49 protein-coding genes and 3 pseudogenes (1 of these 52 running past the window's edge) are annotated in these 57,671 nt (G+C 42.1%); 11 read left to right on the top strand and 41 right to left on the bottom strand.

Annotated elements, in window-relative coordinates; all coding sequences use genetic code 11:
• The 4 genes from cysK to crr form a co-directional block, all read left to right on the top strand.
• Positions 1-891: the 3' portion of a cysteine synthase A gene (gene cysK, locus EAE89_RS09175; protein WP_214085710.1), read on the top strand. It extends 63 nt beyond the left edge of the window; only the last 891 of its 954 coding nucleotides appear in the window; its start codon lies off the left edge, out of view; it ends in the stop codon at positions 889-891.
• 454 nt (positions 892-1,345) lie between these two features.
• On the top strand, positions 1,346-1,603 hold the full coding sequence (ptsH, locus tag EAE89_RS09170; protein ID WP_054479093.1) for a phosphocarrier protein Hpr: 258 nt from the start codon (positions 1,346-1,348) through the stop codon (positions 1,601-1,603).
• A gap of 184 nt (positions 1,604-1,787) precedes the next feature.
• Positions 1,788-3,515: a phosphoenolpyruvate-protein phosphotransferase PtsI gene (ptsI, locus tag EAE89_RS09165; RefSeq protein ID WP_054479091.1), complete on the top strand. Its 1,728-nt coding sequence runs from the start codon at positions 1,788-1,790 to the stop codon at positions 3,513-3,515.
• 48 nt (positions 3,516-3,563) lie between these two features.
• Positions 3,564-4,073, top strand: coding sequence for a PTS glucose transporter subunit IIA (crr, locus tag EAE89_RS09160; protein ID WP_015833547.1), 510 nt, complete (start codon positions 3,564-3,566; stop codon positions 4,071-4,073).
• A gap of 420 nt (positions 4,074-4,493) precedes the next feature.
• Here crr and cysM read toward each other — a convergent pair whose 3' ends face one another.
• From cysM to EAE89_RS09130, 6 genes are all read right to left on the bottom strand, one after another.
• Positions 4,494-5,375, bottom strand: coding sequence for a cysteine synthase CysM (cysM, locus tag EAE89_RS09155; RefSeq protein WP_054479089.1), 882 nt, complete (start codon positions 5,373-5,375; stop codon positions 4,494-4,496).
• 139 nt (positions 5,376-5,514) lie between these two features.
• On the bottom strand, positions 5,515-6,603 hold the full coding sequence (gene cysA, locus EAE89_RS09150) for a sulfate/thiosulfate ABC transporter ATP-binding protein CysA (RefSeq protein WP_054479088.1): 1,089 nt from the start codon (positions 6,601-6,603) through the stop codon (positions 5,515-5,517).
• 13 nt (positions 6,604-6,616) lie between these two features.
• On the bottom strand, positions 6,617-7,462 hold the full coding sequence (cysW, locus tag EAE89_RS09145) for a sulfate/thiosulfate ABC transporter permease CysW (RefSeq protein WP_054479087.1): 846 nt from the start codon (positions 7,460-7,462) through the stop codon (positions 6,617-6,619).
• Positions 7,462-8,295 (bottom strand): sulfate/thiosulfate ABC transporter permease CysT, encoded by an 834-nt coding sequence (gene cysT, locus EAE89_RS09140; RefSeq protein ID WP_054479085.1) that lies wholly within the window; start codon positions 8,293-8,295, stop codon positions 7,462-7,464. Before cysT ends, cysW begins: the two co-directional genes overlap by 1 nt.
• Entirely contained in the window at positions 8,295-9,317 is a 1,023-nt protein-coding gene (locus EAE89_RS09135) for a sulfate ABC transporter substrate-binding protein (RefSeq protein WP_149616450.1), read from the bottom strand. Before EAE89_RS09135 ends, cysT begins: the two co-directional genes overlap by 1 nt.
• 287 nt (positions 9,318-9,604) lie before the next feature.
• Entirely contained in the window at positions 9,605-10,213 is a 609-nt protein-coding gene (locus tag EAE89_RS09130) for an RpoE-regulated lipoprotein (RefSeq protein ID WP_054479082.1), read from the bottom strand.
• 184 nt (positions 10,214-10,397) lie between these two features.
• Between EAE89_RS09130 and EAE89_RS09125 the strand changes: the two genes are divergently transcribed.
• Complete coding sequence (locus EAE89_RS09125; RefSeq protein ID WP_214085709.1) at positions 10,398-10,817, top strand: YgiW/YdeI family stress tolerance OB fold protein; 420 nt, start codon at positions 10,398-10,400, stop codon at positions 10,815-10,817.
• Between the two features lie 43 nt (positions 10,818-10,860).
• On the opposite strand, the gene EAE89_RS09120 is transcribed toward EAE89_RS09125, so the two are convergent.
• Entirely contained in the window at positions 10,861-11,292 is a 432-nt protein-coding gene (locus tag EAE89_RS09120; protein ID WP_149616448.1) for a GNAT family acetyltransferase, read from the bottom strand.
• Between the two features lie 137 nt (positions 11,293-11,429).
• On the opposite strand from EAE89_RS09120, the gene hemF reads away from it, so the two are divergent.
• The 3 genes from hemF (at position 11,430) to EAE89_RS09105 (ending at position 14,125) form a co-directional block, all read left to right on the top strand.
• Entirely contained in the window at positions 11,430-12,338 is a 909-nt protein-coding gene (gene hemF / locus EAE89_RS09115) for an oxygen-dependent coproporphyrinogen oxidase (RefSeq protein ID WP_054479077.1), read from the top strand.
• A gap of 232 nt (positions 12,339-12,570) precedes the next feature.
• Entirely contained in the window at positions 12,571-13,632 is a 1,062-nt protein-coding gene (gene prtS, locus EAE89_RS09110) for a metalloprotease PrtS (RefSeq protein ID WP_149616447.1), read from the top strand.
• 160 nt (positions 13,633-13,792) lie between these two features.
• Positions 13,793-14,125, top strand: a complete 333-nt coding sequence (locus EAE89_RS09105) for a protealysin inhibitor emfourin (protein ID WP_054479073.1) — start codon at positions 13,793-13,795, stop codon at positions 14,123-14,125.
• Between the two features lie 21 nt (positions 14,126-14,146).
• Here the strand turns inward: EAE89_RS09105 and der are convergent, their stop codons facing one another.
• From der to trmJ, 23 genes and pseudogenes are all read right to left on the bottom strand, one after another.
• Positions 14,147-15,631: a ribosome biogenesis GTPase Der gene (der, locus tag EAE89_RS09100; RefSeq protein ID WP_054479071.1), complete on the bottom strand. Its 1,485-nt coding sequence runs from the start codon at positions 15,629-15,631 to the stop codon at positions 14,147-14,149.
• Between the two features lie 163 nt (positions 15,632-15,794).
• On the bottom strand, positions 15,795-16,967 hold the full coding sequence (bamB, locus tag EAE89_RS09095) for an outer membrane protein assembly factor BamB (protein ID WP_054479070.1): 1,173 nt from the start codon (positions 16,965-16,967) through the stop codon (positions 15,795-15,797).
• 14 nt (positions 16,968-16,981) lie between these two features.
• Positions 16,982-17,602, bottom strand: coding sequence for a YfgM family protein (locus tag EAE89_RS09090; RefSeq protein WP_214085708.1), 621 nt, complete (start codon positions 17,600-17,602; stop codon positions 16,982-16,984).
• Positions 17,603-17,613: 11 nt separating this feature from the next.
• Positions 17,614-18,891 (bottom strand): histidine--tRNA ligase, encoded by a 1,278-nt coding sequence (gene hisS, locus EAE89_RS09085; RefSeq protein WP_054479066.1) that lies wholly within the window; start codon positions 18,889-18,891, stop codon positions 17,614-17,616.
• A 119-nt stretch (positions 18,892-19,010) separates the two neighbouring features.
• Positions 19,011-20,132 carry a flavodoxin-dependent (E)-4-hydroxy-3-methylbut-2-enyl-diphosphate synthase gene (gene ispG, locus EAE89_RS09080; RefSeq protein WP_054479064.1) on the bottom strand — a complete coding sequence of 374 codons (1,122 nt, stop codon included), beginning with the start codon at positions 20,130-20,132 and terminating at the stop codon, positions 19,011-19,013.
• Positions 20,133-20,202: 70 nt separating this feature from the next.
• Entirely contained in the window at positions 20,203-21,195 is a 993-nt protein-coding gene (gene rodZ / locus EAE89_RS09075) for a cytoskeleton protein RodZ (protein WP_054479062.1), read from the bottom strand.
• Between the two features lie 123 nt (positions 21,196-21,318).
• Positions 21,319-21,729, bottom strand: coding sequence for a tetratricopeptide repeat protein (locus tag EAE89_RS09070; protein WP_054479060.1), 411 nt, complete (start codon positions 21,727-21,729; stop codon positions 21,319-21,321).
• 83 nt (positions 21,730-21,812) lie between these two features.
• Positions 21,813-22,991, bottom strand: a complete 1,179-nt coding sequence (rlmN, locus tag EAE89_RS09065; RefSeq protein ID WP_054479058.1) for a dual-specificity RNA methyltransferase RlmN — start codon at positions 22,989-22,991, stop codon at positions 21,813-21,815.
• A gap of 183 nt (positions 22,992-23,174) precedes the next feature.
• Positions 23,175-23,600 carry a nucleoside-diphosphate kinase gene (gene ndk, locus EAE89_RS09060; RefSeq protein ID WP_054479108.1) on the bottom strand — a complete coding sequence of 142 codons (426 nt, stop codon included), beginning with the start codon at positions 23,598-23,600 and terminating at the stop codon, positions 23,175-23,177.
• 226 nt (positions 23,601-23,826) lie between these two features.
• Positions 23,827-26,145: a peptidoglycan glycosyltransferase PbpC gene (gene pbpC, locus EAE89_RS09055; RefSeq protein ID WP_214085707.1), complete on the bottom strand. Its 2,319-nt coding sequence runs from the start codon at positions 26,143-26,145 to the stop codon at positions 23,827-23,829.
• 56 nt (positions 26,146-26,201) lie between these two features.
• Entirely contained in the window at positions 26,202-31,232 is a 5,031-nt protein-coding gene (locus tag EAE89_RS09050) for an alpha-2-macroglobulin family protein (protein ID WP_214085706.1), read from the bottom strand.
• A gap of 926 nt (positions 31,233-32,158) precedes the next feature.
• Entirely contained in the window at positions 32,159-32,959 is an 801-nt protein-coding gene (locus tag EAE89_RS09045; protein ID WP_054479050.1) for an MBL fold metallo-hydrolase, read from the bottom strand.
• A gap of 762 nt (positions 32,960-33,721) precedes the next feature.
• Positions 33,722-34,114, bottom strand: a pseudogene (locus EAE89_RS09040) (enhanced serine sensitivity protein SseB C-terminal domain-containing protein); the annotation flags it as partial.
• A gap of 64 nt (positions 34,115-34,178) precedes the next feature.
• The gene (pepB, locus tag EAE89_RS09035; RefSeq protein ID WP_054479048.1) at positions 34,179-35,474 is read right to left on the bottom strand and encodes an aminopeptidase PepB; all 1,296 of its coding nucleotides are present in this window, start codon (positions 35,472-35,474) and stop codon (positions 34,179-34,181) included.
• A 180-nt stretch (positions 35,475-35,654) separates the two neighbouring features.
• Positions 35,655-35,855, bottom strand: a complete 201-nt coding sequence (gene iscX, locus EAE89_RS09030; RefSeq protein WP_054479046.1) for a Fe-S cluster assembly protein IscX — start codon at positions 35,853-35,855, stop codon at positions 35,655-35,657.
• Positions 35,856-35,875: 20 nt separating this feature from the next.
• Complete coding sequence (gene fdx, locus EAE89_RS09025; protein WP_015833512.1) at positions 35,876-36,211, bottom strand: ISC system 2Fe-2S type ferredoxin; 336 nt, start codon at positions 36,209-36,211, stop codon at positions 35,876-35,878.
• A gap of 2 nt (positions 36,212-36,213) precedes the next feature.
• Positions 36,214-38,064 carry a Fe-S protein assembly chaperone HscA gene (gene hscA, locus EAE89_RS09020; RefSeq protein WP_054479044.1) on the bottom strand — a complete coding sequence of 617 codons (1,851 nt, stop codon included), beginning with the start codon at positions 38,062-38,064 and terminating at the stop codon, positions 36,214-36,216.
• An 11-nt stretch (positions 38,065-38,075) separates the two neighbouring features.
• On the bottom strand, positions 38,076-38,597 hold the full coding sequence (gene hscB / locus EAE89_RS09015; protein WP_054479042.1) for a co-chaperone HscB: 522 nt from the start codon (positions 38,595-38,597) through the stop codon (positions 38,076-38,078).
• A 39-nt stretch (positions 38,598-38,636) separates the two neighbouring features.
• Positions 38,637-38,960 (bottom strand): iron-sulfur cluster assembly protein IscA, encoded by a 324-nt coding sequence (iscA, locus tag EAE89_RS09010; RefSeq protein ID WP_054479041.1) that lies wholly within the window; start codon positions 38,958-38,960, stop codon positions 38,637-38,639.
• A 307-nt stretch (positions 38,961-39,267) separates the two neighbouring features.
• A complete protein-coding gene (iscU, locus tag EAE89_RS09005) occupies positions 39,268-39,654 on the bottom strand; it encodes a Fe-S cluster assembly scaffold IscU (RefSeq protein ID WP_054479039.1) in 387 nt (128 codons plus the stop codon).
• 25 nt (positions 39,655-39,679) lie between these two features.
• Complete coding sequence (locus EAE89_RS09000) at positions 39,680-40,894, bottom strand: IscS subfamily cysteine desulfurase (RefSeq protein WP_054479037.1); 1,215 nt, start codon at positions 40,892-40,894, stop codon at positions 39,680-39,682.
• A 49-nt stretch (positions 40,895-40,943) separates the two neighbouring features.
• Complete coding sequence (gene iscR, locus EAE89_RS08995; protein ID WP_054479035.1) at positions 40,944-41,438, bottom strand: Fe-S cluster assembly transcriptional regulator IscR; 495 nt, start codon at positions 41,436-41,438, stop codon at positions 40,944-40,946.
• Positions 41,439-41,525: 87 nt separating this feature from the next.
• Positions 41,526-42,251, bottom strand: a complete 726-nt coding sequence (gene trmJ / locus EAE89_RS08990) for a tRNA (cytosine(32)/uridine(32)-2'-O)-methyltransferase TrmJ (RefSeq protein WP_054479033.1) — start codon at positions 42,249-42,251, stop codon at positions 41,526-41,528.
• 125 nt (positions 42,252-42,376) lie between these two features.
• Here trmJ and suhB point away from each other — a divergent pair, with 125 nt between their 5' ends.
• Positions 42,377-43,180 (top strand): inositol-1-monophosphatase, encoded by an 804-nt coding sequence (gene suhB / locus EAE89_RS08985; protein ID WP_054479031.1) that lies wholly within the window; start codon positions 42,377-42,379, stop codon positions 43,178-43,180.
• A gap of 1,421 nt (positions 43,181-44,601) precedes the next feature.
• Positions 44,602-44,865 carry a hypothetical protein gene (locus EAE89_RS08980; protein ID WP_054481068.1) on the top strand — a complete coding sequence of 88 codons (264 nt, stop codon included), beginning with the start codon at positions 44,602-44,604 and terminating at the stop codon, positions 44,863-44,865.
• 182 nt (positions 44,866-45,047) lie between these two features.
• Here EAE89_RS08980 and EAE89_RS08975 read toward each other — a convergent pair whose 3' ends face one another.
• The 8 genes and pseudogenes from EAE89_RS08975 to glyA all read right to left on the bottom strand — a co-directional run bounded on the left by EAE89_RS08975 (position 45,048) and on the right by glyA (position 54,473).
• A complete protein-coding gene (locus tag EAE89_RS08975; RefSeq protein ID WP_054481066.1) occupies positions 45,048-45,287 on the bottom strand; it encodes a Tn3 family transposase in 240 nt (79 codons plus the stop codon).
• Positions 45,288-45,883: 596 nt separating this feature from the next.
• Complete coding sequence (locus EAE89_RS08970; protein WP_054481064.1) at positions 45,884-47,041, bottom strand: MFS transporter; 1,158 nt, start codon at positions 47,039-47,041, stop codon at positions 45,884-45,886.
• A gap of 68 nt (positions 47,042-47,109) precedes the next feature.
• Positions 47,110-47,399 (bottom strand): annotated as a pseudogene (locus tag EAE89_RS23565) (ISAs1 family transposase); the annotation flags it as partial.
• A 229-nt stretch (positions 47,400-47,628) separates the two neighbouring features.
• Positions 47,629-49,290, bottom strand: a complete 1,662-nt coding sequence (gene treC / locus EAE89_RS08965; RefSeq protein WP_214085705.1) for an alpha,alpha-phosphotrehalase — start codon at positions 49,288-49,290, stop codon at positions 47,629-47,631.
• Between the two features lie 76 nt (positions 49,291-49,366).
• A complete protein-coding gene (gene treB / locus EAE89_RS08960) occupies positions 49,367-50,806 on the bottom strand; it encodes a PTS trehalose transporter subunit IIBC (RefSeq protein ID WP_149616434.1) in 1,440 nt (479 codons plus the stop codon).
• A gap of 144 nt (positions 50,807-50,950) precedes the next feature.
• Positions 50,951-51,898 carry a trehalose operon repressor TreR gene (treR, locus tag EAE89_RS08955; protein WP_054481061.1) on the bottom strand — a complete coding sequence of 316 codons (948 nt, stop codon included), beginning with the start codon at positions 51,896-51,898 and terminating at the stop codon, positions 50,951-50,953.
• Between the two features lie 73 nt (positions 51,899-51,971).
• On the bottom strand, positions 51,972-53,117 hold the full coding sequence (locus EAE89_RS08950; RefSeq protein ID WP_054481058.1) for a 3-phenylpropionate MFS transporter: 1,146 nt from the start codon (positions 53,115-53,117) through the stop codon (positions 51,972-51,974).
• 102 nt (positions 53,118-53,219) lie between these two features.
• Positions 53,220-54,473: a serine hydroxymethyltransferase gene (gene glyA / locus EAE89_RS08945; RefSeq protein WP_054481056.1), complete on the bottom strand. Its 1,254-nt coding sequence runs from the start codon at positions 54,471-54,473 to the stop codon at positions 53,220-53,222.
• A 365-nt stretch (positions 54,474-54,838) separates the two neighbouring features.
• On the opposite strand from glyA, the gene hmpA reads away from it, so the two are divergent.
• Positions 54,839-56,029, top strand: coding sequence for an NO-inducible flavohemoprotein (gene hmpA, locus EAE89_RS08940; protein ID WP_054481054.1), 1,191 nt, complete (start codon positions 54,839-54,841; stop codon positions 56,027-56,029).
• Positions 56,030-56,310: 281 nt separating this feature from the next.
• Here the strand turns inward: hmpA and EAE89_RS23560 are convergent.
• The 3 genes and pseudogenes from EAE89_RS23560 to EAE89_RS08930 form a co-directional block, all read right to left on the bottom strand.
• Positions 56,311-56,415: pseudogene (locus tag EAE89_RS23560) on the bottom strand (PAAR domain-containing protein); the annotation flags it as partial.
• A 45-nt stretch (positions 56,416-56,460) separates the two neighbouring features.
• Positions 56,461-57,183 carry an Imm52 family immunity protein gene (locus EAE89_RS08935; RefSeq protein ID WP_214085704.1) on the bottom strand — a complete coding sequence of 241 codons (723 nt, stop codon included), beginning with the start codon at positions 57,181-57,183 and terminating at the stop codon, positions 56,461-56,463.
• Between the two features lie 12 nt (positions 57,184-57,195).
• The coding region (locus EAE89_RS08930) for a Tox-REase-5 domain-containing protein (protein ID WP_244866316.1) at positions 57,196-57,671 on the bottom strand (476 nt) is incomplete at its 5' end.

The raw sequence follows: 57,671 nt of genomic DNA, 5'->3' as shown, positions 1-57,671 counted from the left end.
CACTTTGGTAATGGACGCATTCTGGCAAAAGTGGAATCCCGTAATCCCAGTTTTAGTGTGAAATGTCGCATCGGTTCTAACATGATTTGGGATGCTGAAAAGCGCGGTATTCTGCAACCAGGAAAAGAGCTGGTAGAACCAACGAGTGGCAATACAGGCATAGCACTTGCTTACGTTGCTGCAGCCCGCGGCTACAAATTAACTCTGACTATGCCTGAAACCATGAGTATCGAGCGGCGTAAGCTACTGAAAGCACTGGGAGCAAATCTGGTGCTGACTGAAGGCGTTAAAGGCATGAAAGGTGCCATTGAGAAAGCTAATGAAATTCAGGCCAGTGATACTGATCGCTATATCATTCTGCAACAGTTCAGCAATCCAGCAAACCCAGAAATCCACGAAAAAACCACAGGGCCAGAAATCTGGGAAGATACAGATGGTGAAGTTGATGTATTCGTTGCTGGTGTAGGTACTGGTGGTACACTAACAGGCGTCACCCGTTATCTCAAAAATACCAAAGGCAAAAATATCACTGCGGTTGCAGTAGAACCCGAAGACTCTCCAGTAATCAGTCAGACTTTAGCTGGTGAAGAAATAAAACCGGGTCCACATAAGATTCAAGGTATTGGCGCTGGTTTTATTCCTGATAACCTTGATCTCAAACTCGTTGATCGGGTTTTCAAAATCAGTAATGAAGAAGCTATCAAAACTGCCCGTGAAATCACGATGAAAGAAGGCATTCTCGCGGGTATTTCCTCTGGTGCAACTGTTGCAGCTGCGGTGAAACTTTCCCAAGAACCAGACTTTAAAGATAAAAATATCGTTGTCATTCTGGCTTCATCAGGTGAACGTTATCTGAGCAGCGTGCTGTTTGCTGACTTATCCGATGAATAAAAGTATCTGAGTAAATTACTTAGTTTTATTGATAAAAAAGCACCTAAATGGTGCTTTTTCTGTGTAGTAGATCAAATTTTTACACTTTGCCAGATGATTTATTACAATGGGTTTAGTATTTAACCAATAATAATTATTTCGATGCTCGAAATTAATTAACAGAAGTAGTAGTTTCGGTTAAGGAGTTCTACGATCTATACCCTATAGATTTCAAGATGCATCGCGACGGCAAGGGAGTGAATCCCCAGGAGCATAGATAACTATGTGACCGGGGTGAGCGAGTGCAGCCAACAAAGAGGCAACTTGAAAGATGATGAGTATATCTTTACTTCAAACTATCAATCAGAAGCATCGGAAGAAACAATTTTTTAATAATGAATACTCAGGTTAAGATTTATCCACTATACATAGTCTTAGCTTAACAGCAGAAATCTAAGTTAATTGAGGAAACGTTATGTTCCAGCAAGAAGTCACTATTACCGCGCCAAATGGCCTACACACCCGCCCGGCTGCACAGTTCGTTAAAGAAGCAAAAAGTTTCGCCTCCGACATTACGCTAACTTCCAGCGGCAAAACTGCCAGTGCGAAAAGCCTGTTTAAACTGCAAACTTTAGGACTGACTCAAGGCACCGTTGTGACCATCTCTGCTGAAGGTGAGGATGAGCAAAAAGCAATCGAACACTTGGTTAAATTAATGGCAGAACTGGAATAACACCCTGTTAGCCACAAAGCCAGCCAAGATTCAGACGTTATGAATAAACCGATATTCACTTAGCCGTTCTCCATCCCCGGATAAACATTTATCTGGGGATGTCAGTTTAAATGCATATCCTAAAACAGCAAACCATTTGCAGGCTGGCTCTTTAAAAAATAATTATTAGTAGTTAGGTAACATTATGATTTCAGGCATCTTAGTATCACCAGGCATCGCTTTCGGTAAGGCTCTATTACTGAAAGAAGACCCCATCATCATTAATCAGAAAAAAATCAACCAAGAACAAGTCGAGCAGGAAATCTCCCATTTCAAGCAGGGTCGTGAAAAAGCCTCATCTCAATTAGAAATAATCAAGAATATAGCAGCAAAAAACCTCGGAGAAGAAAAAGCAGAAATCTTCGAAGGACACATTATGCTGCTGGAAGATGAAGAACTTGAACAAGAAATTATTTCGTTAATCAAAAATGATCTCAAAGCTGCGGATGCTGCGGTTTATTCCGTTATTGAAACTCAGGCCCATGCTCTTGAGGAATTGGATGATGAATACCTGAAAGAACGCGCCACAGACGTGCGTGATATCGGTAAACGCTTACTGAAAAACATTCTAGGTATGCCTATTGTCGATCTTGGTTCAATTTCAGAAGAAGTGGTTCTGGTTGCCAGCGACCTGACCCCCTCTGAAACTGCACAACTCAATCTGGAAAAAGTGCTTGGTTTCATTACTGATTTCGGTGGCCGCACTTCCCACACATCAATCATGGCTCGTTCCCTTGAGCTTCCAGCAATTGTGGGTACGACTAACTCGACAATAGAAATCCAGAATGGTGATTACCTAATCTTGGATGCGGTAAATAACCATATTTATGTCAACCCATCCGATACAGAAATTGAGCAGCTAAAAAAAACCAAAAACGAATATCTGGCAGAAAAAACTGAACTTGCGAAACTGAAAGATCTGCCAGCAATTACACTTGATGGCCATCAAGTTGAAGTCTGCGCCAATATCGGAACTGTTCGGGATGTTGCTGGCGCTGAACGCAACGGTGCCGAAGGTGTCGGTTTATACCGCACAGAATTTTTGTTTATGGATCGTGATTCATTGCCAACAGAGGAAGAACAATTCCTGGCTTATAAAGCTGTTGCTGAGGCAATGGGCAGCCAGGCGGTTATTATACGCACGATGGATATCGGCGGTGATAAAGATCTGCCCTATATGAATCTACCGAAAGAGGAGAATCCATTCCTCGGTTGGCGTGCAATTCGCATTTGCCTTGATCGAAAAGAGATCTTACATTCTCAGTTACGTGCTATTTTACGTGCATCTGCTTTCGGTAAATTACGTATTATGTTTCCAATGATTATTTCTGTAGAAGAAGTACGGGAGCTGAAAGCAGAACTTGAATTACTGAAAGGTCAATTACGTGAAGAAGGCAAAAAATTCGATGAAGCAATTGAAGTGGGTGTGATGGTTGAAACACCAGCTTCCGCGGTTATTGCTCGTCACCTGGCAAAAGAAGTTGACTTTTTCAGTATTGGGACAAACGATTTAACTCAGTATACTCTCGCTGTAGACCGTGGTAACGAGTTGATTTCTCATCTTTATAACCCAATGCTACCAGCAGTATTGAGCCTGATTAAGCAAACCATCGACGCTTCACACGCTGAAGGTAAATGGACGGGGATGTGTGGCGAGCTTGCGGGTGATGAACGTGCTACACTGTTGTTATTAGGTATGGGGCTAGATGAGTTTAGTATGAGTGCGATTTCTATTCCCGGCATCAAAAAAATTATTCGTAATACTCGTTACGAAGATGCAAAGGCACTGGCTGATCAAGCCCTTTCTCAGCCAACTGCCAAGGAATTGATGGAGTTAGTTGATACTTTCATCAAAGAAAAAACACTTTGCTAACAATATCGGTTAAAACGCGGTCCAGTATAAACAATTAGGAGAAGATTCATGGGTCTGTTTGATAAACTGAAATCTCTGGTTTCAGATGATAAAAAAAACAGCGGCACTATTGAAATAATCGCGCCTTTGTCTGGTGAGATTGTCAATATTGAAGATGTTCCAGATGTTGTTTTCGCCGAGAAAATTGTCGGTGACGGTATCGCTATAAAACCTGCTGGCAATAAGATAGTTGCACCTGTTGATGGGACTATTGGCAAAATCTTTGAAACCAACCATGCGTTTTCTATCGAATCGGACAGCGGTATTGAGCTATTTGTCCACTTTGGTATTGATACGGTTGAGCTTAAAGGTGAAGGCTTTAAGCGCATTGCTGAAGAAGGTCAACGTGTGCAGAAGGGAGATTTAGTTTTGGAGTTTGACCTTAAACTCCTCGAAGAAAGAGCGAAATCAACTCTGACACCTGTTGTTATTTCCAACATGGATGAAATTAAAGAGTTATCCAAACTGAGTGGCTCTGTCACTGTTGGCGAAACGCCCATTATGCGGATTAAAAAGTAACAATACTTTCATTTAATATCGAAATACCATTTTCATCTTAAAAAAAACAGCCGACAATTGCGGCTGTTTTTTCATCCCATTATTTAACTTATACCCAATAGATTTCAAGATGGATCGCGACAGCAAGGGAGCGAATCCCCGGGAGCAGAGATAACTATGTCATAGAGAACTCTGTGACCGGGGTGAGTGAGTGCCGCCAACAAAGAGGTAACTTGAAAGATAACAGGTATATCTAGCCTTCCAATTCAATCATCCGGTAATGTGGGCATCGTTTACCTTTATTGAGACTGTGACTTTTGCCTTTACTTGTTCCGAGTTTTTGATATCTGCCAGCATAACAACATTCGGGCTGCCTGCTGTGTTCCTCTTTTCAGCCTATGAAATAAACTCAGAACGATACTGACAGATATTTTAATCAGATTAATTAAATACTCCGGTAGAAAGATATCTGTCACCACGATCACAGATAATTGCAACAATTACAGCGTCCGGGTTTTGAACTGCCACTTTTAATGCGCCAGCAACAGCACCACCAGAACTAACCCCACAAAAAATCCCTTCTTTCCGGGCTAATAAGCGCATGGTGTCTTCAGCTTCCTTCTGAGTAATATCCAGTACCTTATCCACCAGCTCCTTTTGAAAAATACCCGGCAGATAGGCTGGCGACCAACGACGAATACCTGGGATATGACTATTTTCAGCTGGCTGTAATCCAATAACTTGAACACTATCAGACTGGCTTTTCAAATAGCGACTAACACCGGTAATTGTCCCCGTTGTTCCCATACTGGAAACAAAATGTGTAATACGCCCTTTTGTTTGTTGCCAAATTTCGGGTCCTGTAGTGGTAAAATGTGCCAATGGATTATCCGGGTTATTGAATTGATCAAGAACCTTGCCTTCACCATTACGCTCCATTTGTTGCGCTAAATCACGTGCACCTTCCATACCCACTTCTTTACTCACCAAAATAAGTTCTGCACCATAAGCACGCATAGAAGCCTGACGTTCAAGACTCATATTGTCAGGCATCAATAATTTAAGCTGATAACCTTTTACCGCAGCGATCATTGCCAACGCGATACCTGTATTTCCACTAGTTGCTTCAATTAATACGTCACCAGGAGAAATTTCACCTCGTAATTCAGCCTGCTGAATCATTGACAGCGCTGCCCTATCTTTTATTGAACCAGCTGGGTTATTTCCTTCAAGTTTTATCCATATTTCCACACCCAACTGATCAGTCATTCGTTGTAATTTTACCAGTGGGGTATTACCTATAAAGTGTTCCAAGCTTGCCACAGCTATTACCTAATTTTTATTTAATAGAAAAGCGAAATAACCATATTCAGAAATATATCACAAGACTTTAAATAAAAAATGCTCATCTCTTGGCGGTAAAGAGACGAGCAAATGGTACCAACCAAAATTTAAATTATTATCAAGCGGTCTGGGCTAAACTAAGGGCTTGCAGTTGTTTATCACCAGCATATAACCGGGCTTCAGTACCACCAATAAAATAACGGCTCCCTCTTGTCGGTACTGAAGTTTCATCAAACCAAACAATAGCAACCGACTCCTGATGCCACCCTAAAGGCTGAACAGAGAGCTGCCAAAAATGTCCACGAGGACTGACCTCCGTTACCTGTACTGGCAGTGGGCTAGATGGTGTAGGCTGCGGATTCATCATGACTTCCCACGGGCGCAGGAAGACATCAACACTCCCCTGATGGATTGGTGTTACATTGAGGGGCAAGTGCTGCCCGCCAATCAAAAGCTGAGAACCTTTAATCTCACCACAAAAATGGTTAACCTCACCCAAAAATTCCATGACAAAACGACTTGCCGGATAACGCCATACCTCTTGTGGCGTGCCGACTTGTTCAATATTACCCTGGCTCATGACGACAATCCGATCAGCCACTTCCATAGCTTCTTCCTGATCATGAGTTACAAAAACGCTGGTAAATTTCAATTCTTCATGAAGCCGACGCAACCACCGACGTAACTCCATTCTTACCTGAGCATCCAGTGCACCAAATGGCTCATCCAGTAACAAAATTTGGGGTTCAACAGCCAGTGCCCTCGCCAGTGCTACCCGTTGTTTTTGCCCACCAGAAAGCTGTGACGGATAACGTTCAGCGAGATGAGTCAGTTGCACCATCTCCAACAGTTCCATCACCTTACGGCGAATAGAAGCCGTATCCGGGCGCTTACGTCGTGGAAGTACTGTCAACCCGAAGGCAACGTTATCAAATACGGTCATATGCCGAAACAACGCATAATGCTGAAATACAAATCCAACCTGCCGGTCTTTGGCATGCATGCGACTAACATCCTGCCCATGGAAACTCAGCTTTCCCGAAGTCTGTTGTTCCAGACCAGCAATAATCCTCAACAAGGTTGTTTTACCGGAGCCTGACGGACCAAGCAGAGCGACCATTTCTCCGGAAAAAATATTCAGAGTGATATCGCTCAGAACCTGAGTCCGACCAAAATATTTACTGATGTTGTTAATTTCAATACTCATATTCGCTCCTACCTTAACTATGCTGGCGATTTAACCGCCATTGCAAAGCACTCTTAACAACCAATGTGATAATTGCCATCAACGCCAGCAACGCCGCCGCAGTAAATGCCCCTACGGTATTGTAATCTTGATGCAATAATTCAACCTGCAACGGCAATGTGTAAGTTTCACCACGAATAGCACCAGATACCACTGAAACAGCACCAAATTCACCAATCGCCCGGGCATTGGTCAAAACCACACCATATAACAACGCCCAACGGATATTTGGTAACGTCACCCGCCAAAACATTTTCCAACCAGATGCCCCCAGTAATATCGCGGCTTCATCTTCCTGGCTCCCTTGACTAAGCATCATTGGCACCAGTTCTCGAACAACAAACGGGCAAGTAACAAATACTGTTACCAACACCATTCCCAGCCAGGAAAACATCAATTGGATATCATAGGATTCCAGTACATTCCCTGCCCAACCATTCGAACCATAAAATAATAGGTAGAGCAAACCCGCGACTACTGGAGAAACAGCAAATGGGATATCAATTAACGTCAGCAAACATTGCCGCCCAGGAAACTGAAAACGCGTTACCAACCAAGCGATCATCACGCCAAAAATCAGGTTTACCGGAACTGTGATCAATGCAATCAATACCGTTAACCAAATGGCATGCAACATATCAGGATCTAAAAGATTCTGAGTGACTACGCCAATTCCTTTAGAAAAGGCGGTCATAAAAATCCACACAATTGGTATCACCAACAGTAAGACTGAAAACAGTACTCCTGTTGCGATAAGTGCCCATTTCCCCCAATTTACAGGAGTCCGTTGCGTTATATAAAATTCAGATAAATCGGCCATTAATGCCCCCCAATCCGCTTACCAAAGCGGCTTTGTAAGGTATTAATGCTAAATAGTAATATCAAGGATACAGCCAATATAACTGATGCAATGGCACTGGCAGCTGGATAATCAAATTCCTGCAATCGGATGAAAATCATCAACGATACCACTTCTGTCTGCCATGCGATGTTACCTGCAATAAAGATCACTGCACCAAATTCCCCCAAACTGCGGGTAAAAGAGAGTGCCGCTCCCGCAATTAAAGCTGGAGATAATTCCGGTAATACTACACGCCAAAAAGTCTGCCAACGGCTCGCACCCAACGTCTGAGCTGCTTCTTCATACTCTGGCCCCAACTCTTCAAGTACTGGTTGAATTGTTCGCACCACAAATGGCAAGCTTGTAAACGCCATCGCTACTGCAATACCCAGCCAAGTATTCACCACCTTCACATCAAAATGCCCAAGCAATGAACCATACCAACCGGTAGCAGAGAACAGGGTTGCTAGTGTCAAACCGGCTACCGCAGTAGGTAACGCAAAAGGGAGATCCATCAAACCATCCAGTAAGCTACGACCGGGGAAACGATAGCGAGTGAGTATCCATGCCATCAGCATACCAAATACCGCATTAAACAAACTGGCAACCGCCGCTGCTAATAATGTGACTTTATAAGCCGCCACTACTTGGGGATTAGCAATAACCTGCCAATACTGTTCCCAAGTCATACTGGAAAGCTGCACAACCAATGCACTCAAGGGCAATAATAAGATCAGACAGGTATAGAACAAACTGCTACCTAAACTCAGCCCGAAACCAGGCAATACCCGTTTACTGGAAACCGTAAACATTACTTATGCCCTTCCGCTAGCAATTGATCCAGCGTAGCGCCAGTATTAAAGTGAATTTTCATTACCTGTGACCAACCACCAAACTGATCTTCCAGCCGGAATAATTTGGTTTCTGGAAAACGAGCTTTCTGCTGCTCCATCACTTCCTTATCATTGACACGATAATTAAAGCTAGCAATGATCTGCTGCGCTTGCGGACTATAAAGGTAATGCAGATAAGCTTTAGCCGCTTTCTCAGTGCCGTTTTTCACAATATTCTTATCAACCCAAGCCACAGGGAATTCCGCCAGAATATCTACCGGCGGGACAATCACTTCATATTTGTTATCACCATACTGCTTGCGGATGTTATTCACTTCAGATTCGAAACTTATCAACACATCACCCAAACCACGCTCAATAAATGAAGTCGTTGCACCACGGCCTCCTATATCAAATACCGAGACATTTTTCAGGAAACGTTTCATCCACTCACGAGTCTTCTCCTGATCGCCGCAATTTTTCTGTTGCATTGCCCCCCAGGCAGCTAGATAGGTGTAACGTCCATTGCCGGAAGTTTTAGGATTTGGGAAGACTAATTTGACATCCTTACGTACTAAATCATCCCAGTTATGAATATTTTTGGGATTACCTTTACGCACCAAAAACGCCATCGTGGAATAGTAAGGTGAACTGCTATTTGGCAAACGGCTTTGCCAGTCAGCCGGGATCAAATTGCCACGATCATGCAAAATTTGTACATCTGTCACTTGATTGTAAGTGACCACATCAGCCCGCAGCCCCTGAAGAATTGCCAGTGCTTGTTTGGAAGAACCTGCGTGGGATTGTTTAATTAGTAATTTGTCTTGTGGATGCAGTTCATTCCACTGTTTTTCAAATTCAGGATTAAGTGCAGAAAATAGCTCACGCGCAACGTCATAAGAGCTGTTTAACAGCGCTACAGCAAAGGCATTACTGCTGCCCAATAAAGTTACTGCTACCAGTCCGTTTAGTATTTTATTTTTTATTGAATGCTTCTTCATTGCTCACCTTAGTACCTACCTCAATAGGGGTTATTGGTGCAGGAAAACAAAATAGCCTAATGAATAGGTTCTCAACCTGTGATTTCTCTAAAAACACGCCAGTAACTAATGTATCCAGTTTATTTATAACAGGGTAGATAACTATTGCCGTTTAATATACCGAATTGCAATTAGAAAGTATGAAACGCAATAAGCTGACAAAGCAGTAAGTTTTTTAAATGAAAAATGCGGGCCTGCTATAGCACCGCATATGAGGAAAGAGCGATACTTCAATCAACAATGGCTTTTTATCGCTTCCAGACAATACGTTCCACTTTCCAATTTTTCAGCACATCATCAGAAGGAATCAAACCTTCAGGGCCATTCCAGTTGCCTGTAAACAAATAACTGACGTTTTTGCTCTGCGGAGATACGCAGATGATCGCTCTCTTTTCTGATTCACTAACCGTATTTCGACAAGCACCAAATGCTTTGTTATAAATCGCCGAGAACGGAGTACCAATCTTTGTTCCCCAGACGGTTTTAACATCTTTATCTAGCACTTCAATACGACTCACTTTTCCATCTGTCTGACCAAACAGCTCTATTTTCAGTTGATCTCCATCCAGTGCTTGAAATACTGTCACCAACTGACCATTCTTAGCCTCCATACCACCACGTAAATGGTACTTCTCATGCAACCCTTTATCTATCTCGTCCTTACTGATTGCTGTCAGACCATTTATTTCCCCAACTCCCTGATCTGAAATTTGTAGTGAGTGACCAAACCAACTAAAAGGCGATAAACCTGACCATGAAAAACTAGATGACCCCGCACAACCGGCTAGTAATAGCGAACTACCCATTATGACAAAACGTAATCCTGATAAAATGTTAGCTAAAGAAAACTCCTGCATAACTGACTCCTTTTGATTAGATACAGGGATGGCTACTGAGACATCACACCTGATTGTTAGTTTCAGAGAGCACAAAAAGTTTGCACACATTAATGACAATAAGTGAATATTATCTTGATTAAATATCACTTCGCGGTATTCTGCTTTCCCGCTAAAAAACCATTTTTATTACAAGGTCAATATGATGAGAAAAACATTTGTAACCACCGCCTTAATTGCTCTATTCAGTGCGCCATTAATGGCTCAAACCACATATATGCAATCTGGTGGCTTTTCCGGCCCAGATGCTACACAGCCTCAAACTCAGACAGCCCCACAAGAAGGTGGTTTTGTCGATAACAATGTAAAAATTTCGACCACTGAGCAAGTTAAAAATATGTGGGATGACAGTTGGGTCGTGCTGGAAGGAAATATCGAATCCCGCATCCGTGGTGATCACTTCATATTCCGTGATAGTGCAGGAGTCATTGAAGTCGAAATTGATCATAAATATTGGAATGGTCAAACAATAACACCTCAGGATAAAGTCCGCCTCGAAGGCGAGGTCGATAAAGAGTGGAGTTCCACGACAGTTGATGTGAAGAAACTAATCAAATTGCACTAATGATTTGTGGCTGAATGGCACTCATTCAGCCGCATGACTCAACTTAATATTCCTGATCAATAATCAGACACTTGCTGAAAACAACACTCTCCTGATGACGATCTTCATATTCCAACTTTTCACACATATAGAGAGTGGCATCATTATCCTCGGGAACAATGAAAATTATTTTTGGGCAACCACGGGCTATCAGTTTCTTTTCCAACCGGGAAATCAATGCATTTGCAATTCCCCGCCCACGAAACTCAGGATGAACCCCCAGATAATAAGCCGAACCCCGGTGGCCATCATACCCCCCCATAATAGTCCCAACCACTTCACCAGCCACTTCCGCGACTAAAAACAGGTCAGGATCATGAGTCAACTTACGCTCAATATCCATTTCAGGATCAACACCAGGATTAAGTAAATCGCAGCGTTCCCATAAGGTGATCACTGCTTCAAAATCATCTTGTCGAAATACCCGAATTTCCATCCCTAACCAACCTGTTCTTATTGAAATAACAATTTTCTCATTATCTCCGCTTTAATCCCGGAATCAATACGAAAATGCGTTCTCTATCACCAATAGGTATAATATGGTAATCATCCCATTACAATGAGAAAAGGGTAGTGAACATACCAAACGTTAATCAAATTAAATCTTTCTTCCTTTCATTACAGGATAAAATTTGCCAGCAACTGGAACAAGCAGATGGTACAGCGAAATTTACAGAACAAAGCTGGCAACGGGAAGAAGGTGGAGGAGGCCGTAGTCGAATCATGAGAGAAGGTACTGTATTCGAACAAGCAGGCGCTAATTTTTCCCACGTATCAGGAACCATGCTTCCTTTATCAGCAACAGCCCATCGCCCCGAATTAGCTGGTCGTAGTTATCAAGCAATGGGGGTCTCAGTGGTTATTCATCCTTTAAATCCATATATACCAACCAGCCATGCCAACATCCGGTTTTTTATTGCAGAAAAAGAAGGTGAATCTCCAGTATGGTGGTTCGGAGGCGGTTTTGATTTAACACCTTATTATGGTTTTGAGGAAGATGCTATTCACTGGCATACTACCGCCAGAAATATATGCCAGCTATATGGCGAAGATATTTACTCAAAATATAAAAAATGGTGTGATGATTATTTCTATATTAAACATCGTAATGAAGCTCGTGGGATTGGCGGCTTATTTTATGATGACTTAAATACCCCTAACTTTGAATATTGTTTTAACTTTACTCAAGATATAGGTAAGGGCTTTCTTGATGCTTATCTACCTATTGTGGAAAAAAGGAAAACTCTATTATGGGGTGAGCGTGAACGACAATTTCAACTATATCGCCGTGGTCGCTATGTAGAATTTAACTTAGTTTGGGATAGAGGAACTTTATTCGGACTACAAAGCGGTGGACGGACAGAGTCTATTTTAATGTCCATGCCACCCTTAGTACGCTGGGAATATGATTATCACCCTGAACCAGGATCTGCGGAAGCTTCTTTGTATATTGACTTTCTTCCAGTAAAAAGCTGGATATGATTTTTATTATGTTAGGAATATTACACTCAATTATTCCTAACTATTTATGTTTTTAATATAGCCAATACAAAAATCCCCTATACAACAAATACAACATCTTGTTAACAACCCCTTAACATAAAAGAAGCATGTTGGCCCTGATGACTATCTGCTGGAAACGTGTTTAATATGAAACCGTACTTAAAGAGTACCTCTTATTAAAAATCTAATAATTTATTCCAGGAGATATTTTATGCAAATACAAAACAATAACTACAAGGGTTTAATACCACCGTACATTCTTCAAAATATTTATAATAATGACAATGAAAAAAATAAAGTATTAATGACATTAAATCATACTAAGAGTTTAATGTTGGAAAGTGTTATTAAAACACCATCTTCTACCAATGAAGTTACCAGCTCGACTTTACATCGTTCTATTTACGATGCAGAAAATAAACGCAGGTTACCAGGAACTTTAGTACGAGATGAAGGAGATCCAGATAACGGTGATAAATCAGTTGATAACGCATATAAATATTTAGAAGCAACTTACAATTTCTATAAAGAAGTTCTTAATCGCAATTCATTAGATGACAAAGGAATGAAGTTGATTGCCACTGTGCATTATGGAGAAGAATATATGAATGCATTCTGGGGCAATGGACAAATGGTGTTTGGTGATGGTGACGGCAAGCTTTTCAATGATTTCACCACATCTATTGATGTAATCGGCCATGAATTATCTCATGGTGTTATCGAAAAAACAGCCGACTTGGTTTATTTCTTCCAGTCCGGCTCATTGAATGAATCAATAGCAGATGTCTTCGGCTCATTGGTGAAACAATATTATCTGAAACAAAAAGCTGATGAAGCAAATTGGGTTGTAGGGGAGGGTTTACTGGGCAAAGACGTTAAAGGTGTAGGGATTCGTTCATTGAAAGAACCCGGCAAAGCATATGATGATCCTATCCTTGGTAAAGATCCACAACCGGGCCATATGGATAATTATAAAGAAATGCCGATTTATAATGATAATGGTGGTGTTCATATTAACTCAGGTATTCCTAATAAAGCCTTCTATAATCTGGCAATAAAATTAGGTGGATATGCCTGGGAGAAAGCAGGAAAGATATGGTACAACACATTGTTGGATAAAAATCTTTCACGTGATGCTAACTTCTCATCCTTTGCTAAATTAACAATTAAACATGCTCGCGAGTTATTTGATGAGGATGTTGAAAAAGCAACTATTGATAGCTGGAAAGAAGTAGGTGTTAAAGTAGAAGATAAAGTAGAAGATAAAGTTTAATCTATCAACATATCGCTGGTTTAATACCAGCGATATTTTATTATTTGTAATACCTGACCTAATAAAAAAGATATCTAATGAAAGATGTTAAAATTGTTAACGCCGAATTTCACGCTATACTGTAGAGATGTGAAAAATAACCGTGCAAAACTGGTATATCATGAATAATAAAACCTTCGAATTCACAGCTGCCAAACTCACAACTGATAGTAAAATCACGATTTCCCTGCAAGGAGGATTTGCGGTTACACCCGGTCTTAGCCAAGATAAAACAGTGAATTTAAAATCATTGTCTCCGCACCAAAAGCAATTATTTCTTCAAGCCATAGAACAAGATTTTTCTAATGCTATGCCATCATCACCTAATCCTGACCAACATTATTATCTGCTCCATATCGTCACTGGAAATGAAGAGCACTACCTGACCCTTCCAGAGTCAGATGCACCAGAAATAATTACTCAGATATGGGATGCTCATAAAAAGGGTGGTTAATACCACCCCTCCATTTTAGAATTAACGCTTTTTTAAGTGAGTCATCAGACGTTTACGTTTACGCATCTGGTTTGGTGTTAAAGTATTGCGTTTGTCTGCATACGGGTTTGCTCCTTCTTTAAACTGAATCCGAATTGGTGTCCCCATCACTTTCAGCGACCGGCGGAAATAGTTCATCAGATAACGCTTATAAGAATCAGACAAACCAGTGACCTGATTACCGTGGATCACAACGATTGGTGGATTATAACCACCAGCATGTGCGTATTTCATTTTTACCCGGCGACCACGGATCATTGGCGGCTGATGATCTTCTTCAGCCATACGCATAATGCGGGTTAATAATGAGGTACTTACACGGCGAGTCGCGCAGTCATAAGCCTCAAGAATCGAGTCAAACAAATTCCCCACACCACTACCATGCAAAGCAGAAATAAAATGTACTCTGGCGAAATCAACAAAACCAAGACGATAATCAAGCATCTCTTTCACTTGCTCTTTATCTTCCTGTGACATGCCATCCCATTTATTGACCGCAATCACTAACGAGCGCCCGCTGTTAAGTATAAAACCCAGCAACGACAAATCCTGATCAGAAATGCCTTCACGGGCATCAATCACCAGTAACACAACGTTTGCATCCTCAATCGCCTTAAGCGTTTTGATTACTGAGAATTTCTCAACTATTTCAGTAACCTTACCCCGCTTACGCACACCGGCGGTATCAATCAAGACATATTCGCGACCATCACGTTCCATTGGAATATAAATGCTGTCACGGGTGGTACCCGGCATGTCATAAACCACAACCCTCTCTTCACCTAAGATACGGTTAGTCAACGTAGATTTCCCTACGTTTGGCCTGCCGACAATTGCTAATTTCAATGGCAGAGTTGATGGATCAAAATCATCTTCCTCTTCTTCTACCATCTCAGACTCATTCTGTTCCTGTTCAGCCCAATATGCTGCGTTCGCTTCTTCTTCGGTCAGCTCAACCTCTTCTTCCCCATCCTTACCGGAGAAAGGTAGCAATACCCGTTCGATAAGCTGGGTTACACCACGGCCATGAGAAGCAGCAATGGAATATATATCACCTAATCCGAGTGAATAAAATTCAGCAATGGATGTATCGATATCAATCCCATCGGTTTTATTTGCAACCAAGAAAGTCGCTTTTTCACGGCTACGCAGATGTTTTGCTATAGCGTGGTCTGCTGGCATTAATCCAGCACGGGCATCTACCATAAACAGAACAATATCGGCTTCTTCAATCGCCATCAAAGATTGTGCTGCCATATGTGTTTCAACACCATCTTCGGTGCCATCGATACCGCCAGTATCAATGATGATAAATTCCTGCCCTTCGACCTCCGCTCGACCATATTTACGGTCGCGGGTCAGACCTGGAAAATCCGCTACCAGCGCATCTCTTGTACGGGTTAAACGGTTAAATAATGTGGACTTACCCACATTTGGGCGCCCTACCAGAGCGACGACAGGTATCATTTGTTGATGCCTCATGACTTAAATTTGAAATCAGTATTTTGCTGCTTATGGTTTTAGTCGCAACAAAACACTAAAAAGACGAAACGGCTCCTGGTCTTTTCAGGAGCCGTGGAACGATAACAACTCTTTATGCTACTTCAGATAAATAGATAGTAAAAAATACTCAACGGGTAAACAGATAAACTGTACCGTCTTTCGCCTGTACCATCAGTTTATCGCTGGCAACAACCGGACGACTCATTAAGCCAGAACTATCAACTTTATGCTGAGCAACAAACTTGCCGTCATCCATATTCAACCAATGAAGATAACCTTCACTGTCACCAACAACCAAATAACCATTATACATTTCAGGCGCAGTCAGATTACGGTGCTGTAATTTTGTCTGAGTCCACAGAGTCACACCATCACTTTGACGCAGGCTCATAACACGATCGTTTTGATCAACAATGTAAATATTATCACCAGAAACAACCATCTCGTTCACTGAACCCAAATCGCGTTTCCAGAGAAGCTGACCTGAGCGCATATCAAGCGCCACCAGATTACCATTATATGCTATTGCATATATCACACCCTCAGAAATAACCGGTGTCATATCAACATCATTAAGACGACCGATTTCCGTAGAACTGGTTACCTGGGAGATACGTTGTTGCCAAATCAGTTGCCCCTGAGAAATCAGTACTGCATTGACACGGCCATTATCACCACCTACGATCGCCGCACCATAAGCCACAGCTGGGGCCGACTCACCACGCAATGACAACGATGGCGTGTCCATATTAACGGACCACCGAATTTTACCATCCGACTCACCCAATGCTTGCAACATACCATTGCTGGTATGAATCAATACCAAGCCATCACTCACAACCGGACGCGACAACGCTTCACCAGCAACTTCAGATTCCCAGACAACCTGACCATCCGCCGTATTTAGCGCAATCACTTTCGCACGTTCAGTACCTACATATAAATGATCCCCGGAAACCGTCAGACCACCAGAAAGCAACGCAGGTATACGGGAAGAGAGCAAACCCGCTTTTTCAGCCAGATTTACCGACCATATCTCTTTGCCGCTATCAATTTCCAGCGCCTTAACGATGCCATTACGATCAGCAACATAGACAACAGAGCCCTGCCAGGTTGGTGTCAAATGAGAGTAATAACGACCAACACCATCACCTACAGATTTATCCCAGATAACGCTTGGGTTAAATTGATTTTCAACCTGTGGTAACGGTGACATAGTTACCGTATCCTGCTCACTTGAACAACCAGCTAACAGAACGGAAGTAACCAGACCAACCAAGAGTGTTTTACGCAGTTGCATTGAAAAAAATCCCCTTAGCTGGATAAGTTATTCAATTTAAGATTTAACATCGATTTGATCGCCTGAGGTGAATCTGATCCCAAACCTTTGGTATAGGCTGCACGAGCACCAGCAAGATCACCTTTTTTCAATAGTGCATCACCACGGATATCTTCTGCTACTGCAACCCAACCAGAACCTTTCACCAGCTCCAGTGTTTTCAGTGCAACATCCGCTTTACCTTCTGCCAATTGAACTCTGGCTAAACGAATATTAACCAGAGCCTGCAAATCTTCATTTTTTGTCTGCTCTACCGCTGTAGACAAAAACTGCTCCGCTTTAGCTAACTCATTCTTTTCAACAGCAAGTTTAGCCAGTTGCATATGAGCCATCACGCCATAACTGTTATTCGCTTCACTGGCAAATTTCTCAGCAGCAGCATGACTCTCTTTTACACCGGAAATTAAGCCCCGATTTACTTGCTCAAAAGCTTCCGCACTTGCTTGTAACTGATTTGTTTGATGAGATTGCCAATAACGCCAGCCAATCAGCGCGCCAGCACCCAGGACCAGCCCGAAAAGCATCGCCTTACCATTATTGGCAAAAAAGCGGCGGATCACATCAACTTGTTCATTTTCATTGGTATAGACTTCCACAAAGTCTCTCCTTAGCCTAACAGTTCAGCCAAACGAGCAGCAATTTCGCCTTGCGGCAACGTTTGTTGTTCGCCGGTCCGTAGATCTTTAATGGCTACCTGACCAGAACGTACTTCATCCTCACCAAGGATCAACGCAATTTTAGCGCCGTGTTTATCTGCACGCCCTAGTTGCTTCTTAAAGTTACCTCCGCCATGATTCGTCATCAGGCGTAATTGCGGCAACATATCACGTACCTGTTCAGCCAAAATCAATGCTGCTTGCTGACTGCCTTCGCCGAAAGAAGCCAGATAAACATCTGCAACTGACAGCTCAGCCACAAATGTCGGGTTAGTTTCCTGCACCAACAGAATCAGACGCTCCATTCCCATAGCAAAACCTACTGCCGGAGTCGAACGGCCACCCAGTTGCTCAACCAACCCATCGTATCGGCCACCAGCACAGACAGTCCCCTGAGCACCAAGCGCGGTTGTGACCCATTCAAATACTGTACGGTTATAATAATCCAGACCGCGAACTAAACGCTGATTAATTCGGTATTTGATACCAACTGCATCAAGAAGTGCACACAGGCTGTTAAAATGTTCCTTTGATTCGGCATCAAGATAATTAAACAGTTCCGGCGCATCATTAAGAAGTTGCTGAATTTCAGAATTTTTTGAATCCAAAACACGCAATGGATTGCTGTACATACGACGCTTGCAATCTTCATCCAGCTTATCTTTATGCTGCTCAAGGAAAGCAACCAGCGCTTCGCGGTAGCTGGCGCGCGCTTCCAACGAACCAATAGAGTTCAGTTCAAGCGTTACATGCTCAGAAATACCAAGCTCACGCCACCAGCGGGCAGTCATTAAAATAAGTTCGGCATCAATATCAGGCCCCTGAAGACCAAATACTTCAGCACCTAATTGATAAAATTGACGATAACGGCCTTTTTGTGGGCGCTCATAACGAAACATTGGCCCGATATACCATACGCGCTGTTCCTGATTGTACAGCAGACCATGTTCAATACCCGCACGCACACAGCCTGCGGTATTTTCAGGACGCAGGGTCAAACTTTCACCATTGCGATCATCAAAGGTGTACATTTCCTTTTCAACCACATCAGTCACTTCCCCGATAGCACGTTTAAATAACGGGGTCTGCTCTACAATCGGTGTACGGATTTCACTATAACCATAGCCCGCAAGCACTCGTTTCAAAGTGCTTTCAATACGCTGCCAGATAGCAGTATCTGCTGGCAAGTAGTCATTCATACCACGGATAGCTTGGATATTTTTTGCCACGTTTTATCTCTGTTAATAATTCAAAAATGATGTTGATTATAAAAGCGAATACTGACGAGGTTCAATTGGCAAACCAAACAGCACTAGCTCACGATAACTATGCGCTAGTGTCAGGTTTATTATTTATCTAATTGACTTATGTCTATACGCTTATTTTCATCCAGCATTGATGCCTTAGCACGGATCTTAGCCTCAAGCTGATCGATCATATCAGCATTATTGAGGCGCTCTTTCTGCCGAACCCCATCTTCATAAAAACCGCTTTTCGTCTTAGCACCGGTAACGCCCAAAGTGGAAACTTCCGCCTCACCCGGCCCATTAACCACACAACCAATGATTGAAACATCCATCGGTGTCAATAGATCTTCCAGCCGTTGTTCCAAAGCATTAACTGTACCGATAACATCAAATTCCTGACGAGAACAGGTTGGACAGGCAATAAAATTAATACCACGGGAACGAATACGCAGTGCTTTCAGAATGTCAAAACCGACTTTGACTTCCTCTACCGGATCGGCGGCTAGCGAAATACGTAGGGTATCACCGATACCTTCTGACAGAAGGATTCCCAAACCAATGGCTGATTTTACAGAACCCGCACGAGCGCCACCCGCTTCTGTAATACCAAGATGTAATGGCTGATCGATCTTCTGAGCCAGCAAACGGTAAGCCCCAACCGCCAGAAATACATCAGACGCTTTTACGCTGATTTTGAACTGGTCAAAATTAAGTTTTTCAAGAATATCCACATGACGCATAGCCGATTCCACCAAGGCTTCTGGTGTTGGCTCACCATATTTTTCCTGAATATCCTTTTCCAATGATCCGCCATTCACACCAATACGGATTGGGATACTTTTATCACGGGCAGAAGCCACAACCTCACGGATACGTGCCTCATTACCAATATTACCCGGATTAATACGCAGACAATCAACACCATACTCAGCAACTTTAAGTGCAATACGGTAATCAAAATGAATATCCGCAACCAAAGGAACATTAACTTGCTGCTTAATCAGTTTAAATGCTTCTGCTGCGTCCATCGTTGGTACTGATACCCGGACAATATCAACCCCAACACGTTTCAGCGACTTTATCTGTTTAACCGTTGCTTCCACATCTGTAGTGCGTGTGTTTGTCATTGACTGCACCGCAATGGGTGCATCATCCCCGACTGGCACATTCCCTACATAAATACGCGTAGATTTGCGTCTTTTTATCGGCGATTCATTATGCATACTGGTGTTTCTCCCATACTTCCATGTGCTTACTCATGAAATAACAACTAATGCTGTACTATCAAGGCATTTACCGTGTTTCTGGTACTTTAAAACGCGCAATACGACCAGCTTTAATAAAGCTGCTTAAATCGACAGCCTGCCCCTGGAACTGCACATCCACTGCCGTCGGAGCACCAATAGTTAACTTATAAGGTAATGAACCAGAAAGACTCAGACTATCTCCCTTCCTTTTAGTTCCGCTAAACAGCGTCTTCCCATTAGCATCAACAACCTGTAACCAACAGGATGCCTTGAAATTCATCACCAATTTATCACTACCAGCTACTACCGTTGTTCTATTTTCCACAACATCAGATAGCTGAGCTGTACTCTGATTAGTCGGATTAGTTGGTAATGGGACAGTCTGTGGCTGAGTTTCTGGTGTTTCCACTGCCTGCTTTTGAGTTGATATTACAGGCTGGGTCGCTTTCCCACTATGATTATTCGCTTGCGCTACATTTTCCGTTGGGACAACTGGTGTAGGCGGCTCACCAGCCTGCAACTGTGTTGCCTGCTCGTGATTTCCCGTCGATAAATCCACAGAGTTAGTATCTTGCTGAACAATCTGAGCCGCAGATTGATCAACCATCGAAATCAATTCCTTCTGTTGAGCGGTGTAGTTCTGCCACCACCAGGCTCCAGTCAAACTGATCACCACCAAAATAATTAGCCACGTAATCCGCATTAACCAACTATCGCGCTTTTTACGTTTCTTACCCAATGAAAAACTCTGCATTGGTGAAACTTTTGCTGTTTTTGCTGGAGTATGCTTATCCAAAATTGCCAGAATTTCTGCCTCTGGAATGTGTACCAATTTAGCATAAGAACGAACATAACCACGCAAAAAAGTCGGCGCCATATTAGCGGGTATATTGTCCTCTTCAATATCGCGGATAGTAGAAAGTTTCAAACATAGGCGATCAGCCACAGTCTGCTGAGTTAACCCGTGTTGTTCACGAGCCTGACGCAGGAGGTAACCTGCTGTTAAATGAGCTTGTTCTGGAGTTGTTTCAGTATTCATTAGCAAGAAGATGCAGCACTGTTCAGGTTGTGGAAAACTTCGCGCCGGCTTCTCTTGCGATAATTTTTACATTATGCAACAGCCTGCGCGGCGAAATAGATTTGCTATTTTACTAGCGGCAAATCATTGATAACAAATACGCCTGTCAGCATTGCTCCCGGCAAACAACATTTTGGCTTCTTCATGCTGCCCCTGTTCACAGAGAAAAGCGCTGTAATGATGCAATACCGTATCATTTCCTGGCGCATACTGCATTGCTATTTTATAACGCTGACGAGCAGCTTCCGGCTGGCCGGAATATTGCTCATATAATGCCATACCCAATTGAGCCTGATAATGGTCAGGCTTTGCCCGTAATACTTTATCAAAGTGATATCTGGCAGCCGGCAAATTGCCTTCAGCCAGATAAGCCATTCCCAGTTGAATCCGAGTTTCTGTTGCCACTATTCGCTGTTTATTTCCGTTTGCTGGTTGACTGGAACAACCTGCCAATAATGCGGCAGCAACAATCATTCCCGATAACGTCCTTATCATAACTATCCTCATTGATTAAGGATTCGCAATTATAGCAATAATTTCAGTTACTGTAGTTACTGTATTACAGGACATGCCTGAATTCAGACCGTTCTTACCTGAATAGGTTCACCTGACTGACGTTTTTTCAATGTACGTTTTGTACGATCAATAACATCACCGGCAAGCTGGCCACATGCAGCATCAATATCATCTCCACGGGTCTTACGAACAATGGTTGTGAAACCATACCCCATAAGCACCTTGGCAAAACGGTCGATACGGCTGTTAGAACTGCGACCATATGGCGCACCTGGAAATGGGTTCCATGGGATCAAGTTGATTTTACTCGGTGTATCTTTTAAGCATGCAGCCAATTGGTGTGCCTGCTCCACGCTGTCATTAATCTGATCCAACATGACATATTCCACTGTCACACGCCCTTGGTTGGCATTAGATTTAGTCAAATAACGGCGTACACCGGCAAGGAACTGCTCAATATTATATTTACGGTTGATCGGGACGATATCATCACGAATATCATCTGTCGGCGCATGCAGGGAAATGGCCAAAGCAACATCAATCATATCGCCAAGTTTATCTAACGCAGGCACCACTCCTGATGTCGATAGCGTCACGCGGCGTTTGGACAGACCAAAACCAAAATCATCCATCATGATTTCCATGGCAGGCACTACGTTATTCAGGTTAAGCAGAGGTTCACCCATTCCCATCATAACGACGTTAGTAATCGGACGACGACCACTAGATTTCAGTGAGCCAATAATTTTTGCGGCACGCCAAACCTGCCCAATAATTTCAGAAACCCGCAAATTACGGTTAAACCCTTGCTGAGCAGTTGAGCAAAACTTACACTCCAGTGCACATCCTACCTGAGAAGAGACACACAACGTTGCCCGATCATCTTCTGGGATATAAACCGTTTCAACTTGTTGATCACCAACACTGATAGCCCATTTAATCGTACCATCGGCTGAACGTTGCTCTTCTGCAACTTCAGGCGCACGAATCTCAGCAACCTGCTGCAATTTTGCTCGCAGAGTTTTGTTAATATCCGTCATCTGCTCAAAATCGTCATAGCAGTAGTGATATATCCACTTCATCACTTGATCGGCACGGAAGGGTTTTTCCCCCATATCAACGAAAAACTGACGCATTTGCTTGCGGTCCAGATCAAGTAAGTTAATTTTACCGCTTTTATTTTCTGGAGTTTCAGACACGACAGAAGCAGCAACTTGTGCCACAGTATTTGGTTGGGACATTTCTTACATTGCCTCGTTGTTACACTTTCGGCTCTGCGCTGATGAATTCAACGCGAAGTTTCAATTCGGGTACCACTATCAATTTAGTATAGTGACAAATAATAAACGCCCCGTTGAATTAACAACGGGGCGCGGCATTGTACAAACTTTAATGCAATGATGCTACGGCTAACTGTAAATCAGTTAGCGTGGGCAAATTTCATTTTCAGTGAAGAAATACGCGATTTCACGGTTGGCAGATTCAACAGCATCAGAACCGTGCACCGCATTTTCAGTAAAGCTGTCTGCATAATCAGCGCGCAGAGTACCGGCCAATGCATTATCAGGATTGGTTGCACCCATCAAGTCACGGTGACGCTGTACTGCATTCTCGCCTTCCAATACCTGAACCACAATTGGACCCGAAGTCATGAATTCCACCAGACCATCAAAGAAAGGGCGGCCTTTGTGCTCTGCATAGAAACCTTCAGCCTGTTCACGGGTCAGGTGAAGCATTTTGGCGGCAATGATTTTAAACCCAGCGCTTTCAAAACGGGCATAAATGGACCCGATAGCATTTTTCTTCACAGCATTAGGTTTAATAATAGAAAAAGTACGTTCAACCGTCATGGATAACCTCTTGGCTCTTCTTTCAGCAACAGATAATTTTAATTTTTTATTCCCGATAAAAGTTGATCGGGTAATATTCATTCCCGCAACCCTAGCAGGGATAAAAAGAGGCGTTGATTATAGGGGCACGAAAGACGGTTGCCTACAGAAAACATAACAATTTATTAAATTTTCCTTAGCGAAAATTACCATTTTTTCGTACAAATCACACTTTTAACTGAATCGTTTACTTCAAGATAAAATTCACAGAATCTATCTGCCCTCCCAAATCCAAAACACTAAGCTGATATTTTCCCGGTTGGGTCAATGTCTGCACCAGCGCCTGATTATTTTCTGTGGTCATAATTTGTTCTCCATTTAGGAACCACCATTGCTGACCACTTCCCCCCTGAGTCGTAATACGTAAATCAAGGCTGTCAATACCGGGAAGCCGTTTCAACACATCACCGTTATGAATACCAACAATTAACAAGGGCGCCTGATCTAATTTCAGCGGTGGGCATTGCGGATTAATGGGTGGCAAACGTTGCGCTCGACGCTCCTCCTCAGGCAACCATGACTCGAGAGTAATCGGCCATAAAGCGATATTTTTAGGCTCAGCGTTAAAACAATCAGGAGCGACACGCAACCCTTTTTTATCCACCCATACCTGTTCATTAATGCCCGAAATACCTTCCTGCCCCACAGCAGGCAATGTAGGAGGAACCGTATGATCAAGTATCCAACTCAAACGGCGTTGACGGCAATTACTGTCTCCCTGAGGCAGACTCTGCCCACCTGGCCAACAAATTATTGCCTGACTAACACTTGCCGGGCGTGGATCAGAAGGAATCCATTTAGCGCCATTATGCATATTCGCCAACAACAAGTTATTGATCTGAGTCATTATCGGAATCGCAGTGGCATAACCGAATTGCCCCACAACCGGCGTTCCGTCCGGCCTACCAACCCAAACACCTATAGTATAACGGGCATTTAAACCAATAGCCCAAGCGTCGCGGTAGCCATAGCTGGTACCGGTTTTCCAGGCCAGTGGCACTTGCGCCGGTAATACATCATCAGGTTGTGGACGCCCTTCTCCGGCCATCATCCGCCTGACTATCCATGCTGCCCCCGGAGAAAAAAGTTGTCTGTCACGCAATTTCTGCTGCGGTGTGAATCTCAGAGGAGAAACTTTTCCCTGACGGGCAAACGCGGTGTAAGCCGCCACCAATTGATCCATCCGGGTTGCCGTTCCACCAAGAATCAATGACAAATTGGGTTCGCTACCGGGAGGAAAACGTAAAACGGTTCCCACATTACGCATATTAGCGGTAAACCGTTTAGCACCATATGCTTCAAGTAGTTGTACTGCGGGTAAATTCAACGAGCGGACCAATGCCTCACTGGCACTGACCGGGCCATTAAAACTACTGTCAAAATTTCCCGGACGGTAATAATCAAAGCGGCGAGGCACATCCTGTAAAAGTGACTCCCCATGAATCAGCCCATCATCCAACGCCATGGCATACAAAAATGGTTTCAGCGTTGATCCTGGCGAACGCCATGAACTTATCATATCAACATGACCAAAACGGCTGTCATCCCGGAAATCAAGAGAACCAATATAAGCTTTCACCGCCATATCAGTGTGATCGACCACTAATACCCCGACTGAAGTTTTATCCGATAACTGATACTTCCAATTTACCGCCATATCCTCAAGCTGGCGTTGTAATCCCACATCAATCGTTGTTTTGATGATTTCCTGACGACGACCTTTAGCCATTCGTCTGGCAAGAAGCGGCGCAAGCTGTGGCACCTGCCGAGGCGCTAACCACAATGTTTCTTGCCGAATATCCGCCACTTTCTCTTCCGGCCAGATTTTATACTCTGCCAATCGTTGCAAAACCTTATTACGGGCAGACTGTGCTCGTTCAGGATAACGATCTGGCCTTAAACGGCTGGGTGCCTGTGGCAAAACAGCCAATAAAGCGGCTTCTCCTGAAGAAAGCTCAGATGGCGGTTTTCCCAGATAAGCCCAACTCGCCGCTCCAATTCCTTGCAACGTACCACCAAACGGGGCACGATTCAGATACATTTCAAGAATGTCATCTTTAGAGTAGTGCCACTCAAGCTGTAATGTACGCCCGATTTGTTTCAACTTCCCGCTCAAGGTACGTGAATGCGGATCAATCAACCGGGCAACCTGCATTGACAACGTACTCCCGCCCGACAAAATTTTACCTGCTCGTATATCTTGCCAAGCCGCCCTGACAAGAGAAATCGGGTTAATTCCTGGATGTTGATAGAACCAGCGATCTTCATAAGTCAGTAGTGCCTGAATATATTCCGGTGACACTTGATTCAGTGTTACCGGGTAGCGCCAAACCCCTTCATCATCGGCAAAACGCCAAAGCGGAGTACCATCCTCACTCACGACAATCCGTGCCATTTTGGCTTCACGCAATGGCAAAGGCCAAACTTTATCGGCCAGCCATAGACTCGCCGGGATCAGAAACAACGACAGCACAATCAACCAAATGAGGCGATATGTTTTTTTCATCGATTTGGAATACCTGATAAGAAATCAGCCCTTACGCTTAGGCGTAAGGGCTGGGTTTAGCGGACAACTTCCAATTTTTCAGGGGTAGATCCCACCGCTCGCCAGTAAGGGACATACATAGATTCAACCTGAGGTGCCGGAATCGTGTAGACACCCGGTGTCACCGCACGAGCCAAATACAGCAACGTCACCGGCTGATAGGGATCAACTGCGACCGCTGCCACATACCGATCATCACGATATTCAGTATGACGAATAGTCACCTGCTGCATATCACCAATCAATTCCTGGAGATTAGTAGCACTATCGCTCAAACTGGCACTGCTATTAGCCAGGTTCTGGTTTTCCACTTCTAAACCGGCAGGCAGCAAATCAACAACCAAAGCATCCGGTACTGATTTATCTGAGTTGACCACCAGCTTCACCACTACCATTTCACCACTTCTCAGACGATCAATAGAAACCGGATTACCATTTAGATCTAGATAACTACGCTGGATGTTCAATACATTAGAGTAGGGTTTCGGTGAATATTGTGGATAACCGACGACATTCAAACGAGAATAGAGCGTACTGTTACCACGATTGCTGATATTAACTCCTTGCAGGATCTGCTCTGCATTCATCACCTGATTCCATGATCTGCTGCTGCTCAACGGCGGCACTTGCTGATTAACTACCGCTGCCCATGGTTGTTCCGAAGCATTTATAAAGAAACGCCCTGCCAGATAGAGTGAATTACTCTCCTGAGTTGAAAAATAGTTACGGGATGGCAACTCATCAGACAGCTCCAGCAATTTTTCATCACGATCTTTTGGCAATATATTATTTTCAGTCAACAGCGCGACAATCAGGGCGTTGTCACGGATAGCACTACCGTAATCCCCCAATCCGAACTCATCATGACGATTTTTATTGATTCCCAAGCGAACCGCTTCATCTGCTCTGGTGTTATCACCCATCAGTTTCAGTGCAACTCCCAATTGTACTAATGACAAGCCATTTCCTGCCTGAGAACGGCGTTCATAAACTTGTCTTAGGGCACCTAACGGCGCTTTCTGCTGACTGGCAAGCACCAAACCAGCATAAGCCTGAGCTGAGAACCGCATTGCTTCCTGATTCTGACTGTAGCGATAGTTAATGACATTCTTATCCTGTAAATAACGCAACAGACGGTTATTGGCAGAATTTAGTGCATCATTCGGTACGCTATAGCCTCTCTGACTTGCACGGAACAGAAAATCGGTAGCATAAGCCGTTAACCAATATTCTTCATCTCCGGCCCTATCCCACAAGGCAAATCCACCGTCGTGGCGCTGCATACTTAACAAGTGGATAATCCCCTCATCAATACTCGTCCGACGTTTGCTGTCACTTTCCGTTTTGATACCCAATTTTTTCAATTCTGCTTCATTTGAATAAAGCGATGGATAAAGTCCACTAATAGTCTGCTCAAGACAACCATACGGATAGGCGTACAGTTCTCGGATATAACGCGAAATCTGTAACGGCGGACGGCTGGTTAGTAACAACTGACCTTCGAGCGTTTCTGGCGCTAAACCCGATATTGCATCTAACGGTAACTGCCAATTTTCTCCCTGATGGATAACATCAGCAAACAGCATGGTTTCCGCCGGTTGTGCCGGACGCACTCCAATCTTCCAGCTATTTTTATACTGTTTCAGATTTTCACCCGGTAAATTAAGGCCATCGACTGTCAGGAAAATTTCCCCCTGACCAAAACCACGATCCGCTGTAACAGGAATTTCAACTGTCATACGTTTACCTTTTTCCAAGGTTATTTCCTTGTTGGCAGCACCTTCTAATTTGATCAGACCATCAGTCGTAAAGTTTAAAGTCAGATCTTGCGTCTGTTCAGTCAAATTAGTGAGATCCAGCGATAGCAATGAATGATCACCACCAGCCATAAAGCGCGGTAATGCCATCTGTGTAATCACCGGTGCAACAATGGTAATTTTGCTTTCACCATGACCGAACTCGTTCTCACTCCACGCCTGAGCCATCAGCCTCAATTCACCATTGAAATCAGGAATTGGCAGAACAATCTCCCCTTCTCCTTTTTCATTCAACGCTACGGGCTGTGCCTGTTCAGCAATAATATTGACTTCAGTCAGTGGTTTTCTACCTCCGCGATCAAGCGCATTCTCATCACCATCACCGCCAAAACGCAGATTCGCCAACCGACCATCACCTTCAATCAACTGACCATACACATCATATTGATCGACGCTGTAACGTTTACGACCCAAAAAGACCTGGTAGGGGTCCGGGGTTTTAAAGTTCGTGACATTCAACACCCCGGTATCGACAGCAGAAAGCAACACATTAACCTGTTTAGGCAATGGTTGCCCTGGCTGTGGTGTTGCTTTAACTTTAACGGTCAAATCCTGATTCGGACGCATTTTTTCTGGGGCGGATAGCGTCAAATCCAGTCTACGATTTTCATCAGCCAACGGCAGGTGCAACACGCCAATGGCCCGTTTCGGTGTCGCCTGACGAGATTTATCACCCGGACGTACAACCACGGCAGTCAGATAAAGGTCATGACGACGCCACTCTTTATTGATCGGCACTTCCACATCCAGACCTTGCTCCGGCACATTAATTTCCTGCCACCAGAGCGGCCCTTCACTGGATTCCACCAACAAATAACCTTTGCCCGCCTGTGGTGCAACCATATGCAATTTTACTTTCTCGCCCACCTGATAAGCCGGTTTATCCAGAGACAATTTCACCTGATCAGGACGAACAGCTCCTGTGCCTCCTGTATTGTCCTGCCATGAATAACCGGCCCAGAAATTAACGCTGGTCACTAATTGATTTTCTGGATTAACCACTTCAATACGGTACGAACCCCAATCAACCGGGAAGCTGACTTTTGCCGTACCATCCTGAGCAATCTGGATATGCTCGTCTGCCATCACCAGATCTTTCTGATCATAACCTGATTGCCAACCTTCACCATCCGACCAACGCCAATAATAATCACGACGTTCATAAACCAGACGGGCGGTCAGATCTTTCGCCACATATTTTTTACCATTGGCGTCCGCATAGACCAGCTCAAATTCAGCTAATGAATTTTCATCCACGTTATAACGGCTTTGGTCGCGACCAGTACGATAGTCATAAACCTGTTTCCGACCAAACAATGGACGAATACCAACCAGTTTTTCGGCTGGCCACACAGTTTGCTCAACACGACGTGTAACCGGGCGACCACCAGACTCAAGCAGGCTTGCCTGTACAATCACTTTTACCGGTGATGTGACTGAACTCCAATTTTCCGCCTTAACATCCAGTGCAGTTCCACCATCACTATCCAGAATGAGATCAAACTCATCTAATGTACGACTGAGATTTTCTTCATTGATAGCACCAAATTCATAGCCAGGTAGTTTTGCTACCGCATCACGGTCTGGACGCAGAAATAATTGCCCTTGCAAGCGATTATTCGCCGCAGGGGCACCGTACAAGTAACGGCCTTTAATGGCAAAATCCACATTGTGATTTTTCATCACCGGCTGCAATTCACTGCTAATTTCCAGCGCCATACGCTCTGGCATAAAATCTTCTACATTAAACTTATAGTAACGAAACTTGTTATCACCCAAATCAAAACGTAACGACCAGAGACCGGTATCCGCTGATTGAGGAATAGCGTAGTGATACTGATACAACCCATTTTCAGGTTGCCAGACAAAACTCTGGACTACCTGACCATCCGTTTTCAACACATCAACTTTGACCGGCTGGCTTTTAATTGCACGACCATCACCATCACGCAACAGACCATTCACAATCAAAGTTTCACCGGGGCGATAAAGATCACGAGGCCCAAAGACAAAAAACTGTTTGCTGTACCCTTGTGGACCTGCGATATCAAATTCAGACAGATCCAGCGCGGGTGACGCCAAATCGATCATACTGGTTTGCCCATCACGAGTGGCAAGCAGTAATTTAGCTTTTGCACTTTTCTCCAGACTTGCGTGTCCATCACCATCTGTCATTGTCTTTGACAATAACTGCCCTTTATCATCCAACAAGCGTACTTCCACGCCTTTCAAGCTACTGCCTTGCTCCAGAGATTGGGTAAACACATCCATCTGATCCAGATAACTATGCACAGAAACCCCAACGTCGCTTAACGTGAACATGGTTGCCGGATTGGTATCGGTGTATTTACCCGCCTGTTGCATCACCGCCATATAAACACCATCTTGCTGCAATGCTTTAATGTTATTTAATGGCAATAGCAATTTTTCGCGGGTATTTAACGTTGGATTGAGATCGAAACGACCGGTATAAACCAATTCCGCATATTTAAGAATGTCTTCAGATTCCCAGTCATTTAGGTTATTGCGATATTGCCACTGGGCAATAAAAGAAGGCAGCGCTGTCTCTTTGATCCTGAAAAAATTAACATCAACGTGATTAACATTGAGTGCCAACACAGGTAAACCTTCTGCGACTTTACTTGGCAACAGAGATCCCTTACTGGCAAAACCGACAGAGGGAGAAATCGTCTCTGTTGTCAGAGTTTTCTCATAATCCGCTTCAAGCTGACGCTCATTAATACCTTTAACCCCTTTATCTACGACCAATTGCAACTGACGGGATGGAGGCAAATGACGCAGACGGAGTTCCATCATGTTATCTGACAGTTCCCAAGCACCATCAAGTTTGCCTTCTTTTACATCGACCAAATGGACATTCTGGGCAAAATTTTGATTTGGATCTAACGGAACAGAAAATGTCACCACCATTGCGCTGGCACCATCAAGTTGAAGCTCAGAAGCATCTAAAATTGTCACCTCTTTACCCGCGTAGCGTTTTGCCAACTCAGCCAATGATGCCGCATCTTTCTGTTTTACTAATTTTGGTGGAACATTTGATTGCAGAGATGTTTTTTCGCTTTGAATTTCTGTGGATTGTGATTGAGCGGTTTTATTATTATCAGAACTGTCAGACTGGTCACAACCAGAAAGCACCAGCAAAGAAGCCAAAATCACCGCAAAATAACGCCTTTTTCTTTCTGGCCGATGCCAGAATTGACCTTGATTCATGACCGTAACCCCTATCTTATCCCAACCAATCAGTAATAGGATTTAATGAATAACTTTACAAATCAATACATTAATTTAACGCAAACAGATTAAGTAATATTGCACTATTTGAATAGTGACAATATACAAACATTAAGTTCATATAATAACTCTTTTTTAACGAATTAAATATCATAGAATGCAATAAATATATTTGAATTTATAGCTTTAATCTATGATTAAGAACTCTATATATTTCATAAATGAATAAAATTTTTAATTCCTTAATTTGGCGTAAATAACATTTATTAAGCTATACCCTTCATCTTTCAAGCTGCTGCTTTGTTGGCTACGTTCACTTACCCCAGTCACATAGTTATCTATGCTCCTGGGGATGCGTTCACTTGCCGCCGCACTGCAACTTGAAATCTATTGGGTATATATTTCTTTATAAATCACGAAAAATAAGAGAATATTAAACAATATATTAACGGGAGTTAAATAAGCAAATAAGAAAACAAGAAAATAAGAAAATAAGAAAATAAGAAAATAAGAAAATAAGAAAATAAGAAAATAAGAAAATTATAGTTAATAATAACCAAACTTAATAGAATTAATAAGATATAATTCAATATAGAAAACATTAATATTAAGAATAATATACAGGTACATCATGCCACTTTATTACCAAAAGTGGCAATGATTACTTGTACAAAATTTTTGTTTTTTAAGTCTTTTTTTAGAAAATGCCGACAAAGCCCTCTATGAGAAAAAATGCAATAATAAATGTCAATAAAGTCAGTAATGGAAATATTCACTAATCGTTATTTATAGGCTAAATGGTTTAAGTAAGACAAGGACTCCAATTCTTAACATCGGGAAAAATTGAGTAGTAACCCAATAAAAATCTGCATGAAAATTTACGTTCTGAATAAATCTCATCACCATTACCCTACCAGTAACACTTGTCCTGTTTTCAACCCCTTAGCATTTGGCAGCCAAAGCCTTCCCCAACTACCCGTACAATGACACCCATAGACTTCTTTGATATTTTCTTTTATGAAGAACTCTCTAATCTTCAATAATTCGGTCGGTAATGCTCTCCTCAAATGGAATCCACCTATCACTGCGAATACTTTATCCACACCTGTAATTATTTTAGCGTGGTTAATTATTTCACAAATACCAGAATGACCACACCCAACAATAATAACAAGCCCGTGATCACTTTTCCAAATTAAAGCACTATCATCAAATATATAGTCATTGGCCCAAGAACTTTTTTTTACTAAACCATAGGATTTTCGATGATTATTTGTTATTTCTCCTGAAAAAACAAATCGTTCACTTATCTTCATATGCGATTTTGTCAAACGAAAAAAAACTTTCTTCTTGATTCTTTTATTAATTTTACCCGACATTTTTTTAAACTTTAAAACACTGTTTTTGAACTTAACCCCATAATATCTCTCATTTAATGCATCAGGATGACATATTAATTTAGCATTATGAGGGAAATAATTAACACCACCGATATGGTCAGAATGTCCATGAGAGATAACAATCTTAGATATATCATCAATAGATATTCCCATCCTGTTTGCATTCTCGATATAGCTGTCATCCGGGCCGGTATCAAAAATTATCTTCTCTTCACCGTCCTCAAGTAAAAGGCTTAAACCAGGCTTAGCTATCAAATATGAATCAGATGTTTTATTTTCCAGGAGTACAGTTATTTTTAATGACATGGTATATCCATTAATTTTGTTGAAGTCATACTTCTATTAAACGATACGGGTAACAATAGCATTGATGTACATCAATAAAACAATGAAAAGCGTTTATATCGTCACATTCTTATAAGCAGATCACAAATTATCACTTATTTTCTGTCAGTTAATTTTTCAACATAAAATGACTATCTCTCTATTATATTTATCGCCTTGCAATATTAACACATAATTATTATCCCTTGTTGCACAACATATATTTACCAACAAAGATAAATATATTATCTCACATGAAAATTCAACAGGATATTATTGTAATTAATAAAATAGACTCTCAAATACAATATTAATCCATTTAATTTAAGCTCATAACTGTATAGTTTTATACCCTTCATCTTTCAAGCTGCTGCTTTGTTGGCTGCGTTCATTTACCCCAGTCACAGAGTTCTCTATGCTCCCGGGGATGCGTTCTCTTGCCGTCACAATGCATCTTGAAATCTATTGGGTATATGTAAGTTATTAATGAAATAAATCAATTAATATTGAACCATAATTCAATCATTATTTCAGAAATAAAACAATATATTATCCCTATTTAAAAAAATAACATTAAATTCAATTGAAATATTAACCCTATAAATATTAAAATCTATTTTAAATAAAACTCAATAAGAATTAGAAAATAAGCATCCGATAGTATCAAAATCGTGGCGAAGTCACGGGGGAAACCTGTCCGTTCTTTTATTGCTACCCCGCCCAACCTCGCCACGATCGAATTGATTATGTATTCGTTACCGGAATATTCCCTCGTAACCAACTGCCTAGTTTACGCTGGTAAAATGGTTGCGTATGCTGAATCAAATAATGGCTAATACCACGCTCTTTTTCATCAACCAAGCAAAAATCAATAGGTTCTTCTTCGGAAGTGTATTCACAGGCAATACTACCGGCCTCTTGAATTAACTGTTCAACTTCATCCGACGTACCATTCATTTCCAGTCCAATTAATAAATTGGGCTTTTCATCCACATTTTTATCATGAGCCTGAATGATAAAAGCACGGCGGACAGGTTTACGCTGGCTAAATAAACTGACCAGAGCGTCAATGAGCTGTGAAGGATACTCTTCCGGCTGGCTGAGTGTTATCGCGCTGCCACTTGGAACATTAACCTCAACCGAAACCAACTCACTTAATGAACTCATAAAAATCTCCAATCAATTTTTATACAAAATAGAATTATTTCGCTTTTGCCAACAACAGATTTGCAATCGAACGAACACCATAACCCGTTGCACCAGCAGACCAATGTTCTACAGCAGATTTACGGTAAGTTGCCGAGCAATCAATGTGAATCCAACCTTTTTGGTATTCTTCCACAAAGTGAGAGAGGAAAGCCGCCGCTGTGCTGGCACCAGCCGTATGTGATGGTGCCGCAACATTATTCAGATCAGCAAAATTTGATGGCAGTTGGCTACGATGGAATTCAGCCAATGGCAGGCGCCAGAACAATTCATTTTCAGATTCAGAAGCAGCTAGCAGATCCGCCGCCAGTTTATCATCAAAGCTGAATATAGAGTGATAGTCATTACCCACAGCCGCTTTCGCTGCACCTGTCAGGGTTGCCGCATCAATAATTAATTTAGCTTTCTCTTTGCTGGCATCAATCAAACCATCAGCCAGAACCAGACGACCTTCCGCATCGGTGTTCATCACTTCAACAGATTTTCCATTGCGGTAACGGATAATATCACCCAATTTAAAGGCATTACCACTGACCATATTATCCGCAATACAGAGGAACAGTTTAACACGCTGTTTCAGACCTCGATTGATCGCCAGAGCCAATGCTCCCGCCAGTGTTGCCGCTCCGCCCATATCTGCTTTCATGGAATCCATAAAAGAAGATTGTTTTAAGCTGTAGCCGCCGGTATCAAATGTAATGCCTTTACCAACCAGACAAGCGAATACGGGCGCTTGCGAGTTGTCAGTTGGGTTGTAATCCAATGCCAGCAGAATCGGATCGCGGGAAGAACCACGACCAACAGTATGAATACCTGCATAACCCTGTTCACGTAAATCTTCGCCTTTAGTAATGCGATAACTTACCGCATCACCAGCAATACCACACATTAGGTCAATAGCACGTTTCGCCAATTGTTCCGGCCCAAGCTCTTCAGCTGACATATTGATGGTGTCACGTACCCAATCAATAATTTTAATTCTGTTTTCCAATTCTTGTTTTTCAGCCGCAGGTAATTGAGGCCATTCAATAGAACGTTTACCTTTTGGCGCACGAAATCCTTGCCAGAAAGCCCAACTTTTCTCTAAATCCCAACCTTCGCCAACCAAAGCCACATGACGAATTCCCTGTCCGTCAATTTTACGTCCGGCACGTTGAACAGCGCCTAATTTACCTTTACCAACCAGATGAATGGTCACCCCTTGATCACTGGAACTAATCAACGCTTTTTCACCCCAGCAAACTGCTGCTGGTTCATAAGACAGTGTTATTGGCATGATTTGTTTAGTCATTTTTTTCACCTCTTATTATTACCGCTTGATGGCAGTGAGGAGCTTATTCAAGCTTCTACCTACATAATTATTCGCCTGCCAGATATTAACCCTATAAAAAAACTGGCCAAAGCCAGTTTTTCATTGAAGTTCAGCCTACCTCAAAACCATAGGAATAAATAACAAATTAATGCTATTTTGTTATTCAAATTCATCCAACCAGACCAAAAGAATAGCTTCCAGAATCTTTTCATTAGATTTCTCGGGAGCGTCATCAAAATCATCTAATTCACAAATCCACTGATGCATATCAGTAAAGCGAACTGTTTCTGGGTCTAGATCAGGAAACTTGTCATACAGCGCTTCCGCAATTTCACGACTGTCAGACCATTTCAGGCTCATTTATATATTTCTCCTGCCAATCAGTGCTCACGAGCATGGTTAATAGTGTATTTTGGAATTTCTATTACCAAATCTTCATCAGAGACTCTGGCCTGACAACTCAGACGACTTTCCGGCTCCAGCCCCCAGGCTTTATCCAACATGTCATCTTCCAGTTCAGAGCTCTCTTCCAGTGAATCGAAGCCTTCACGAACGATACAGTGGCAAGTTGTGCAAGCACAGGATTTTTCACAAGCATGTTCAATTTCAATCCCATTGCGCAATGCAACATCCAGAATGGATTCCCCTTCTCTAGCTTCCAGCACTGCACCATCAGGGCAAAGATCGTTATGAGGTAAAAATACAATTTTCGGCATAATTAAATCTCATCCACAGAATGGCCCGCCAATGCACGACGAATAGATGTATCCATCCGACGCGCAGCGAATTCCTGCGTTTGCTTGTCCAGTTGTTTAATTGCGTTCTCTATAATTTGAGGATCACTCCCCTGAACGCTTTTTATAAGTATTTCTACAGCGGCATCAATCGCCGCCTGCTCTTGTTCATTCAGTAAATCAGCATCTTTTTCTAACGCACGGGTGACACTTTCCAGTACCCGCGCCGCTTCTACTTTTTGTTCTGCCAGTTTGCGCGCATTGATATCCTCCTGAACATTTGTCATAGAATCTTTTATCATGCGAGCTATTTCTTCATCAGATAAACCATAGGAAGGTTTCACCTGAATAGCGGCTTCCACACCAGTCGATTTTTCCAATGCGCTGACGCTCAGCAAGCCATCAGCATCTACCTGGAAAGTCACCCGGATATGGGCACCACCAGCCGGTAATGGCGGAATACCACGCAGTGTAAAACGGGCCAGTGAACGGCAATCATTCACCAATTCTCTTTCCCCTTGCACCACATGAATACTCATTGCACTCTGACCGTCTTTGAAGGTCGTGAATTCCTGTGCTCTTGCTACTGGAATGGTTGTATTGCGGGGGATAACTTTTTCAACCAAGCCACCCATGGTTTCTAGCCCCAGTGAAAGCGGAATCACATCCAATAACAGCATGTCGCTGTCTGGTTTGTTACCTACCAAAATATCCGCCTGAATCGAAGCACCGATAGCCACAACTTTATCAGGATCAATTGAAGTCAATGGTTCACGGCCAAAAAACTTCCCAACCATGTGACGAACCAGTGGTACGCGGGTTGAACCACCCACCATCACCACTTGTAACACTTCATCCGCAGAGACTTCTGCATCTTTCAACGCCCGGCGACTTGCCAGCAAAGTACGTTTTATTAACGGTGTAATCAGTGCTTCAAATTCGGAACGGGTGATTTTCCCCTGCCAGTCGGCAATATTTATTGCTGCAACATCGGTATCACTTAAGGCAATTTTTACCTGAGTGGCAATATCCAATAGCTGACGTTGTAGACTGTGGTCATCCCGACTGCTGATACCTGCCTGTTCACGAATCCAGTCAACGAGCATCAAATCGAAATCATCTCCCCCAAGCGCAGTGTCACCACCGGTTGCCAGCACTTCAAATACACCACGGCTCAATCGGAGAATAGAAACGTCAAATGTACCGCCACCTAAATCATAAACAGCAATCACACCTTCCTGACCAGAATCCAGTCCATAAGCAATTGCAGCGGCAGTCGGTTCGTTAAGCAAGCGCAGAACATGTAATCCAGCTAAACGAGCCGCGTCTTTTGTGCCCTGACGCTGTGCATCATCAAAATAGGCAGGAACAGTGATCACAACGCCATCAAGCTTACCATCCAGTGTTTCTTCTGCACGCTGTGCCAACAATTTAAGAATTTCAGAAGAAACCTGAATAGGATCGACCAAACCTATTGCCGTATTGATTAATGGCAACCCATTCTCACTCGCCTGAAATTGATAAGGAAGATTAGGATAACGTTGTTGAATATCAATCAGAGAGCGTCCCATCATGCGCTTCACAGAACTGATGGTATTAACGGGATCACGTGCAGCCTGTTGACGAGCCAACCAACCAATTTCAGTACCCTTTTCATGATAGTGAACAACCGAAGGAAGCAGGTAACGATCTTCACTATCCATCAGGGTTTCCGCTTGCCCACTACGAACGGTGGCAACTAATGAATGCGTTGTACCTAAATCAATACCGGCAGCCAAACGACGTTGATGTGGTACAGCAGATAAACCCGGCTCGCTGATTTGTAATAAAGCCATATACGCGTTCCTTAAAAGTCGTCCAGTAAACGTTCTTCTAGTTGTTCAACTTGCTGTTGCAATTTATCCAGAAAACGCAATTTACGAACAGTATCGGCTGCCTGTTCCCACTGCTGTTCATTCAATTGTTGCTCCATTTGCTGACTACGGGTTTTAATCATCCCGTTCAGACGGGCAGCAAAATCTGCCAATGCCATTTCTGCATCGGCTTTATTTTCAATGAATTCTAACTCTTCCCGCAACATAAGCTGTTCCATCAGGAAAGCATTGTCATTCATGGTGTGTTGCTCGTTGGCTAAATCAAAACCATGTAAGGAGAGTATATATTCAGCACGTTTCAATGGGTGTTTAAGCGTTTGATAGCCATCATTGATAGTCGCTGCCTGCTGCAACGCCAGCGCTTTTTCGCGCTCCGGCTGACTAGCAAAGCGATCAGGGTGAAACTGACGCTGCAATTCCTGATAACAGTTTGTCAGTTGTTCACGGTCAATAGCATAACGAGCCGGCAGCCCGAATAGAGTGAAATAGTCCATAATCTAAACTTATTCTCTGGATTTAGCCGAAAAACGGAATTAAACGTTAAAACTTTCTCCACAACCACATTCGCTGGAAATATTCGGGTTGTTGAATTTAAAGCCTTCGTTAAGGCCCTCTTTAACAAAATCCAGTTCTGTACCGTTGAGATAGACCATGCTCTTGCCATCTACGATAACTTTGACACCCTTATCTTCAAACACGGTGTCGTCTTCGTTAATCACATCAGCAAATTCAAGCAGATATGCCATACCTGAGCAGCCTGATGTTCTGACGCCAAGGCGTAAACCAACACCTTTTCCACGGTTACTTAGGAATGACGAAACGCGTTGTGCAGCACTTTCTGTAAGGGAAATTGACATACAACAACCTCACTTTTCAAAACCAGCAAAGGCGGATACTGGATGATATACCTGTTATCTTTCAAGTTGCCTCTTTGTTGGCAGCACTCTCTCACCCCGGTCACAGAGTTATCTATACCCTTCATCTTTCAAGCTGCTGCTTTGTTGGCTGCGTTCACTTGCCGCCGCACTGCAACTTGAAATCTATTGGGTATATGCTCCCGGGGATTCGCTCCCTTGCGGTCGCGATCCATCTTGAAATCTATTGGGTATATAAACAGCCAGTATCCACCAAATTCATATTCTATTTTCTTATTCTCAAGGGCAATTATTTGCCCTGGCGTTTACTTTTGTAATCCGCAATAGCTGCTTTAATTGCATCTTCTGCCAGAATAGAACAGTGAATTTTCACTGGTGGCAGTTCTAATTCATCTGCAATTTCAGTATTTTTAATCGCTTCTGCCTGCTCCAGAGATTTGCCCTTCATCCATTCAGTAACTAAAGAGCTGGAGGCAATTGCAGAACCGCAACCATAGGTTTTGAAACGCGCATCTTCAATAATGCCTTCATTATTGACTTTGATTTGCAGTTTCATGACATCACCACACGCCGGTGCACCGACCATGCCGCTACCAACCATTGGATCTTCATTATCAAAAGAACCAACGTTGCGTGGGTTTTCATAGTGATCAATTACTTTTTCGCTGTAAGCCATAGTTGTTACTCCCAAAGCCGTTTAATTAGTGATGAGACCATTCGATACTGTTAAGATCTACACCTTGTTTAAACATTTCCCACAGTGGAGAAAGTTCACGTAAGCGGCCAATAGATTTGTGAATCAGTTCAATGGCGTAGTCTATCTCCTCTTCCGTGGTAAAGCGCCCTAAAGAGAAACGGATAGAACTGTGTGCCAGTTCGTCATTCATACCCAACGCACGCAATACGTAGGAGGGTTCCAAACTTGCGGAAGTACATGCAGAACCCGAAGAAACCGCCAGATCCTTTAATGACATCATCAGTGATTCGCCTTCAACATAGTTGAAGCTGACATTCAGAATGTGTGGCGCGCCGTGTTCCAAGTCGCCGTTGAGGAAAACTTCTTCGATATCTTTAATACCATTCCACAGGCGTAAACGCAGACCGCGCAGACGCTGAGATTCGCTTTCCATCTCTTGTTTAGCAATGCGATACGCTTCACCCATACCGACAATTTGGTGAACAGGTAAAGTGCCGGAACGCATACCACGTTCATGACCGCCACCATGTTGCTGAGCTTCAATACGAATGCGTGGTTTACGGCGAACGTACAGCGCACCAATCCCCATCGGCCCATAAATTTTATGCGCGGAGAAAGACATCAGATCAACTTTCAGTTTAGTCAGGTCGATAGTCAGCTTACCTACGCTCTGAGTGGCATCAACATGAAAAATGATACTGCGACTGCGACACATTTCGCCAATAGCAGCGATATCCTGTACCACACCAATTTCATTGTTAACGTGCATGATAGAGATCAAAATAGTGTCATCACGCACTGCGGCTTCCAGATCTTTTAAATCAATCAGCCCATTGCTTTGAGGTGCCAGATAAGTGACTTCAAATCCTTCACGCTCTAGCTGACGGCAAGTATCCAAAACCGCTTTATGTTCAGTTTTGCTGGTGATGATGTGCTTGCCTTTTTTCTGATAAAAATTAGCCGCACCTTTAATAGCAAGATTGTCTGATTCAGTTGCGCCGGAAGTGAAAACAATTTCACGCGGATCAGCACCCACTAAATCAGCAATCTGATTACGGGCAATATCAACCGCTTCTTCAGCCTGCCAGCCAAAACGGTGAGAACGGGAAGCCGGGTTACCAAATACCCCGTCCATGGTCAGATATTGCATCATTTTTTCAGCAACACGCGGATCAACCGGTGTCGTTGCTGAGTAGTCTAAATAAATGGGTAATTTCATTGCTTACATGCTCCCTACTTCTAATACTTCAATTCATCACAAGTTCTGCTTATGCGCGCAGATTGACATTAATTGTTTCTTGTGCTCTGCCATTAGGCGTACGGCGTTTATCGTTATCTTGACGATCAGCAACATCTAACACTTCTTGATTATTAACTAATTCTTTTAAACTAATACTACTCAGGAAACTGGTAATACGATCACTTAAATCGCGCCATAAAGCATGTGTCAAACAGCGATCACCGCCTTGACACCCTTCTTTACCCTGGCAACGGGTAGCATCTACCGATTCATCAACAGCGAAAATAACTTCGGCAACGACAATTTTATCGGCATCTCTGCCCAGCAAATAACCGCCACCCGGACCACGGACGCTTGAAACCAGACCATTTTTACGCAAGCGAGAAAATAATTGTTCAAGGTAGGAGAGGGAAATACCCTGACGCTCAGAAATGTCGGCCAAGGGCACCGGACCTTCTTGTGAGTGTAACGCCACATCAAGCATGGCAGTTACTGCATAACGCCCTTTAGATGTCAATCTCATAAATGAATTACCCCGTGGTGAAATATGAATGAAATTGTGTCATTCCTGAGTATTTTAGTCAACTATTTAACCTAGTAATTTACTCAACTATTTCTTCGCCCATTTTTCAACCGAGGTCAGTATGCCACGCAGAATATTCAGTTCCTGCATCTCTGGACGAGCACGGGTAAAAAGCCGTCTTAATTTATTCATTATTTGGCCTGGATGTGCTTTCCTGATGAAACCAGAATCATGTAATACCTGTTCAAGGTGATGATAAAAACGCTCCATATCATCAACTAATGGATATTCAGTCTCATTTGTTTCCTGCTCAACTTTATCCTGACGCGCGAGATAGGCCATACGGATTTCATAACTCACAAGCTGAACCGCCATTGCCAGATTTAATGAACTGTATTCTGAGTTAGTCGGGATATTCAGATGATAATGACACTTCTGCAATTCTTCATTAGTTAGCCCTACACGCTCACGCCCAAAGACAATAGCAACAGGTGCATGTTCTGCTTCTTGAACACTCCGTTCACCACATTCACGAGGTTCGACCATCGGCCATGAAAGGGTTCTTGAACGAGCACTGGTGCCAATTACCAGTTCGCAACCAGCCAAAGCTTTATCCAAACTATCAACAATAGTCGCATTACCAATAACGTCGCTGGCACCCGCAGAAAGGGCAATCGCATGAGAATCTGGCTGAACCAAGGGATTAACCAAATAAAGATTGGTTAATCCCATTGTTTTCATTGCCCGGGCAGTTGAACCCATATTCCCAGTGTGGGAAGTTTCAACCAAGATAATGCGGATATTTTCTAACATGACAACTTCTGGACTAGTTATAAGAATCAAATATCTTAACACAGTATTAGTCATTTTTCCGAACTACTGCTATACTGCGCGCCGATTAATTATCCGTTCTTTAACATCCTAGTGGAAGATACCCCATGCATCCGATGCTGACCATCGCCATACGCGCTGCGCGTAAGGCCGGCAACCTGATTGCCAAGAATTATGAAACTCCTGACGCGGTTGAAGCGAGTCAAAAAGGTAATAACGACTTTGTGACCAACATTGACAAAGCCGCAGAAGCGCTGATTATCGACGTTATCCGCAAATCTTATCCTAAACACACGATTATTACGGAAGAAAGTGGCGAACTAGCAGGCGAAGATGATGATATTCAATGGGTAATCGATCCACTGGATGGCACCACTAACTTTATCAAACGTCTCCCCCATTTCGCTGTTTCTATTGCAGTTCGCATTAAAGGCCGTACCGAAGTTGCCGTTGTTTATGATCCAATGCGCAATGAGCTTTTCACCTCAACCCGTGGTCAAGGTGCACAGTTGAATGGTTACCGTCTGCGTGGCACCAATGCCCGCGATCTGGATGGCACTATTCTGGCAACAGGTTTTCCATTTAAAGCAAAACAGCATTCCACTGTTTTCATTAATACTCTTGGCAAATTATTTGTGCGTTGCGCTGACTTCCGCCGTACAGGTTCAGCAGCGCTGGATCTGGCTTATGTTGCGGCTGGCCGGGTTGATGGTTACTTTGAAATTGGCCTAAAGCCGTGGGATTTTATGGGCGGTGAACTATTAGTTCGTGAATCTGGCGGTATCATTACTGATTTCGTTGGCGGCCATAATTACATTCATTCCGGTAATCTTGTTGCGGGTAATCCACGCGTTGTTAAAGATATTCTGGCCGAAATGCGTGATGAATTATCAGAAGCATTGAAACGTTAATTCAAAGCCAATATTTAAAGCAGGAATTGCAGGCGATATCCTTTGAGCCTGCAATTCTATCTTTTACCTCGAAAGGATGCTCTCACCGGCATAATATAAAGATGCATAGGTAGCTATACATCACCAAATCCTCTTTCTCGCCTTTATAAACAACCAAGCCAGCCACGTGAAAAGACAGATCCTCTGCCACTTGAACAAGTATTTGCGGTTCGCTCTGATAGTCAACCTAGTAGCCTTCTTTTCCGCTGCTTAACCACCGGAATCCCTGCGAACTGAATTAACACAGATGTCCCACCAAATCACCTTCCCTGCCAATCACATGAATCAATGTTTTGCCCAGTTCCCGTGCTTCAATCTGGTTGATACTAGCCGATGCATCCAGATGAGTTTACCGGACAGCCGGGTATCACTCAGAGCCGAGTGATACCTAGTATTATCCGTCAGTAAATATGCTATCAGGACCGTTGGCTAGCCGGAAGCAGCATCAACCAACAGGCTGGTTTGTAGTTCATATATTTTCCAACCCAAAAACCGAGTTTTAATCTAACACCCACTGAGATCGATTACCTTATACAAATCTAAGGTTACCTATGCTGCCAGAGTCCCGGTATTGGTTTTTTCAGGAACAGTGAAACGGAAAACTTCGTTGAGCGGTTAAATTAAATAACCTATTCAACAGCTTCCAATTTAAATTCAGGTGAATAACGTTTCATTTGTGACTCCAAAGCCTCCAGCAGGTGAAATGACCCCAAAAGTTCTGTCTAAGGAAAAGCAAAACAGGTTCTTCATAACTAAGAGAGTATTTATCATAGCAAGTTTAGTTAATGCATAATCGGCTACTTAATATTTAGTTTAATTATTAAACAAATAACTAATTATTTATAATATTAGTAGAAAAAATAATGAATTTATAAACAATTAAAAATATAAAAAATATTTTATTTGTAAATAATTACCAAAAGATAAATATTATTTTTATATATGGTTAATAAGGGTGTTTAATTAATTTTTAACCTTGGATTCACATAATAAGAGCAAATTTTCTGTGGGAAAAAAATAGAATTAATGATTATCGTCCAACAACGGGAGTTATTAGTGAAATCATACATCCATTAGATCTAATTCAATGGATCAACCTTGAACATTCATTAAACCTAAATTACATTCAAGGTATAAAATCTGACTATTCTATATCTGGAGACGAAATACCAGATAGTACTTTTATTATAGGTGAAATAAATGGGGCTGTAGTCACAGGATATAGCAGTTTTGTAAATCTATTTAGAAGAAGAGAATTAGACTTTGTTTTTCAAGATATACATAATCAATTAATTTTTTCCCAATTAGCTTTTGATACGCCAAACTGGTATGAAGATTCGGTAAGAATTTGGACCGAAACTAGTATTAAAACTGAAGAAATCTTGCACTTTAATTCCCTTGATCATGAATATAATGGAGATAGAAAAATAGAGAGAGTTGTTAATGTTGTCAAAGATGTTACAGATTTTATTATGATGGAAAAAAAACCTATTTTTGACTTTCCTACTCTAGAGGATGCCATACGCCTTCAAAAATTACTCAATGAAATTGATTCTAAGAAACCAAAATTCTATAAAGTAAAATATAATTTTTCAAAAGAGAGAATTTTATTAAGCGAAAAAAGTGGATTTGGGAGATTAGGGTAGAAAACAGGATCATGTATTTAAGATGTTGAAGCTAGGGGGTGTTAACGTTTTGTTATTTTTATCTTAAGTTAGAAGTGGTATTTGACGCCAGAGGAGGAAAGCACCTTGGAAGGCAAGCAAATTGGCCTAAACAGGAAAATGGCTCACAACATTTTTCATTATGAAAAAACAAACCTATCATTTTAAACAAGATTTGTCAGTTGCTTAGGGCCTGTATTACAGGCCTCCGCCATCAATATGACACAAATGCTGATATTCAGATCTTTAACACGAACAGAACCTTCTGATACACGGGTAAATGCTTCCGTGAATTTAGTTCGTACATCAATTTCCAGTATGAGTTCCAGCAAATCAACTCGTGGCAACATGTCAGTCACCCGATTACGTAGCTCAATGAGAGAAGATGATTCTTCAAATATCATCAAGAGGACTCAAAACCAGTCTTGTTCTCTGGTCATCCCGACTATTAATAAATCTTATTACCGGATTATCGGGCAAACTTTTCAACCCATCACGATTGCCTGATCAAATTCTTAAGCCATTGCCGCCAGTTATGGGCTCAGGAGCGGATGAAAAACCAAGAGAATATCAAATTACATGTTTGCCACTCACTACCGTCTAAAAGGCTATTTGTGAATCAGCATATCCAAGCACCAACCAACAAGCTTGAAATTGGACATTCTCAACAACATTAATAACGTCTTTCTTCCTGTACCGCTTCGATAGAGGGTGTGTGTTTTTTTATCTTGATTTAGTCTGTTTATGACCAAATCAACCACATAAAATAAGTTAGATCCAGCCCTAGGACTAAATTGTACTATACAAGGAAATCCTAAATACATATTTTGAGAACAGGACCGATAAATGAAGGAATGATAAGGAATATGTGAAATGTCCGGAAAAACATGAGCATTTGTATAATCAATTATCTTCGGTGAAAGCTCTAAGAATCTGAACTGATAGCAACCATCTGGAGCGAAATTAATGCCGCCTTCTATGAAGGCGGATTTTTAGATTTTTACTTAGTATTTACTATCTTAAAAGCATTACTTTTCATACTATAGAACTGAAGGCCTAATGAAATTACCATAGAGAGAACTGCAAAATAAATTAGAGCCATGGTCCCCATTCCCAGAGATATAATTACGCCACCCAATGAGGCTCCTACCGAACTTCCTAGATAGTTAACCGAACTATTGAGAGCAACGGCAGCACTTCCGTGTTTAGGCTGATAAGATAATAAAATGTGTTGCTGAGGAGCTCCTGATGCCCATCCCATAGCTCCCCATATGAAAAACGGCAAATATTTTATAAACGATAGATTAATCATTACTGGGATGCATATGACAGAACATGTTAGAATAATTAAAATAATTGTCATTAAAATTTTTGGCGCTTTAAAGTAGTCAATTAAATACCCAATTGATAGACTACCAAACAAACCACCTAATCCCCAAGCCCATAAATATAATGCTAAATTACTTAAGTTATTAAGATCCTGTAATAATGGAGATAAATAGGTGTATAAACCTAAGCTTGCAATACTTGCAAAGAACGTTATTAATACAGTGACAGCAACTCTTTTATCTAAAAACATTGCAATTCTTTCTTTCATAGCCGGTGGCGCAATAACTGGAACATGTGGTAAAAATTTAAAGATACTTAAAGCTGAAATTAAACTAAGAACAACAACAAACCACATTGCAGATTGCCAATTCAATTGGTCAGCGATATAAAGCCCCATAGGAACACCTAATACAGTTCCCATACTCATACCACCTATCGTTAAGCCAAGTGCCCGCCCTTTCTTTTCCACAGGCACTAGCATAGTTGCTCCAGCCACAGCTAATGGTGAAAACAAACCGGCACCAACACCGGCAATCGCTCTTGATATCAAAAACACAGAAAAATTTGGAGAAACTGCGGTTAATGCATTCGCAAGTCCAAAAATTATTATAGAAGTTAATAGGACTTTTTTTATAGGCTTACCTGCTAAAAGTGAAGCAAATAGAGGGGCAGAGATTGCATAACATAAAGTAAATATACTTACAGATTGTCCTACTTGAGAAACGCTTTTTTGATAACTATCACTAATTCCCGGCACAAGTCCAGCGATAATATAGGCATCAAAACCCAGAGCAAACATACCTATAGCTAAGAAAAGAACTTTTTTCATAGTGTTGCCATCCTTACATAGTTAACAATACCATAACAAATGAATTTTATGCATTATGATTGACTAACTCCCCACAACGTTTTTCCATCAATCACGATGACACTTTTCCCTTCGCTGATCCGACGATGATTGATCCAAGGATGTAGGTTTTCAATCAAAGGCATCACTATCAATGACCTTGATAATATTAGCAACACAGTGTCAGCAGGGAATGTCGGGAGTAAAAGCAGTGTGCTGTTTAAGCCACTTAAATTGTCACTCGCCAAATCCCTGAATAGATTTCCAGCCAGAAACACCACTCACAACAGCCGAGCAAACCAGAAAAATAACATCCATTAATTCATGTTTTCTTATTAATGTCAGCGCACGGAACAAGACAGGTATGTCATTGATACATTCTTTGAAATAATTATCGTCAAGCTCACTTTTTTATGAAAGATGATGATCAGATCATTTTAATGATGAAAAGTTCCATAAAAAGTAAGATTTTCCTGATTCTGAGCCACAAAGCTCGAAGGTGGGCGAGGATGTCAATTGACAACAAAAAAGTTACCAATGAACTTTTTTGTTGTCGTTTTAAACCTAAATTACTCCGCTAACCAATAAACGGCTTCATAAGGTTGTAACTGTATGTTTTTTGCAGGTAGCTGACGTTCAGGATAATTCCCCAATAATTTAACCCACGAGCAATGGGATAAAGCAGCATCCAGTGACCATTCCTGTACTTCCGCGCTGAGATTGGCGATAACCAATAACGTTTGATTTTCCCAACGACGAACATAACACCAAAGAGAAGGATGAGATGGCAATAAGTCTTCATAGCTGCCATAAGTCAGTACAGGATATTCCTTACGCAACTTTATTAAGCGTGCATAACAATGAAAAACTGAATCATCATCCTGCATAGCGTTTTCAGCATTTACTTCCTGGTAATCACTATTTAGCGCGAGCCACGGTTCCCCCTGAGTAAATCCTGCATTATGAGTTGCATTCCATTGCATCGGCGTTCGCCCATTATCACGAGATTTCTTCGCTAAGACCGATAAGATTTTTTCTTTATCATCGCCCAGCTCAATCTTCTCCTGATAAATATTTAAACTTTCTATATCCCGATAATCTTCAATTTGAGAAAAATTAGGGTTAGTCATCCCCAATTCTTCCCCTTGATAGATGTAAGGAGTTCCTTGCATACCATGCAACACCATTGCCAACATTTTAGCAGATGGAACCCGTAATGCTCCTTCACCACCAAAACGTGAAACAATCCGCGGTTGATCGTGATTACACCAGAACAGAGCATTCCACGCTCGTCCATGCATTCCTTGCTGCCACTTAGCAAAAATTTTCTTCAATTCAATAAAATCAGGTGGCGCAATGACCCATTTTTCGCCATTGGGGTAATCGACTTTCAAGTGATGAAAAGCAAAAACCATCGATAGCTCTTCACCATCTAACGAGGAATAGCGCTGGCAATTTTCCAGGGAAGTAGAAGACATCTCCCCGACAGTCATCACCCCCGCAGGCTGAAATGCCTCTCTGTTTATTTCCTGCAAAAACTCATGAATACGCGGACCATCGGTATAGAATTGACGCCCATCTCCCTCTGTTGCTTCAGGAAAATCCTGCTGCTTAGAAACCAGATTGATAACATCCAGACGGAACCCATCAACGCCAAGGTTAGCCCAAAATTCACAAATCTTTTTAAGTTCAGCCCGTACTGGTTCATGCTCCCAGTTTAGATCAGCCTGCTCAGCGGCAAACAAGTGTAAATAATACTGGTTGCTTTCCTCATGCCACTCCCAAGCATTGCCGCCAAATTTTGACACCCAATTATTAGGCGGAGTCCCCGGTATTCCATCCCGCCAGATGTAATATTGCCGGTAAGGGCTATTAATGTCCTGTGCTTGTTTGAACCAAGGATGCTGAGTGGATGTATGGTTGAAAACAATATCCACGATGATACGGATATCACGTTGATGTGCTTCATCGACCAAACGCTTAAAATCATCCATTGAACCGTAAGCCGGGTCAATCGAACAATAATCAGCGACATCATAGCCATTATCTACCTGTGGTGAGAGGTAAAAAGGAGTCACCCAAATAGCGTCCACTCCCAGTTTCTTCAAATAATCAAGCCGGTAAGTAATACCGTTCAGATCGCCGGTTCCACTACCAGTAGTATCCTGAAAACTTTTAGGATATATCTGATAGATGACACCTTGTAACCACCATGGAATGATTTTGTCCATCAAAAACGCCTTATCAATATATTTCCTGAGTTAAAGTTACTTTTATATCTGTTAATCAAGTGAAGATTTAACAGGATTATTCAACAGCTAACACGCTACTCATATTCTTCTTTCGATAAACAATGATAGTCAACACCAACGGAATGATAACGGCCACGAGCATAGCTAATGCATAAATTGCCCAGAATTGTGGTTTAATCGAAAGGATACCTGGCAGACCACCGACACCAATACCGTTTGCTAATACACCACTCAATCCACAAATTAATCCAGCGAAACCAGAACCAATCATGGCACAGAGCATAGGGTATCGATATTTGATATTAATACCATACATAGCCGGCTCAGTGACGCCCAAATATGCGGAAATCGCTGCGGGCACAGATAACTCACGTTCATTATGCTTTTTGCTAATTAAAATGATGCCAACAACCGCTGAACCTTGAGCAATATTAGATAATGCAATAATAGGCCAAATCGGTGTCCCACCTATACTTTGAACCATCTGCATATCAATGGCTAATGTGGTTTGATGAATACCTGTGATAACCAACGGCGCATAAAAGAATCCGAATAAAGCCGCGCCTACAGGAGCAAAACTTCCCGTCATCAATGCCTTAACAACCCAAGCAACGCCATCCCCAAGTAACCGACCAAACGGCCCAATCAGGCTATGTGCTAAAAAGGTTGCTAAGATCAACGAAACGACAGGAACAATCACCAGATAGAGGTAACTAGGAACCACCCGTTTTAACTGAATTTCAATCCACCCCAAAGTAATGCCAGCCAACAGTGACGGAATAACTTGTGCCTGATAACCCACTTTATTGATTGTGAACAAGCCAAAATTCCATATATCAGGAATATGTTGCCCTAACTGATAAGCATTCATAAGTTGAGGCGACACTAATGTTATTCCCAATATAATTCCTAATATCGGTGTTCCCCCCATTGCTCTAACTGCTGACCAACAGATACCCACTGGCAAATAGAAGAAAATAGCCTCACCTAACAACCATAAAAAATCATATATCGTTTTCCAGACAGGATACATCTGGACTAAAGTTTTACCATCACTGAATGGAATATCACCAATAATATTACGGAAGCCCAAAATAAGACCACCGCTAATTAATGCCGGCAACAAAGGAAAAAATATTTCTGCAAACTGAGAAATAATTCGCTCTTGCCACTTCATATTTTTTTTCTTCGCCTGCTTTTTCTGAACTTGCTGTATATCTTGCTTACTCAATTCAGATTGACCAAGATAGCTATTTAAAACCTGATAATAATCATCAACGTTAGTGCCTATCACGACCTGGAACTGCCCTGCATTGGTAAAACACCCCTTAACCATCGGCAGATTTTTTATTTTATCTGTCATCGCCTTAGCGGGTTCAACCAATACAAACCTCAACCGAGTAATACAATGAGTCACACTGGCTATATTTTCACAACCACCGATTAATGTAATTAGTTTTTCAATATCTTTAGAATTTATTTTATTTTTCATCATAGCCAATCATTATAAGTTAGTATCAATCACTAATTAGCATGCTTAGTAAAGTAATTTCATCCTAATATCATTCAGTAATGCTTGTCATGGGAACGTTCCCAAAAATGCGTTAAAGATCACATTGAAATTGCAATATTCTTACTTTTAAGCCAATTTACTAGGAACGGTTACCTGTTGTTTTGGGTATTGTCGATTTATCTGAGCCATCAATTGATGGGCCGCATACTTACCTGCTTCACTATAGCCCAAATCCACAGAAAGCGTATTAGGGTACAAAAAATTCAGTAAGGGTGTACTGCCAATACTACCTATCTGTATATCTTCCCGGTTATTTTGCTGCAAATACTTATATGCTCCCAACGCCAGGCTGTCTGTTGCACAAATTAAGGCCGTAGTTTCCTTTCTTAATACTTTGTCAACATGTTGAAACCCACTCTGATAGCTTAAGTCACATTGAACAGAAAGTGGGCGTAATCCTTTCTGTTCACAGCAATTTAAATAGGATTGATGACGACGAAAACCCGTTGTGGTATCACAATCACGTACACCAAGAAAACTGATATCTCTGTGACCCCGCTGGTAAAGTTCATTCATTAGTAAGCGAACAGCGCCCGCATCGTCATAACATATAGAAGAAACATCAGCATATTCACGTGCAAATACCACTATTTTTTCACGCCAGGGAAATAAGAATTCTTCTGACAATCCTGTGAAACCAAACAAAATAACACCATCCGCATTACGTAACGCCAATTGGCGTAGATGTTCCTGTAAAAGCTGCGGATTAAAATTACTTTCCATAATAATAGGATCATAACCATGCTGATAAAATAGGGGTAACATCGTACTTATAGATAGATTTTCCGAAAAGGACCCCAACCGTGACACAATTAAGGCAATAATTTTGTCACTTTTCACCCGCATTGCTCTCGCAGATTTAGAGGGAATAAAGTTATTTTGGTGAATAATCGCTTCGACTCTTTCACGTACCTGTGAACTTACACTACTTTCATTGTTTAATACACGCGATACCGTTGATTTACTGACATTAGCCAAGCGTGCTATATCTTTTATTGTTAACTTGTTCGACATGATATCTCATAAAAATATTATTAAATCTATCCAGTTTCTTACAAAAATTTCATAAGAAACTGAACCTATGTTGTTAATAATTATGAGCTTTAACCTGTGGCCGCAAGAAGATGGCAGGAAAAGCAACTAAAGCCATTACCCAGAAAATTCCACTGTGCAGATAATCATACATAAATCCTGCAACTACCGTCATAACAGCAATAGCGCCCCCCATTGCTAAGGCCGAATAAGCCGCCTGCAATCGAACAATTTCCTCTTCCTTTCTGGCACCGATAAAACGCATTGCCGCCAAATGGCAGACAGTGAATGTGCCACAATGCAGAATTTGCACGACAATCAATACCGGCAATGCAGTGAATGTTGCCATCAATCCCCAACGAACGACACCACATATACCAGAAAGCAGCAAAAGGTCACGGGCACTCCAGCGGCGAAATAATTTATTACTCAGCGTAAAAATAACAACCTCAGCGACTACTCCTAAAGACCAGAGATAACCAACTACCGAAGCAGAATAACCCAATTTTTCCCAGTAAATTGCACTGAAACTATAATATCCCGCGTGGGCGCCCTGCAATAAAGCCACACAGAGCAGGAACTGACATATCGGTTTTTCAGACAACAACTGTTTAAATGACACAACATTAATTTTGTCTGATTTGACTTCATTAGCGGGCATGATGGAAGGTTTAAGCAATGTCACCAACAGCGTTGACAAGACACTGAGCAGCATAGTGATAAGAATGGCATGATGGCCCCAGACAGAGATTAATTCCCCGGTCAACGCCGAACTGATAATAAACGCAATCGAACCCCAGACCCGTATTTTTCCATAATCAAAAGGAAATTGTTTTTGCCATGTTCCCGCCAGCGCATCTCCCAACGGCATCATCGGCGAAAAAAACAGGTTGAAACCAATCATGACGAACAGAAGCCATGCCCAGTGATTTCCCAATGTAAAACCAACAACGAAAATCAAGGTCAACAATGCCAATATACGCAACGCAACAATAAGTTTCGCAGGATTTTTAACCGTAGGCGCGATCAATAAGCTACCCAAGAAACGGGAAACTAAACCTGCACCCAACAAAATCCCTATCATATCAGGTTCTATACCTTCACCCTGAAGCCAAATAGCCCAAAAAGGCAAAAATATCCCGTAAGAAAAGAAATACGTGAAATAATCTAACGCCAGCCAACGTGTCGACTGAATAACCATCAATCCCTCCTGGTTAATAATGCAAAAAAACCTGCTCGACACTAACTTAAGCAAACAAGGTTAGCTGGAGCAGGTTTAATAATTATTTATTAAAATTATTATTTATGCGTAAACCGGATATTCTGCACAAATAGCCAAAACTTTTTGCTTAGTCGTTTCAATAATCCCTTCATCATTGATGTTGTCCAGTACATCACACATCCAGCCAGCCAGTTCCTGAGCTTCTGCTTGTTTGAAGCCACGGCGGGTAATTGCAGGAGTACCAATACGTACACCGGAAGTCACAAATGGACTCTTCGGATCATTAGGTACGCTGTTTTTGTTTACGGTAATGTTTGCACGGCCCAACGCAGCATCAGCGTCTTTACCAGTAATATTTTTGTCAACCAGATCCAGCAGGAATAAGTGGTTCTCAGTACCACCGGAAACGACTTTGTAGCCACGCGCCAGAAAGACTTCAACCATTGCTTTAGCATTATCAGCAACTTGGTGTTGATATGCTTTGAATTCTGGCTCCATAGCTTCTTTCAATGCAACTGCCTTACCCGCAATAACATGCATCAAAGGTCCACCCTGGCAACCCGGGAATACAGAAGAATTCAATTTCTTATACAGCTCTTCGTCACCACCTTTTGCCAGGATCAAGCCACCACGTGGACCCGCTAGTGTTTTATGCGTCGTGGTAGTCACAATGTGGGCATGAGGAACAGGGTTCGGGTAAACCCCCGCAGCGATTAGGCCAGCAACGTGTGCCATATCAACGAACAAATAAGCGCCAATACTGTCTGCAATTTCACGCATTCTTGCCCAATCAACAATACCGGAGTAAGCAGAAAAACCACCGATAATCATTTTTGGCTGGTATTTTTTAGCTTGTGCGGCGATATCGTCATAATCAATTTTACCGCTATCATCAATACCGTAAGGCACAATGTTATATAACTTACCAGAGAAGTTAACCGGAGAGCCATGAGTCAAATGACCACCATGTGCCAAATTCATCCCTAACACAGTATCACCTGGTTGCAGCAAGGCCATATAAACTGCTGCATTCGCCTGAGAACCAGAGTGAGGCTGAACGTTGGCATAATCAGCACCAAACAGCGCCTTAGCGCGATCAATAGCTAATTGTTCAACAACGTCTACATATTCACAGCCGCCGTAATAGCGTTTACTCGGATAACCTTCGGCATATTTGTTAGTAAGCTGGGAGCCCTGTGCCTGCATAACTCTTGGGCTGGTATAGTTTTCAGAGGCAATTAACTCGATATGTTCTTCCTGACGAACAACTTCTTGCTCCATCGCCTGCCATAGTTCGGGATCATAATTAGCAATATTCATTTCACGCTTTAACATTGGGTTCTCCTGACTCAGCTAACTTCTCTTCAAACAACACCCCAAAGGGCAGAATGGCACACAGTGTAAACCCTTTTCACAGAATGAGATAGTCTTGACAAAATATTTTACGCAAACGATTGCTTGCCAACTGCAACAAGATATCGGTTTTTTCAGACATAACAAAAATTTCCTACTTTTTGGATCATTATCGGAATTTGTGACCTTGGGTAGCCTTAGCCTCAATGTAAGTATCTTCTGCAAACATTTTTTTACCGTAAAGACCACATTTTATATTTACAAAATCCTCAAAAAGCTATAAGTTGCATTTAATTTACATGTTATAGTTTTCATGATCACTTGAAAGAAATTCAGGAGTTTCAACCATGCTAGATAGTCAAACCATTGCAACTGTCAAATCTACTATTCCACTGCTCTCTGCTACTGGCCCGAAACTGACCGCCCATTTTTATGAACGGATGTTCAAACATAATCCTGAGCTGAAAAATATTTTTAATATGAGCAATCAGCTCAATGGCGATCAGCGTGAAGCCCTGTTCAATGCTATCTGCGCCTATGCGGCCAATCTTGATAATCTGGCAGCCCTCTTGCCGGCAGTTGAAAAAATCGCTCATAAACACACCAGTCTGAATATTCAACCAGAGCATTATCAAATTGTCGGTACTCACCTTCTGGCAACATTGGATGAACTGTTCCAACCGGGAAATGAAATTCTGGACGCTTGGGGAAAAGCTTATGGTGTGCTAGCTGATGTTTTTATCAATCGTGAAGAGCAGATCTATCATAGTGGCGAATCGACAGATGGCGGCTGGCGTGGCTTGCGACCATTCCGTATTAGCCGGAAACAAGTAAAAAGTGATGTCATTTGCAGCTTTGAGTTTGTACCACAGGATGGCGGAAAAGTGATGGACTACAAACCCGGCCAGTATTTAAGCATTTATCTGGAAGACGATAGTTTTGATAACCGCGAAATTCGTCAGTATTCACTGACAGCCGCACCAAATGGCTCCAGCTATCGAATCGCAATCAAACGAGAACCACAAGGAACTGTCTCCAACTATATGCATGATAAAATGCAAGAAGGTGATACCGTTTGGCTGGCTGCTCCACGCGGAGATTTCTTCCTTGATATTAAACCAGAAATCCCCGTGACTCTGATTTCTGCCGGTGTTGGCTTGACACCCATGATGAGTATGTTGCATCAACTCCACCAACAAAATCATAACAGCCAGATTAACTGGTTACATGCAGCCGAACATGGTGGTCATCACGCATTTACCAATGAAGTCACAGCCATTGCACAGGCAATGCCAAATCTTAACAGCACAATTTGGTACCGCGAGCCAAGAGATGAAGATCAACAAGGTGTCCATTACCAACATAAAGGTTTTATGGATCTGGCAGTTCTGAATGAGACACTCAAAACCAAAGGAATGCATTTTTATTTCTGTGGCCCAGTTCCCTTTATGCAATATGTGGCGAAACAGTTATTGGATATAGGAATTGATAAACAATTTATTCACTATGAATGCTTTGGTCCGCATAAAGTGATTTAAATTTTCAGTTTAGTATTAAAAACATTATACAGTGAAAATAGCCAATAAAGCATCGACTTGAAAGATGAAGGGTATATCTTTAATTTATGGACTCTGATGTTCAATATTTATGTGTATTGAATGTGCTTAATGTGACTGAAAAAACCAATTCATCACTATTTTAGAGACTTTAATGGAGTTTATTTATCATGGAGCCCGTCCCGCTGGACGTCAGCTCCATTGATTTCAAAAATCATGAGTAAACTTATGCTGACTGGCAATTAATTTTGCCCCACAGGCTGTTTACCCGCTATAGGAATACCCTTGTGAGTATAGTCATCAATAGCGGTAATCACCTTACCGCCATGATCTGTCGTATCTCCTAATAGAATAACCGCTTTTTCCATTAACGTTCTCCACCGTTTTTCGATTGGCAAATAACATCATCCCTATCACACTTCAGTAATTAATGGTAATAATCCTAAGTTCACCAACTGAATTTCAACATCATTGGATTTATCAATATCGTCCTGATCTCTTCCATCAAAAATACCTTTTTTGGTGACAATCAGAATACCTATCTGTTCATTATTCTGCTGCACGGGAAGCACATCTTCCGCCATAGGCAGATAGGATTTATCAATAATACGGGGCTGGTAAAGCATCCAGCCAACACTGAGACGGTCAGGGAAAACCTGTTTGCCTTTTAAGGTATAGCCGTTGGTTTCTACTTGAATATAAGGAAAATCACGACTGGTCGCTAAATATTTAACTAAATCAATTAATCGGGATACATTCAGTTGACTGCTGTCAATTTTTAAATTGAGTTCTAGCCGAACCCAATTAGAATGTCCCGACTTTGATTTTTCATAAATAATGCCACAAGATAATTCATCTTTTTGACCATCCCACATTCCATTGATAAGTGAAGGGAAATTTTTCCTATACTCTTTTTCAAAGTCCCTTATTGCAACGCTTGTAGGCCCTTTTTCATCAAATACAACGTGTTTCAGGGCCTCTTTGCGAGAATAACCTGTCAAATACCAAGTCTTCTTTTGCCCAAAAAAGATATCAATTTGCCGCGTGACACGAAATAAATCTATTAATGCCGAATCTACAGTAATAATTTCCTGCTGTTCATAACGTACATTAATTTTTAAACGAATAATTGCCATTTAAACCTCTAATTAAGCTGTCGCCGCCAAATTGGCACAGGGTGTATAGTGAACACTGATATTTTCATATTCACTAAACAATATTTTAAAATAATCAGAACTGACAGGCTGTAAAAAATGCCATTCCACATGAGGAGTCCCCTCCAGTACATCACAGACCATTTGATGTCTTTTTGCTTGATTTCGCGCAGAAATCTGGCCTTTCCACCAAATTTTTGGTTCACCTTCACTATCAAAAAACTGGTCATACCGCGCTTTGGCCTCCAGAAATAAGCAATACGCGGGTCGCCAGCCATCAAAGGTCACTTTCAGGCACTGAAATTCCTGGATCATCTGTATAGTGGGATCATATTTCGTTTGAGCAATAAATCGCTGATAGTTAATCGTGATGGCGCTCCAGCGGCTCACCTTGCGATATTTTTCACTCGTCACCGGAATAGCCAGGCAAGCCTTGCACTCTTTTGTACTCTCCGTTTTTTCACACTCTT

The sequence above is a fragment of the Photorhabdus heterorhabditis genome (assembly GCF_018448905.1).
GTDB classification, from domain to species: Bacteria; Pseudomonadota; Gammaproteobacteria; order Enterobacterales; family Enterobacteriaceae; genus Photorhabdus; species Photorhabdus heterorhabditis.
Note: the sequence above shows the minus strand (reverse complement) of the source record. Positions and strands in the feature narration are given on the sequence as shown.

Excerpts from the sequence above, each read along its gene's own strand:
- rodZ (WP_054479062.1), bottom strand. The coding sequence starts at position 21,195 with ATGAATACTGAAACAACTCCAGAACAAGCTCATTTAACAGCAGGTTAC.
- iscX (WP_054479046.1), bottom strand. The coding sequence starts at position 35,855 with ATGAGCCTGAAATGGTCTGACAGTCGTGAAATTGCGGAAGCGCTGTAT.
- cysT (WP_054479085.1), bottom strand. The coding sequence starts at position 8,295 with ATGTTTACGGTTTCCAGTAAACGGGTATTGCCTGGTTTCGGGCTGAGT.
- fdx (WP_015833512.1), bottom strand. The coding sequence starts at position 36,211 with ATGCCGAAAATTGTATTTTTACCTCATAACGATCTTTGCCCTGATGGT.
- EAE89_RS09050 (WP_214085706.1), bottom strand. The coding sequence starts at position 31,232 with ATGAATCAAGGTCAATTCTGGCATCGGCCAGAAAGAAAAAGGCGTTAT.
- cysA (WP_054479088.1), bottom strand. The coding sequence starts at position 6,603 with ATGAGTATTGAAATTAACAACATCAGTAAATATTTTGGTCGGACTCAG.
- treC (WP_214085705.1), bottom strand. The coding sequence starts at position 49,290 with ATGGACAAAATCATTCCATGGTGGTTACAAGGTGTCATCTATCAGATA.
- der (WP_054479071.1), bottom strand. The coding sequence starts at position 15,631 with ATGATACCTGTCGTCGCTCTGGTAGGGCGCCCAAATGTGGGTAAGTCC.
- ptsI (WP_054479091.1), top strand. The coding sequence starts at position 1,788 with ATGATTTCAGGCATCTTAGTATCACCAGGCATCGCTTTCGGTAAGGCT.
- hscA (WP_054479044.1), bottom strand. The coding sequence starts at position 38,064 with ATGGCTTTATTACAAATCAGCGAGCCGGGTTTATCTGCTGTACCACAT.
- EAE89_RS09125 (WP_214085709.1), top strand. The coding sequence starts at position 10,398 with ATGAGAAAAACATTTGTAACCACCGCCTTAATTGCTCTATTCAGTGCG.
- treB (WP_149616434.1), bottom strand. The coding sequence starts at position 50,806 with ATGATGAAAAATAAAATAAATTCTAAAGATATTGAAAAACTAATTACA.
- bamB (WP_054479070.1), bottom strand. The coding sequence starts at position 16,967 with ATGCAACTGCGTAAAACACTCTTGGTTGGTCTGGTTACTTCCGTTCTG.
- ptsH (WP_054479093.1), top strand. The coding sequence starts at position 1,346 with ATGTTCCAGCAAGAAGTCACTATTACCGCGCCAAATGGCCTACACACC.
- EAE89_RS09045 (WP_054479050.1), bottom strand. The coding sequence starts at position 32,959 with ATGTCATTAAAAATAACTGTACTCCTGGAAAATAAAACATCTGATTCA.
- hscB (WP_054479042.1), bottom strand. The coding sequence starts at position 38,597 with ATGGACTATTTCACTCTATTCGGGCTGCCGGCTCGTTATGCTATTGAC.
- iscU (WP_054479039.1), bottom strand. The coding sequence starts at position 39,654 with ATGGCTTACAGCGAAAAAGTAATTGATCACTATGAAAACCCACGCAAC.
- EAE89_RS09105 (WP_054479073.1), top strand. The coding sequence starts at position 13,793 with ATGAATAATAAAACCTTCGAATTCACAGCTGCCAAACTCACAACTGAT.
- EAE89_RS09070 (WP_054479060.1), bottom strand. The coding sequence starts at position 21,729 with ATGATAAGGACGTTATCGGGAATGATTGTTGCTGCCGCATTATTGGCA.
- treR (WP_054481061.1), bottom strand. The coding sequence starts at position 51,898 with ATGTCGAACAAGTTAACAATAAAAGATATAGCACGCTTGGCTAATGTC.
- trmJ (WP_054479033.1), bottom strand. The coding sequence starts at position 42,251 with ATGTTAGAAAATATCCGCATTATCTTGGTTGAAACTTCCCACACTGGG.
- EAE89_RS08970 (WP_054481064.1), bottom strand. The coding sequence starts at position 47,041 with ATGAAAAAAGTTCTTTTCTTAGCTATAGGTATGTTTGCTCTGGGTTTT.
- EAE89_RS08935 (WP_214085704.1), bottom strand. The coding sequence starts at position 57,183 with ATGGCAATTATTCGTTTAAAAATTAATGTACGTTATGAACAGCAGGAA.
- cysW (WP_054479087.1), bottom strand. The coding sequence starts at position 7,462 with ATGGCCGATTTATCTGAATTTTATATAACGCAACGGACTCCTGTAAAT.
- iscA (WP_054479041.1), bottom strand. The coding sequence starts at position 38,960 with ATGTCAATTTCCCTTACAGAAAGTGCTGCACAACGCGTTTCGTCATTC.
- iscR (WP_054479035.1), bottom strand. The coding sequence starts at position 41,438 with ATGAGATTGACATCTAAAGGGCGTTATGCAGTAACTGCCATGCTTGAT.
- pepB (WP_054479048.1), bottom strand. The coding sequence starts at position 35,474 with ATGACTAAACAAATCATGCCAATAACACTGTCTTATGAACCAGCAGCA.
- EAE89_RS09130 (WP_054479082.1), bottom strand. The coding sequence starts at position 10,213 with ATGCAGGAGTTTTCTTTAGCTAACATTTTATCAGGATTACGTTTTGTC.
- suhB (WP_054479031.1), top strand. The coding sequence starts at position 42,377 with ATGCATCCGATGCTGACCATCGCCATACGCGCTGCGCGTAAGGCCGGC.
- EAE89_RS09000 (WP_054479037.1), bottom strand. The coding sequence starts at position 40,894 with ATGAAATTACCCATTTATTTAGACTACTCAGCAACGACACCGGTTGAT.
- EAE89_RS08975 (WP_054481066.1), bottom strand. The coding sequence starts at position 45,287 with ATGATATTTGAAGAATCATCTTCTCTCATTGAGCTACGTAATCGGGTG.
- rlmN (WP_054479058.1), bottom strand. The coding sequence starts at position 22,991 with ATGTCCCAACCAAATACTGTGGCACAAGTTGCTGCTTCTGTCGTGTCT.
- EAE89_RS09135 (WP_149616450.1), bottom strand. The coding sequence starts at position 9,317 with ATGAAGAAGCATTCAATAAAAAATAAAATACTAAACGGACTGGTAGCA.
- prtS (WP_149616447.1), top strand. The coding sequence starts at position 12,571 with ATGCAAATACAAAACAATAACTACAAGGGTTTAATACCACCGTACATT.
- EAE89_RS09120 (WP_149616448.1), bottom strand. The coding sequence starts at position 11,292 with ATGGAAATTCGGGTATTTCGACAAGATGATTTTGAAGCAGTGATCACC.
- EAE89_RS08950 (WP_054481058.1), bottom strand. The coding sequence starts at position 53,117 with ATGGTTATTCAGTCGACACGTTGGCTGGCGTTAGATTATTTCACGTAT.
- ndk (WP_054479108.1), bottom strand. The coding sequence starts at position 23,600 with ATGACGGTTGAACGTACTTTTTCTATTATTAAACCTAATGCTGTGAAG.
- pbpC (WP_214085707.1), bottom strand. The coding sequence starts at position 26,145 with ATGAAAAAAACATATCGCCTCATTTGGTTGATTGTGCTGTCGTTGTTT.
- crr (WP_015833547.1), top strand. The coding sequence starts at position 3,564 with ATGGGTCTGTTTGATAAACTGAAATCTCTGGTTTCAGATGATAAAAAA.
- ispG (WP_054479064.1), bottom strand. The coding sequence starts at position 20,132 with ATGCATAATGAATCGCCGATAAAAAGACGCAAATCTACGCGTATTTAT.
- hmpA (WP_054481054.1), top strand. The coding sequence starts at position 54,839 with ATGCTAGATAGTCAAACCATTGCAACTGTCAAATCTACTATTCCACTG.
- glyA (WP_054481056.1), bottom strand. The coding sequence starts at position 54,473 with ATGTTAAAGCGTGAAATGAATATTGCTAATTATGATCCCGAACTATGG.